Here is a 55,831-nt window from a genome sequence, read left to right as displayed (position 1 = left end):
GCGACGCACTTCCTTGAAACGGCGAAGGCGGAACGTGGATCAAAGACAATCCGCGGTCCGCCGTGGTTCCCCGCCTTGGCGGGGAGGTGACGCTGTCTTGAAGCTGGATCCCCGACTAGAGCACTCGGGGATGACGATTGGCTGGCGCCCGGCGCCTAGGCGCCGGGCTGGCCAATCGTCACTTGACGATCTTCGCCACCACGCCGGCGCCGACCGTCCGGCCGCCTTCGCGGATCGCGAAACGCAGGCCTTCGTCCATCGCCACCGGGTTGATCAGCTGCACCGCCATCTTCACGTTGTCGCCCGGCATCACCATCTCCGTGCCCTCCGGCAGCGTCACCGCACCGGTGATGTCCGTGGTCCGGAAGTAGAACTGCGGACGGTAACCCTTGAAGAACGGCGTGTGGCGACCACCCTCGTCCTTGCTCAGCACGTACACCTCGGCCTCGAAGTCCGTGTGCGGGGTGATGCTGCCCGGCTTGGCCAGCACCTGGCCGCGCTCCACGTCGTCACGCTTGGTGCCGCGCAGCAGCAGGCCCGCGTTGTCGCCCGCCTGGCCCTGGTCCAGCAGCTTGCGGAACATCTCCACGCCCGTGACCGTGGTCTTCTGGGTCGGGCGGATGCCGACGATCTCGATCTCGTCGCCCACCTTGATGATCCCGCGCTCGATGCGACCGGTCACCACCGTGCCGCGACCCGAGATCGAGAACACGTCCTCGACCGGCATCAGGAACGCCTTGTCCACGTCGCGCTCCGGCTCCGGGATCCACGTGTCCAGCGCCTCCACCAGCGCCAGCACCGACGGCACGCCGATCTCCGACTGGTCGCCTTCCAGCGCCTTGAGCGCCGAACCCTTCACGATCGGGGTGTCGTCGCCCGGGAACTCGTACTTGCTCAGCAGCTCGCGGACTTCCATCTCCACCAGCTCCATCAGCTCGGCGTCGTCCACCATGTCCGCCTTGTTCAGGTAGACCACGATGTACGGCACGCCCACCTGGCGCGCCAGCAGGATGTGCTCGCGCGTCTGCGGCATCGGGCCGTCAGCGGCCGAGCACACCAGGATCGCGCCGTCCATCTGCGCCGCACCGGTGATCATGTTCTTCACGTAATCGGCGTGGCCCGGGCAGTCCACGTGCGCGTAGTGGCGCGTCGGGGACTCGTATTCCACGTGCGAGGTCGAAATCGTGATCCCGCGCGCCTTCTCTTCCGGCGCCATGTCGATCTGGTCGTAGGCCTTGAACTCGCCACCGAAACGTTCCGCGCCGATCTTCGTCAGCGCCGCCGTCAGCGTCGTCTTCCCGTGGTCCACGTGACCGATCGTGCCCACGTTCACGTGGGGCTTGGTGCGCTCGAACTTACCCTTGGCCATGACTGTGCTTCTCGCTGAACTGTTTGGATGACTGGATTCGGAGTGTTGGGTGGAACGTCGGATCTGGAACTGCAAGTGGTGCTCACGAATGGAATCGAACCATCGACCTCCTCCTTACCAAGGAGGTGCTCTACCGACTGAGCTACGTGAGCGATGTAAATGTGTGCGTGTCGCAGGGAAATCAATGGAAGAGCAGCAATGGAGCGGGAGACGGGAATCGAACCCGCACCATCAGCTTGGAAGGCTGAGGTTCTACCGTTGAACTACTCCCGCGACATGCGGAACCGGTTGGTGGAGGGAGGTGGATTCGAACCACCGAAGGCGTAAGCCAGCAGATTTACAGTCTGCCCCCGTTGGCCGCTTGGGTATCCCTCCGGTCGTTGCGTGCAAACCCGTGAAACAGCCCGCGATTTTGACGTGCGGGGCAATTCATGTCAACGGTGATGGCGGCTTTTTGTTGCGGTCCGGCCGTCGCCCCGGCCGCGCTGCCCGCTCCGTTCAGGGCGCGGGCGCAGCTTCGCCCGGCAGGCCCAGCGCTTCGTCCGAGTACAGCGCCACGTGCGGCACTCCGTCGGCGCCGATCCAGCCGCGGGCCATGCCCTCGGTATTGAACGGCATCGCCACCTGGCCGTCGGCGGACAGGACGATGGCGCCGCCGTCGCCACCGAGGGCGGGAATCTCGCGGTTGATCACCGCCTCGCCCGCCTGGACGGGGGTTTCGTCGAGATAGGCCATGCGGGCGCAAATCTCATGGGCAGCGGAGACGCGGATGTAGAACTCGCCCCAGCCGGTCCCGGACACCGCGCAACGGTCGTTGGCGTAGGTACCGGCACCGATGATCGGGGAGTCGCCGATCCGGCCGTAGCGCTTGTCGGTCATCCCGCCGGTCGAGGTGCCGGCGGCCAGGTGGCCCTCTCCATCCAGCGCCAGGGCGCCGACGGTACCGAAATGCTTGGCGACCTCGGGCTCGGCGTGGGCCTGCCCGGCCGCATCCTCCTTCAGCGCCCGCTGCAGCTGCTGCCAGCGCCGCTCGGTGCGGAAATAGGAGGGATCGACCTGCTCCACGCCCCGCTCCCTGGCGAAGGCTTCGGCGCCCGCGCCGGCCATCATCACGTGCGGGGAGTGCTGCATCACCTCGCGTGCCAGCAGGATCGGGTTCTTCACGTCGTGCACGCCGGCCACCGCCCCGGCCATGCGGGTGGCGCCGTCCATCAGCGAGGCGTCCAGCTCGTTGCGACCGTCGTGGGTGAACACCGCGCCCTTGCCGGCGTTGAAGTGGGGGTCGTCCTCGAGCACGGTGATCGCGGCGGTCACCGCGTCCAGCGCCGGCTTGCCGGCAGCCAGCTCCGCATGGCCACGGCGCAACGCCAGCGTAATGGCGGCGCGCAGCGCGGCTTCGTCGGCCTCGCTGGTGCCCTCGCGCTGGAGGCCGGCGCCGCCGTGGATCACCAGCAACGTCCCTGGCGCTTCGGCGGCCGGGGCCGGGACAGTGGCGAACAGCAGCAGGGCGGCACACAGGGGACGCAGCACGTTCATTCGATCGGTTCCCGGAGGATGGGGAAGCGGGGATTCTAGCGGCTGGCCGCCGGCGCGGACGGAGCAGCGTCGCGCAGCACCAGTTCACCGCCGCCCGCCCGGGCGATCTTTTCGAACGCGGGCGCCTGGACTTCGAGGCCCGGCAGCCGCAGGCGGCTGTCCGCGCCGATGCCGGTCACCCGTACCCCGTCGACTTCCAGCGGCTGGCCGCGCTCGAGCCGCCCCGACGCCTGCGTCGGCCGGACCAGCCAGGCGAAGCCGTCCTGTCCGCCCGGATAAAGCCGGCCGACGCCGTCGCCGTCGATGCACAGCGCCGCGCCCTCGTCGATGCCCAGTCCGGCCACGTCGGCCACGCCTTCACCGTGCAGCCTGGCGACGAAGACCACCAGGCGGCCGAGGCGGTCGCGCTTGGCGAAGTGGCTGTCGGTGATGACGTGCTCCAGGTAAGGCAGGTGCAGGAAGTCGTCGACCAGGGTCACGCCGGGATCGAACGGATCGCGCAGCGCGACTTCGGAGGTCATGCTGCCGCCGTCCATCGCGCCGTAGGCCCAGGCGCCGAGGATGGCCAGCCCTGCGCTGGTGCCGCCGAGCGGCTTGCCGGCGCGCACGTGGCGGTCGAGCGCGGCGCTGAGCGGCGTGTCCTTCCAGTAGCGCACGTAGTTGGACTGGTCGCCGCCGGCGATGAAGATGCCGTCCGCCGCCTCGAGTGCGGCGAGCACCGTCGGATCGCTGGCGGCCTTGCGGTCGCTGAAGACGAAAGTCTGCGCCGAGGCGATGCCGCCGATGTCGTTGTAGAACTCGTCCTGCGCCTCGGCCGCGCCCGAAGCGCGCAGGACCACGAGATGCCCGTGGCCGGCGCGCTCGATCATCCAGCGGAACGCTTCGTAAGGCCATTGCCCGCCGCCGACCAGCAGCAGGCCCGGTTCGACCGGTCCCGGCCGGGCCGCGTCCAGGTCGCCGATGGCGTAGTACCGGTAGCCGTCGCCCTCGGCAAGCGGCACGGGCGCCGTCGCCGCAACCGCGAAGCCCGGCAGCAGGCACGCGGCCAGCACGACGCCCGCGAACAGCGCCGGTGCGCGGACGATGGCGGCGGACAACTTCGCGAACAGGCGCATGCGCTCGATCCCTGCGTGGCAATGACGGTCCTGGGAGGAAGACGAGCGAGTGCGTTCCTTCCCCCACCCCGGGCCCGCGCGACAGCCACTGCCACATCGCCGCGAATGGCGATAACGTGACGGCATGGACGATTCACTGGACGACTGGTTCGCGCGCGAGATCCTCGTCCACGAGGGCGCGCTGGTCGCCTTCCTCCATCGCGCCTGGCCCAACCGCGCGGAAATCCACGACCTGCGCCAGGAAGCCTATGTCCGCGTCTACGAGGCCGCCGGCAAGAGCCGCCCGACCGCGCCGCGCGCCTTCCTGTTCACCACTGCCCGGCACCTGATCACCGACCGACTGCGCCGCGGCCGGGTCGTGTCGATCGAGCCCGTGGGTGATCTGGAGGCCTTGAACGTCTTGATAGACGAGGTGTCCCCGGAAAGGCGGCTGGACGCGCACCAGATCCTGCACCGGCTGGCGGCGGCCTTCGACCGCCTGCCGCCGCGCTGCCGCGAGGTGGTGTGGCTGCGCCGGGTGGAGGAACTGCCGCAGAAGGAGGTCGCCGCGCGGCTGGGCATCAGCGAGAAGACGGTGGAGAAACAGGTCGCCAAGGGAGTTCGGCTGCTGGCCGAACACTTCTATGGCAACGGACAGGCACGCCGGGCCACGCGGTCCAGTGTGCCGGAGACCGAGGATGGAAAAGGACATCGCCAACAGCATCCGGATTGAGCGCGCCGCCGCCGCATGGCTGGCACGGCGTGACGCCGGCGGCTGGGCCGGGCACGACCAGGCCGAGCTGGACCGCTGGCTCGCGGCTTCCACCGCGCACCGCGTGGCGTGGCTGCGGCTGCAGGCGGCCTGGCGCGAAAGCGGCCGGCTCAAGGCGCTTGGCGCCGGCCTGCCGGCAGGCCAGGTGCCCGCCACCGGACGCTGGGCGGCATCGCCGCAATCCGGACAGGCGGCAGGCGCCGGCGCAAGGCAATCGCCCGCCCGGTCCGCCGACGACGCACCGGCAAGCGTGCGCCATCCCCGCGCGCTGGACGTGGGCGCGCTGGTTTTCGCGCCCCGGCGACGGGAAACGAAATCGAAACTGCCCGCCCTCGCCGCCGCGGTCGCGATCGTGGCCGTATCGCTCGCGCTCGGCTGGCGCATTCATTCGCCGACGGTGCAGCCGGTCGCCTACGGCACCGCGGTCGGCGCGCTGGAAACCGCGCCGCTGGCCGACGGTTCCGAAGCCATCCTCAGCAGCGACAGCCGCATCGTCGTCGCGCTGTCGCGCCGCGAGCGCCGCATCGAACTGCAGCGCGGCGAAGCGTTCTTCCACGCCGCCAAGGACCCGAAGCGGCCGTTCGTGGTCGCCGCGGGCGGCCACCAGGCGGTCGCCGTCGGCACCCGCTTCGCCGTGCGGCGCGACGCCGACGGCATGCGGGTGGTGGTGACCGAGGGCCTGGTTCGCCTGGAATCCGCCCCCGGCGCCGACGGCAGCCGCCAGCCCACAACCCTGCTGCCGGCCGGCAGCGTGGCCGTGGCCAGCGCCCACGGCGTGATGGTGCAGTCGGGCACCGTCGAACAGGCCCGGCAGGCGCTGAGCTGGCGCGACGGCTTCCTCGCCTTCCACGACACCTCGCTGGCCGCGGCGGCGGCCGAGTTCAACCGCTACAACACCCGCAAGATCGTCATCGCCGACCCCTCGGTCGGCGCGCTGCGGATCGGCGGCAGCTTCCGCTGGTCCAACGCCGAGGCGTTCGTGCGCCTGCTGGAACAGGGATTCCCGGTGCGCGCCGAATACGGCGACGCCGCGATCGTGCTGCATGACCGCTAGCCCGCTCGCGGAAGGTGCCGGGGCGCCGCGGGGCGGGTGGGATTTGGATCGTTCGTTCGTCACGTAGAAGATGAGGGCGGGCATCGTCCGCGCCATTGGGGAGGGGTCCTTTGTCCAGTCGAATCCGCATGCTTCCGATCGCCGCAGCCTGCCTGCTCGCGATGTCCGCCTACGCGCAGGCCGAACCCGCGCAGCCGATCAACATTCCCGCCAGCGACCTGGCAGTCGCGCTCGACAGCCTGGCCAGGCAGTCGGGCACGCAGCTGATCTATCGCGCCGATCAGCTCCGCGGCACGCGCACGCGCGGCGTGCGGGGCAACCTGCCGGCCGACGCGGCGCTCGACCAGCTGCTGGAGGACACCGGCTACGTGCCCAAACGAGATGCGTCGGGCGCAGTCATCATCGTCAAGGGCGAACAGCACGCCCAGGCGGCGCCCCGGCCGGTCGCGCCGCCCCCGCCGGAACCGGCGCCCGAGCCGGACGAACCGGAGACCACCGAGCTGCAGGCGGTGCAGGTCACCGGCTCGCGCATCCCGCGCGCGCAGATCGAAGGGCCTTCGCCGATCAGCGTGATCACCGCCGAGCAGATCAGCGCCAGCGGCTTCACCAACATGCCGGAAGTGATGCGGTCCATGACCCAGAACAACGGCGCGACCCAGAGCCCGCAATCGATCAGCAACTCGGACTTCACCCCCGGTGCGCAGCAGGTCGACCTGCGCGGCCTGGGCCCGAACCACACCCTGGTGCTGGTCAACGGCCGCCGCCTGGCCGACTTCCCCCTGCCGATGGACGGCGGGGTCAGCGCCACCGACATTTCCAGCATCCCGCTGGGCATGGTGGACCGCATCGAAGTGCTGACCGGCAGCGCCTCGGCGATCTACGGCTCCGATGCGGTATCCGGCGTGGTCAACATCATCCTGAAGAAGCAGGCCGACGGCCTGACCGTGAACTTCCGCTACGGCGATACCCACCTTGACGGCGGCGAATCGTACAACCTGACCGTGGCCGGCGGCTTCTCGCGCGGCGGCCTGAACGCGGTGATGGGCGTGGAGCTGAACGACCAGAAGCCGCTGTGGGGCTACCAGCGCGATCGCCAGGATTCGTCCAGGGACATCCCCGATTTCGACAACTACTACCGGCCGCTGGACTACTTCGCCCGCAGCGACTGGTACGACACCTGGCTCGACCCCGGCGAGGCGACCTGCAACGACGCGGGCAACCGCGATTCGTACTACGTCACCGACAACCGCTACGGCGAATCCTATTGCGGCAGCGATACCACTTCCGCGCTGCAGACCATCGTCCACAAGCGCCGCGGCATCACCGCCTACGGCTCCTTCAGCTACGACTTCGGCGGCGGCAGCCAATGGTTCGCCGACGTGCAGCTCGGCTACCAGGAGATGAAGCAGCTCGGCCGCCTGCCCACCTGGGAAACGGCGCAGACCGATGCCATCACCGACTACTTCTTCAACCAGAGCACCGGCCAGCTCGAGTGGTGGCGCCGCCGGTTCACGCCGCAGGAACTGGGCGGCGTGGAGAACAGCTTCACCGAAACCACGGGCAAGACCCTCGGCCTGAGCACCGGTTTTCGCGGTCGTTTCGGCCAGGACTGGGATTACGAGGCGGCGCTGAGCTACTCGCGGTACCAGTCGAAGGTGAGCTGGCCGCGCATCATTGCCGACGTGGCGAACGACTACTTCATGGGCCCGCAGCTGGGCATCGATGCCGACGGCTATCCCATCTACGACGGCGACCTTGACCGCTTCTACACCCCGCTCACCACCGCGCAGCTCGACTCGATGCTGGGGCGCATCGTGTACAACCCCGAGTCGCACAACGGGGCGCTGTCGTTCACGGTGACCAATGCGAACCTGTTCGAGCTGCGCGGCGGCGCGGCGGGCATTGCCGCGACGGCCGAGTTCGGCAACCAGGGCTACGACCTGAACACCGATCCCAGGGCCACCGGCGACTCCTTCTACTACTGGGGCTGGAAGGACCAGGACGGCCACGGCAGCCGCAACCGCTGGGCGCTCGCCAGCGAACTGCGCATGCCGTTGCTGGACAGCCTGAACCTGAGCGTGGCCGGCCGCTACGACCGGTACCGCTATTCCGGGCGCACCCAGAGCAAGTTCACCTACAGCGGTGGCCTGGAGTGGCGGCCGTTCGACTCGCTGCTGGTGCGCGGGTCCTACGGCACCGCATTCCGCGCGCCGGAGCTGCACCACCTGTATGCCGGCAGGGGTTTCGTCGACAGCGGCGGCATCGACTACTACCGCTGCGCCACCGAGCAGCCGGGCGTCCCGTTCGAGGACTGCGACTTTTCCAGCGAGGGTTTCCAGCTGGACCGGAGCGGCGACATGACGTTGAAGCCGGAAACCAGCACGTCCTGGACGGCGGGCGTGGTGTGGTCGCCGACGCCGGAGCTGGACTTCACCGTGGACTGGTACGACATCGAGATGCGCGACCAGACGCAGTCGCTGAGCGTGAACCGGATCCTGCGCGACGAACACGACTGCCTCCTTGGCATCGGCCAGGATCCCGGCTCGCAGTTCTGCGCCGACACCATCGCGCGCGTCGTGCGCAGCGGCCCCGACAACCAGATCGCCACGGTCCACGGCGGCTACGTGAACATCGGCATGGAAAGGACCAGCGGCGTGGATGCCAGCGCCAACTACCGCCTGGAGACCGGGGTCGGCACGTTCCGCTTCTCCGCCAACTACACCTGGGTGGACTCGCACGAGCGCAGGGACGCCCCGGACGCGGCGCTGGTCGACATGCTCGCCATCAACAGCGGCTACGACATCCCGCGCAACAAGTTCAACGCCAGGATCGGCTGGGAGTTCGACGACTGGGACGCCACGCTGTACGCATCGCGCCTGGGCAAGATCCCCACGGACGAGAACTTCTGGTACCAGGACTGGGACGAGAGCTACCTGCCGGAGGTCAAGGCCTACCTGCCCGCCATCTGGCGCTACAACGCTTCGATTGGCTACAGGATCACCGACCATGCCCGCATTTCGCTGGCCGTGAACAACCTGACCAACGAGATGCCGCCGCGCGACTTCAGCAACATCGACTACCCGTACTACAACTTCAACTGGTACGACACGATCGGCCGCGCGTACTACCTGAACTTCACCTGGAAGTTCGGCGGCGAGCCGCTGTAGTTGCCGACCCGGATACGAAAGCCCTCCTGGATGGAGGGCTTTTTTTTCTTCCCCAAAAAGGCCAAAGAGCTTGTCCGCAAACCATATGGGCTCCGGGTGCGGGTGCCCTTGGGTGCGAATGTCCCCCGGCGCCGGCCTTTGGCCGACGCCTCCTCCTTTATTTCGCACCCAAGGACACCCGCACCCGGCGTTCCGGCCTGCGCGGTGTCCCACAAACGCCGAGGAAGCTCTGAATATTTGCTGTCATCCCCGCGAACGCGGGGACGCGGCGACTTCAAGCCCTTGAAACGCAAAGGCACTGGATCCCGCGTTCGCGGGAATGACGATCAAGAACGAATGATCAGGGTTTCCCTTGAAGACAGGCGCTCGGCCTTGGCGCAAGTCTGCGATCCGAGCCCGGCGTGGCCCGCAGGCCTTCGGGGCGAAATAAAGGAGGAGGCAGCCGCCGCAGGCGGCTGCCGGGGGACATTCGCCCCGAAGGCCTGCGGGCCGCGCCGGGCCCGTCGGATGGCGACGGACCACGCGATCAGAGAAACCGCCTTTCCAGCAGGCCCGAGGCGATGCATCAGACGTTGAAGCGGAAGTGCAGGACGTCGCCTTCCTGGACGCGGTATTCCTTGCCTTCCAGGCGCAGGCGGCCGGCGTCGCGGGCGCCGGCTTCGCCGCGGTACTTGATGAAGTCGTCATAGCCGATGGTCTCGGCGCGGATGAAGCCCTTCTCGAAGTCGGTGTGGATCACGCCCGCCGCCTGCGGCGCGGTCGAGCCGCCCTTGACCGTCCAGGCGCGCACTTCCTTCACGCCGGCGGTGAAATAGGTCTGCAGGCCAAGCAGCCGATAGGCGGCGCGGATGACGCGGTTCAGGCCCGGCTCGTCGAGGCCGAGGTCCTTGAGGAACTCATCGCGGTCCGCGTCGTCGAGCTGCGAGAGCTCCTCCTCGATGGCTGCCGACACCGGCACCACTTCCGCGCCCTCGGCCGCGGCGCGCTCGCGCACGGCGTCGAGGTGCGGGTTGTTCTCGAAGCCGTCCTCGAGCACGTTGGCCACGTACATCACGGGCTTGCGCGTGAGCAGGAACAGGTCACGCACCAGCGCGCGCTCGTCCTCGTCCAGTTCGACCGTGCGCGCCGCCCTGCCCTCGTCGAGCGCGGCGCGCAGCTTCTGCAGCACCTCGATCCGCGCCTTCGCATCCTTGTCGCCGCTCTTGGCCACGCGCTCGTAGCGGGCGATGGACTTGTCGACCGACTCCAGGTCCGCCAGCGCCAGCTCGGTGTCGATGGTCTCGATGTCGGCGATCGGGTCGACCTTGCCGGACACGTGCACGATGTCGCCGTGCTCGAAGCAGCGCACCACGTGCGTGATCGCGTCGACCTCGCGGATGTGGGCCAGGAACTTGTTGCCCAAGCCCTCGCCGCTGGCCGCGCCTGCGACGAGTCCGGCGATGTCGACGAACTCGACCGCCGTCGGCAACACCTTCTGCGGCTTGACGATTTCCGCCAGCGCGTTCAGGCGCGGGTCCGGCACCGGCACGACCCCGACGTTCGGCTCGATCGTGCAGAACGGAAAGTTGGCCGCGGCGATGCCCGCCTTGGTCAGCGCGTTGAAAAGGGTCGACTTGCCAACGTTCGGCAGGCCGACGATGCCGCATTTGATGCCCATGGCTATTCCGGGACTAGGATCTGGGGACTGGGGGCTGGCTTGTTGCTTTCACCAGCCCCCAGTCCCTAGCCCCCAGCTCCCTTCTGCGTGTGCAACCGCTTCATCGCCTCGTTGAAGTCGCCGGCCACCGCCAGCGGCAGCACGTCCAGCGCGTCGTCGATCGCCTTTGCGATCTCGACGTCATCGCCGGCCGAAGCACGGCCGAGTACCCAGGGCGTGACGCGGTCCTTGTGGCCGGGATGGCCGATGCCGATGCGCAGCCGGTGGAACTTGCCGTGGCCGAGCAGGCGCATGGTGTCGCGCAGGCCGTTCTGGCCGCCGTGGCCGCCGTCGAACTTCAGCCGTGCAACGCCAGGCGGCAGGTCGAGTTCGTCGTGCGCAAGCAGGGTCTGCTCCGGCTCGATCTTCCAGAACCGCATCGCCGCCAGCACCGACTTGCCGCTGAGGTTCATGAAGGTCGCCGGCTTGAGCAACCAGACGCCCTGGCCGCCCACGGAGACTTTCGCGGTCTCGCCGAACAGCTTGCCGTCGACCTTGAAACGCTCGCCGGATTTCTCCGCGAGCGCGTCGACAAAACGGAACCCGGCGTTGTGCCGGGTCCGTGCGTGTTCCGGGCCGGGATTGCCCAGCCCGACGATGAGTCGAAGGCCTTCCATCGCAACGGCAACCGCACGCTGCGCCCGCGCGGGGCGCAGCGGCGGCGGCGATTACTTCTCTTCGCCTTCGGCGTCGCCCTTCGCCTCGCCCTCGCCTTCGTCGGCGGCGGCCTGCGGCGCGGCGGCGGCGGCTTCCTCGCCCTCGGCCGGCGTCTCTTCGGCTTCGACGCGACCCTGGCGGGCCACGACAATGGCCACGTCATGGTCGGGGCCGAGCTTGAGCTGCGGGATCTCGACGCCCTTGGGCAGCACCAGGCTCGACAGGTGGACGGTGTCGCCGAGCTTGAGCTCCGACAGGTCGACCTCGATGTTCAGCGGCAGGTCGGCCGGCAGGCAGCTGATCGCGACTTCGGTCAGCTCGTGCATGATCACCACGTCGGCGGCCTTGCCGGCCGGCGAGGTGTCGCCGTTGACGAAGTGCAGCGGCACCGACATGCGGATCGCCTCGTTCTGGTTCACGCGCTGGAAGTCCAGGTGCATGATCAGCTGCTTGTACGGATGACGCTGCATGTCACGCAGCAGCACCTTCTGCACCTTGCCGTCGACGTCCAGGTCGATGATCGAGGAATAGAACCATTCCTTCTGGCTGGCGACCCAGGTCTTCTCGTGCTCGAGCTGGACGCTCTGCGGATCGCTGCCGCCACCGTAGACGACGGCCGGAACCTGGCCAGCATGACGCAGGCGGCGGCTCGCACCCTTCCCCTCGTCCTTGCGGCCGGTTGCGGTGAGTTTGTGATCGGACATTTCTGTTTACTCTCTTTGCTTGCGTTGACCGCCTCGCGGCGGTTGTGAAACTCACCCGCGACCAGGTGAGCCTTCGTTCCCGGGAATCGGGAATCGGGAATGGGGAATCGAAAGGGCGACAGACCAGACGCCCGCTTCTACGATTCCCGATTCCCCATTCTCGATTCCCGGCCCTTCCTCAATCCACGTACAGCGAACTCACCGACTCGCCGAACGCGATCCGGCGGATCGTCTCGGCCAGCAGCTCGGCGACGCTGAGCTGGCGGATCCGGCCGCAGGCCCTGGCCGCCTCCGACAGCGGGATCGTGTCGGTGACCACCAGCTCGTCGAGCTCGGAGCGGGTCACGTTGTCGATCGCCGCGCCCGACAGCACCGGGTGCGTGCAGTACGCGACCACCTTGGTCGCGCCCTCTGCCTTGAGCGCCGCGGCCGCCGCGCACAGGGTGCCGGCGGTGTCGACGATGTCGTCGACCAGCACGCAGATCTTGCCGCGCACGTCGCCGATGATGTTCATCACCGTAGCCACGTTGGCCTTCGGCCGGCGCTTGTCGATGATCGCCAGGTCCGCGTCGTCCAGGCGCTTGGCGATGGCACGTGCCCGCACCACGCCGCCGACGTCCGGCGAGACCACGATCAGGTTGTCGGTGCCGTGCGCGCGCCAGATGTCGGCCAGCAGCAGCGGCGAGGCGTAGACGTTGTCGACCGGTATGTCGAAGAAACCCTGGATCTGGTCGGCGTGCAGGTCCACGGTCAGCAGCTGGTCGGCGCCGGCGGTGGAGATCATCTTGGCCGCGACCTTGGCCGTGATCGGCACGCGCGAGGAGCGCATCCGCCGATCCTGCCGGGCGTAGCCGAAGTACGGCACCACCGCGGTGACACTGTCGGCCGATGCGCGCTTGAGCGCATCGATCAGCACCAGCAGTTCCATGAAGTGCTCGGCCGTCGGCGCGCTGGTCGGCTGCACGACGAACACGTCCTGGCGGCGCACGTTTTCCTCGATCTCGACCTGGACCTCGCCGTCCGAGAACGTGGAGACCAGCGCCTTGCCCGGCCGCACGCCGAGCTCGCGGCACACCGCCAGCGCCAGCGGGCGGTTCGCGTTGCCCGAGAAGATCAGCAGGTTGCCATCTTCATTTTTCATGTCGTGCTCCGCTGCGCTCTGACCGTTGCGGTGGGTAGGGGTGACGCTTGTGTGGCAGGGGCGGCAGGATTCGAACCTGCGAATGCCAGGATCAAAACCTGGTGCCTTGGGCCTCTTGGCGACGCCCCTGCGGATGAAACCTGCCTTCAAGCGCATCAAGCAGTGGCGAACGCGCCGCGCCCTGCGCCGTCCACACCCGCAGGCCGGCAGGCAGTCGCGCCAGCGCGGCCTCGGCGGACGCCCGGTCCGGGAACTCGACGAAGCAGCCGCTGCCCGTCCCGGTCAGTCGCGGCGATCCCACCTGCGCCAGCACGGCGAACGCCGCTTCGACGGCGGGTTCGCGGCGGCGCAGCAAGGGCTCGAACGCGTTGCCGAGCGAAGCACCTGAAAGGAAGTCGGATATTGTCGCGGGCGCGGCATTTCGCGTCAATTCAGGGGCCTGGAACAGTTCAGCGGTGGCGACGTGGACGCCGGGGTCGGCGAGCACGTACCAGGCCGGCGGCAGGTCGACCGGGGCCAGCCGTTCGCCGACCTCCTCGGCCCAGGCGTTGCGGCCGTGGACGAACACCGGCACGTCCGCGCCCAGGCGCAGGCCCAGCTCGGCCAGTTTGCCGACCCCCAGGTCCAGTTCCCAGAGCCGGTCCAGGGCCCGCAGTACGGTCGCGGCGTCGGACGAGCCGCCGCCGAACCCGCCGCCGACCGGGATACGTTTTTCGACGACGATATCGACGCCTTGGGGTGTTTTCGACTCTGTTTGCAGCAATCGTGCCGCGCGGACCGCCAGGTCGTCTTCGCCGGTCACGCCCGGCGCGGCGTCCCCGTGGCGGGCCACGACGCCGTCGGCGCGCGGCCGCAGCGAGATCGTGTCGCCCCAGTCCAACATCCGGAACACGGTCTGCAGCCGGTGGTAGCCGTCGGCGCGGCGGCCAACCACGCGCAGGCACAGGTTGAGCTTGGCCGGAGCCGGCCACTGCGACCAGCCCGCTTCCGCCCCCGCCGGCCGGTTCATGGCGTCTCCGGCGCCCAGGACCAGGCATCGATCGCCAGCCGCACCTTCGCCTCGCCGCGCGCGGCGTTGATGCGGTCGGGCAGCTGCAGTGGCGGCCGGCCGTCGCTGGACTCGCTGTCGCCGGGGTCCTGCTCGGCCCAGCCGAGATAGTCGATGGTCCAGCCGTCCTGCTCGATCCGGGCCAGGCGGCCGTCGCCGGTGAACTCCAGCCGCGCCGGGCCGAACTCGGCCGCGTCCGCGCGTGCCCCGCCCGCCCACGCCGCCAGCGCGCCGACCGGGATCTCGAACCCGGTCGCCTCGCGCAGCAGGCGCTCCACGTCGGTGTCGCTGCGCGGGCCGCCGGCGATGCCCTCGATCGTCGCCGACCCCGCATCGCCGCTCAGCCGCCAGCTCTGGCGGCTCACCGGCGCGCTCAGGGTGACTTGGTAGCGGTCGCCGGACTGGCGCCATTCGATCCGGCCGGTGCCGCCGCCGCGACTGCCGCCCGACAGCGCCACCCGCCCGCTGAACGAAAGCGCCGGCAGCGCCTGCAGGCGCCGTTCGCGCGCCTGCAACGTTGCCGTCGCCGCGGCTTCGGCGGACGCGGAAAGGTCGCCGATCGCCACGCCATCCCCGTCAGGAACGGTGACGCAGCCGGCCAGCGCCAGGCAGCAGGCAATACCGACGCCGCGCAGCAGCCTCATGCGCCGGTCTTCTGCAGCGCGCGCTTGAGCGAGCGGTTGTCGGGGTCGAGCTTGCGCGCCTCCTCGAAATACTTGCGCGCCTCGTCGCGATGGCCGGTCACCCACAGCACTTCGCCCAGGTGGGCGCCGATCTCGGCGTCCTTCTGCATCGCGAAGGCGCGCCGCAGCTCGGCCAGCGCTTCCTCGTTGCGGCCGAGCCGGTACAGCACCCAGCCGTGGCTGTCGATGATCGCCGGGTTGTCGGGATCGGCGACGCGGGCGCGGTCGATCAGCTGCAGCGCTTCATCAAAGCGGGTGGTGCGGTCGGCAAGCGTGTAGCCCAGCGCGTTGAGCGCGGCGATGTTCTCCGGGTCGGCGACCAGGATCCGGCGCAGGTCGGCCTCGGCGCGCGGGATGTCGTCACGGCGCTCCCACATCAGGCCGCGTGCGTACAGCAACTCGGGTTCGTCCGGGTACGCCGCCAGGCCGCGCGCGTAGGCGTCGAGTTCGCCGGTGAGGTCGCCGGCGTCCTTGCGCAGCTCCGCTTCGAGCAGATAGGCGTCACGGCGGGCTTCGTCGTCGACGGACGCGTCGGCCTGCAGCTCGGCCAGCGCCGTCCAGGCCTCGTCTTCGCGGTCGAGGTCGTGCAGCACCTTGGCGATGCGCAGCCGCGCCTGTTCCCGCGGCGGGCCGCCGGCGACGCTGCGGTACCACTCCAGCGCCTCGGCGTGGTGTTCGAGGAATTCCGCGACCTGGCCCAGCAACAGCCGCCGCGACGGGTCCGGGCTTGCCGCACCTTCCTTCAGTTCGGCGTACAGCGCGGCCAGCGCCTGCTTGTCGTCGGCCTTGGCCAGCAGCGACGCGCGCAGGCGGTAGAAATGGTCGTTCTGCGGCCCGCCCGCCAGCACCGCGGCGGCGGTGCTGCTGTCGCCCAGGGCGTCGTACTCGGCGGCGATCGACAGGCGCAGGTCGGGCGTCATCGTCCTGGCGTCGGCGAGCGTGCCCAGCACCTCGCGGGCCTGGTCGGGCTTGTCGGCCTCGCGCAGCTGGCTGGCGCGCAGCAGGGCGACGCGGGGTTCGTCGGGGAACCGCTCGATCACGCCGTCCACGATGTGTTCGGTCAGCGCCACGTCCCCGAGGCGCTGCGCCAGGCCGCCCAGCACCAGCCAGACCTGCAGGTCGTCGGGAACCGCCCCCGAGTCGACCACCCTGCCCAGCACCTTCGCGGCGGCCTTGGGATCCTTGCCGCCGCTGCCCAGCGCCGCGACCGCGAAGCGCCAGCCGTCGGGATCGGGGGCGCGCATCAGCCGTTCGAGCTCGCGGCCCGCGCTGCGCAAGCGGTTCTCGCGCAGCGCCAGGGTGGCCTCTGCCGCGCCCATCGCCGGGGACCACGGCGCGGCCCGGCGCCACAGCTTCAGCGCCTCCGCGACGCGGGCGTTGTCGGTGCCCATCAGCGAAATGCGGGTCGCCCGCTCGGCCAGGCCGGCGTCGCCCTCGGCGCTGCGCGCGGCCTCCAGGTACCACTCGGTGGCTTCGTCCAGACGCCCGAGGCGCAGCGCGTACTCGCCGGCCATGGCGGCGGTGAGGGTCTGCGCTTCGTCGGCGGGCGGCGGCTTCGCCAGCCCCGGAACGGGCGCCAGGCAGGCGGCAAACAGCAGGGGCGGCAGGAGAAAACGCAGCGTTACGGGCATCTGGCGCAACCGGGCCGTAAAATGTCGGCCTCAAGTCCAATGAGCTTATCGCAAGCGCCTGAACGCAGGAGCGCCCGTTCCGCCCCTCCGCGCCGGCAGCCCGCCATCCATGAGCCTGTTCGCACTCGGCATCAACCACCAGACAGCCCCGGTCGCACTGCGCGAGCGCGTCGCCTTCAGCGACGACGCCATCGCGCCGGCGCTGGCAGCCCTGCGTGCGCTGCCGAAGGTGCGCGAGGTGGCGCTGCTGTCGACCTGCAACCGCACCGAGCTGTACGCGGTAGCCGACGACGACGGCCAGGCGCTGGCCGACTGGCTGGCCACGCACCCGGGGACGGGCGGCGACGCCGGAACCGGCCCCGGCCAGGCCCTGCACGCCTATCTCTACCGCCACCAGGACGGCGATGCGGTGCGGCACCTGTTCCGGGTCGCGACCGGGCTCGACTCGCTGGTGCTGGGCGAGCCGCAGATCCTCGGCCAGGTGAAGCATGCCTGGGCCACGGCGCGCGGCGCCGGCACGCTCGGCGGGCAGCTGGACCGCCTGTTCCAGCGCGCCTTCGTCACCGCCAAGCGCGCGCGCACCGAGACCCGCATCGGCAACAGTCCGGTGTCGGTGGCGTCGGTGGCGGTGCGGCTGGCGCAGGACTCGTTCGCGCAGCCATCGGATTCGACCGTGCTGCTGGTCGGCGCCGGCGACACCATCGAACTGGCCGCGCGCCACCTCGCCCAGGCGAAGGTCAAGCAGCTGCTGGTGGCCAACCGTACCTACGCGCACGCGCAGGACCTGGCCGAGCGCCACGGCGGCGTGGCGCTGCCGCTGGACGAACTCGACCGCCACCTGTTCCTGGCCGACATCGTGTTCTCCGCCACCGCCGCGCGCGAGCCGATCCTGTCGAAGGCGCAGGTCGCCGCAGCGCTGGCCGCGCGCCGCCACCGGCCGATGCTGCTGCTCGACCTCGCCGTGCCACGCGACATCGCGCCCGACGTGGCCACGCTCAAGGACGCCTTCCTGTACACCGTCGACGATCTGGAACGCGCGATCGAGGACAACCGCCAGAGCCGCCGCGAGGCCGCCGACGCCGCCGAGGTCATCGTCGACCTGCAGGTGTCGCGCTACGCCGAAGCGCTCGCCGCCGGCACCCGCAACGCACCGCTCAAGCGCCTGCGCGCGCATGGCGAAAGCACCCGCGCCGAAGTACTCGCCCGCGCGAAGCAGCAACTCGCCGCTGGACAATCGCCCGAGGCGGTGCTGGACTTCCTCGCCCACACCCTCACCAACCGCCTCCTGCACGCGCCGACCGTGGCGCTGCGCGAGGCCGCGATCAGCGGCGACACCGACCTGATGCACGCCGTCGACCGGCTGATGCACGGCGCGGACGCCGACAAGGACGACGATGCTGCCGACCCTGCGCCGTAAGCTCGAGGCCCTGGCCGAACGACGCGACGAACTCGAACGCCTGCTCGCCGATCCGGACGTCGCCGCCGACCAGGACCGCTTCCGCGCCTTCTCGCGCGAGTTCGCCCAGCTCGAACCGGTCGCCGTCGCGCTCGCCGACGAGCGCCAGGCCCGCGACGACCTCGCCGCCGCACAGGCGATGCAGGCCGATCCCGAACTGCGCGAACTGGCCGAAGAGGAAATCACCGCCGCCAACGCCCGGCTCGAAGCACTCGACGACACGCTGATGGCCCTGCTCGTCCCGCGCGACGCTCGCGACGAGGGCGACCTGTACCTGGAAGTCCGCGCCGGCACCGGCGGCGACGAGGCCGCGATCTTCGCCGGCGACCTGCTGCGCATGTACACCCGCTACGCCGAGCGCCAGGGCTGGCGGGTGGAAGTCGAATCGGCCAGCCCCGGCGAGCACGGCGGCTTCCGCGAGGTCATCGCCCGCGTCGAAGGCCGCGGCGCGTACGCGCACCTGAAGTTCGAGTCCGGCACCCACCGCGTGCAGCGCGTGCCGGAGACCGAATCGCAGGGCCGCATCCACACCTCGGCGGCGACGGTGGCGATCATCCCGGTCGAGGAAGACGGACCGCCGATCGAGGTCAACCCGGCCGACCTCAAGGTCGATACCTTCCGTTCGTCCGGCGCCGGCGGCCAGCACGTCAACAAGACCGAGTCGGCGATCCGCATCACCCACGTCCCCAGCGGGATAGTGGTCGAGTCGCAGACCGAGCGCTCGCAGCACGCCAACCGCGACAAGGCGATGAAGCGCCTCAAGGCGATGCTGGCCGAGGCCGAGGCCGAGAAGCAGGCCGCCGCCACCGCCGCCACCCGAAAGCTGCAGGTCGGCAGCGGCGACCGCAGCCAGCGCATCCGCACCTACAACTACCCGCAGGGCCGGATCACCGACCACCGCGTCGACGGCCTGACGCTCTACGACCTGCCCAACGTGATGGAAGGCGCGCTCGACGCGCTCATCGAACGCCTCTCGCGCGAACACCAGGCCGACGAGCTTGCGCGGCTGACGCAGTCGGCTTGAACGGAAAAGCGTGTCGGGGATGTAACCCCGACCTACGGCCCGACGGCGACAACCAGGCCGTAGGTCGGGGCTACGCCCCCGACGGCTCTTGATCGTCCACCCCCGACGGCTCGTGATCTTGCGCTAGGCTTCCCCCATGACCGCCAAGACCGACTTCCTCCCGCTGTCCCTGTGCGTGCTCACCGTCTCCGACTCGCGCACCCTGGCCGAAGACAGCTCCGGCGACTACCTTATCGCCGCGCTCGAAGCCGACGGCCACCGCCTGCACGAACGCGCCCTGCTCCCCGACGACCGCTACCGCCTGCGCGCCGTGGTCTCGCAGTGGATCGCGGATGAGGCCGTCGACGGCGTGCTGGTCACCGGCGGCACCGGCTTCACCGGCCGCGACTCCACGCCCGAGGCGCTGCTGCCGCTGCTGGACAAGGAAATGCCCGGCTTCGGCGAACTGTTCCGCGCGATCAGCTTCGAGGAGATCGGCACCTCCTCGCTGCAGTCGCGCGCCTTCGCCGGGCTGGCCAACGGCACCTTCGTGTTCTGCCTGCCGGGTTCCACGTCGGCCTGCCGCACGGCGTGGGAGAAAATCATCCGCGCCCAGCTCGATGCGCGCACCCGGCCCTGCAACCTCGCCACCCTGCGACCGCGGCTGAAGGAGTGAACATGGCGATCGACCAGACCCTGCGACTGCTGGCCAAGGCCCGCGGCCTGACCGTCACCGACATCGCCACCGCGATCCCGCGCGCCGGCGTTTCCACGGTGTCGGCGTGGATGCGCGGCGACAAGCTGCCGGGCAAGGACCAGCTCGACGCCCTTGCCCGCACCTTCGGCGTCCCCGCCGGCGCGCTGCTGTCGGAGCTGGCCAGCACCCTCGACCCCGCGCGCACCAAGGGCGAACACGACCTGCTCGCCGCCTACCGCGACCTCGATACCCGCCAGCGCGGCGCCCTGCTCGAAGTCGCCCGCAGCATGGCCGGCCACAAGCGCCGCAAACCGTAGGGCAGGTCTTGACCCGCCACACACGGCGGACGGCGGACGGCGGGTCAAGACCCGCCCTACGAAGGGAGCGAAGCCGGATGAAAAAGCTCAAGCGCAAGCACTACGAGAAACAACTCGAACCGATGCAGCGCGAACTCGTCGCCCTGGCGCGCTGGCTCGCGCACTCGGGCAAGCGCGTGCTGGTGCTGCTCGAAGGCCGCGACACGGCCGGCAAGGGCGGCGCGATCAAGGCGATCTCCGAACACGTCAATCCGCGCCAGTGCCGCGTGGTCGCGCTGCCCAAGCCCAACGATCGCGAAAGCACGCAGTGGTACTTCCAGCGCTACGTGCCGCACCTGCCGGCCGCCGGCGAACTCGTGCTGTTCGACCGCAGCTGGTACAACCGCGCCGGCGTGGAGAAGGTGATGGGCTTCGCCACCGACGCCCAGGTCAAGGCCTTCCTGCAGCAGGCGCCGGCGTTCGAGAAGCTGCTGGTCGACGACGGCATCATGCTGTTCAAGTACTGGCTGTGCACCGACCAGGAGCAACAGGAAGAGCGCTTCGCCGAGCGCCTGGAAGACCCGCTCAAACGCTGGAAGCTCTCGCCCATCGACCTCAAGGCCCGCAGCGCCTACGCCGACTACACCCGCGCCCGCGAGGCGATGCTGAAAGCCACGCACACGAAGCACGCACCGTGGACCCTGGTCGACTTCAACGACCAGAAGCGCGGCCGCCTGACCCTGATCCGCGACCTGCTCGACCGCCTGCCGGACACGAAGGTGCCCCCGGCGGAGGTCGAGTTCCCGCCGCTGAAGGGCCAGGCGCTGAAGGAGCGTTACGGGGTGCTCAAGCCGATCCCGCCGTTCGAGGCCTGAAGCACCCGCGCCGGGGCGGATGCGCCGGAACAGGCGCCTGCCGCGACGGCGATGGGAGCGACACGCATGAAGTGCTCCCTGACGCCCATGCCGAGCCGATGTGCGTAGCGGAGGCAACAACATGGCAGTCTCCATCTGCCATGTTGAATGAATGCTCAGGCCACACGCTGCTCATTGGTTGGATACGGGATCCCTTTGCGACCATATGACCGAGATGATCTTCCAGCCCTCTTCGGTATGGACCAGATGCCACATCTCACGGCCCCAGTGGGATTCCTGGCCGCTGCGCAGAACGGAATAGTCAAAGTTCACGGAGGCGACCAATCCGTCCGTATCTATGGCCACGTCCCGGAATACTTCCTCGATCGGTTCTGGACCAGCCGCAGTTGTCGCATCGATCATGGCCAGGTAATTGTTCTCTGGCCACCTGACCACCCGGCTCGCCTCGGGTGCGAACTCCTTGAATCGGGCCACCCTTGCGTCGTCGTCCACCATCTGCCAAGTCACATGCCCGGGCTTGTCGGAGAAGAAAAGTCCAACGAACGTTGCCTTGTCCTTATTGATGATTGATGTACGGAACGCTTCCACGATCCCACGAATCGCCGCCACGTCCCCGGGGTCGTTATGGACAGCCATTGCGGGTTGCAGGCTGGTCGACAGTGAAACGAGAGCAATGAAGGCAAGCTTTTTCAGAGGTGACATGTGAACTCTCCATGGTCCAACACCTGAATTAACCCGACCCGCAGCACGAACAACTGGAGCACGAAGCGCTTGCCGATGCGACGGTGTTGCCGAAGCCGCGATGCAGGTCCGGCTTGAATGAATTGTCAGGGCGCGTACTCACACTGCCCCAGTCGCGATCGCAACCGCGCTCCCGCCGACGATCCGCCAGCCGCTGCCGCGATTGGCCCAAACTCTGCTGTAGCGGTACATACCCGAAAACTTCTCGCCTTTGAAATCGCCAGACAGATACGCCAGAACCACTGAAACCGCAGTCATGCCATGCTCTTGAACCAGGACCTCTCGCCACTCGGCATGTGTGAGGCGTTGCACGCCGGAGCGGTGTAACTCCAGATCAGCCGCCTTGGTGAATATCCCGTCGTCAGGACCAACAAAGAGAAGGTCGTCGTCAATGAGGGCATCGAGTGCCGAAACGTCACTATGCAGCATTGCACAGCGCAAGGCTTCTTCAAGTTGTCGAATCTTGGACTGCACGGATCCTCCAATTAGCGCCCTAACGCCTGAACTAAGCCGCGCCGAGAAGCGGTGTCCGCTTGAATGACTTGTTAGGCGCGCCCCTCATTCGCCTGTGTCTGTCCGATTGCTGGCTTGGCTGATCGCGAGGATGATAGCGACCAGCAAGACTAAGCCTCCGGCAAGCTGGAAGCCGCCATTTGTCGTGTAGGTCCCAACAGAAAGTATCAGAACGCCCGCTACTAACAATGCAATGGTGCTGGACTTGATCTGCTTGAGGTTCATGCGATTTCCCCTTGATGAACAGCCGATCTACACGTAAGTGCCTAACGCCTGAACTAAGCCGCGCCGCGAAGCGGCGTCGGCTTGAATGACTTGTTAGGCGCGTCCTGGGAGATCCAATGCAGTTTGGAAGATACAACTGTCCAATGAGCCCCCTGTCGTCTCATCACCGACGTGACGGAAGCAGCGCATAGCTCGCCGCAGTAGTACACGTGCGACACATCAAAGTCACCATCTGCGCGAGCGATAGGTGCACTGATGCTCAGACTCATCCCGTCACCGTTCCGCCACTCACTACCTGGTCGGAAGGCAACTCCGATGTCAGACAGTCTGCTAATGCTCTCAGGGGACAAATCATGACCATCTACTGTGACGAAGAATGGCTGAATTTCTCGATTCGCTCCCATGTATGAGTCCTGACCTGCAAGTTCATGGCGGATCAGTGTTTCCGCGAAGATCGCAGAATCTCCAGGGTGAACGGTGCTGCATGCAGCTAGAAGTGTGAGCAAGACGATTAGGATCAGCTTGTGCATAACGACTCCCGTAAGCGCCTAACCAATGAATATGCGTCCAAGGCGCAGCATACCCCGGACCAGGTTCCGATCAGGGCTCGTAGGATGGGTAGAGCGAAGCGAAACCCATCGTCCACCCCGAAACCCGGCAACGTGGGGGTGATGGGTTTCGCTTCGCTCTACCCATCCTACGGCGCTGTTCGCGGGTGTCGGGGCGTAGCCCCGACCTACGTGATCTGGAACGTCGTGCCTGCGTCGCCGTCCGTCGCCGCTTCTCGCTGCACCGCATCCACCCGCGCCTGCGGCGGGCCGTGCTGCAGCCAGCGGGCGAGTGTTTCGATGGCGTCGGCTTCGCCGGCGGCCAGCACCTCGACGCGGCCGTCGGGCAGGTTGCGGGCGTGGCCGCACAAGCCCAGGCGCTGCGCCTGCTCGCGGGTGCTGGCGCGGAAGAACACGCCCTGCACCCTGCCGCTGACCAGGAAGCGCGCGGCCGCCATCGCTCAGCCTTCGGCGCTTTCCGTATCCACGGCCGCGTCGATGGCGGGGCCGCCGGCGGCGGCGATGGCGCCTTCGATCTCCTTCGCGGTCACCGGGCCGAGGAAGCGCTTGGCGACCTTGCCGCCCGGCGCGATCAGGTAGGTCATCGGCAGGCCGCGCGGAGTGGCGAAGTCGGCCGGCGGGTCGTAGACGTCGACGATGGCGATCGGGTAGACCACCGGATGCTTCTCAAGGAAGGTGCGCAACTCCACGGGCTTGATGTCCTCGTAGGCCAGGCCGATGACCTCGACGTGCTCGCGCATGGCATCGAGCGCGGACAGTTCCGGCATCTCCTTCAGGCACGGCGCACACCAGGTCGCCCAGAAGTTCACCACCACCCAGTTGCCGCGATGGTCGGCCAGGTCGTACGGCTTGTCATCGAGGGTGGTGACCCGCAGCGAAGGCATGTCCGGCTTGCCGGCGGTGTCGGCGTCGTCGGGTGCTTCGGGGCCGGCGACCTCGGCCGGCGCCGGCTGCGCGGGCGGCGTGGCATCGGCCGCCGGCGCCTTGGCTTCGTCCGCCGCTGGCTTGCAGGCGGCGAGCGCCACGGCAAGGCCGAGCGCGGTCATCAGGTGGCGGTGTTTCATGGCAACTCCCCGGGAAGGTCGTAAAGGCTGGAGACGCGGCGCTTGAGCAGGTCGCGCAGCGGGATGCGCAGTTCGTCCAGCGTGCGGATGGCGTTCTGGCCCAGCGCATCGTCGTGGCACGGCAGGTGCGCCTCGTTGATGGGGATGCGCAGGTTGCATGATTCGTAGAGTTCGGCCAGCGAGAGATCGTCGAGGTCGCGCGCGAGCAGCCATTCGCCGGACTCGGCGCGGCTGACCAGGCCGATCTCCTTGAACTGCGCCAGCAGCTGCTGCACCAGCGCGTCGGTCAGCATCGGCTCCATGTCCTGGATCTGGTCGATGTGCAGGCCCTTGCCCTCACGGCGCGCGATCGCGAAGCGCCCGAGCATGCGCAGCAGGCCGTACAGCTCGTGCCCGACCGGCAGCCGCATCGCGGCCGGCTGGTAGCGGAACGCCGAGATCGACGAGGCGAACGACGCGCCCAGCAGGATCGAGACCCAGCCGAAGTAGATCCACAGCAGGAAGATCGGCACGAAGGCGGCCTTCTGGTAGATCTTCGAGTAGGCGCCGAAACTGCCCAGGTACAGGCCGATGCCCCACTTCACGAATTCCAGCAGCAGCACCGCGAGCGCCGCGCCTGCGATGGCGTGGCGCCACTGCACGGTACGGTGCGGCACCACGCGGTAGATCGCGGTGAACGCCATCAGCTCGATCAGCATCGGCGCCAGCTGCAGCAACACGCCTTCGAGCCATTGCCCGGACACGGTCTTGAAGATGCCCAGCGCGAAGAACCGGGTCGACAGCGCCAGGCTCGCCGTGGCCACCAGCGCGCCGAGCGTCAACACCGTCCAGTAGACGAGGAAGCGGCCGAACTTGGGCCGCGCAGTCTTCACCCGCCAGATCTTGTTGAACGTCGCCTCGATGCTGACCAGGGTGATCAGCAGCGACACCACCAGCGCGATCACGCCAACCGCGGTGAGCTTGTCGGTGTTCTGCGAGAAATCGCGCAGGTAGCCCTCGATCGCCCGCGCCGAGCCGGGCACGAAGTTCGAAAAAATGTAGTCGCTGAGCCGGTCGCTCCAGTCGTTGAACGCCGGGAACATGGACAACACGCCGAACACCACCATCGACAGCGGCACCAGCGCGAACACCATCGTGAACGACAGCGCGCCGGCCGATTCGAACAGGCGATCGTCGAGGAAGCGGCGCCACAGGAAGCGCAGGAACGTCCCCGTCCGCGCGCGGTCGCGCATTCGGTCGCTCCAGCGGTACAGGGTGTCCAGGGGCTCCATCGGGCGAAGAGTAGCAAAGGGGTGGTGGCGGAGGACGGCGTTGCCGACCGCGCGCCGTGGCGCCGCAGGAGCGGCGGAAGCCGCGATGCTTTGCGGGGAAGGCCATCGCGGCTTCCGCCGCTCCTGCACCGCTCCTGCGTCGTGCGGACGGTCACAAGCTGTCAGAATGCCCGACGGTCACGACGCCAGCGATTCCCATGCCCGACATCCTCGTCCTCTACTACAGCCGCGGCGGCTCGGTCGCCCGCCTCGCGCGCCACGTCGCGCGCGGGATCGGCGAGGTCGACGGCATGGCGGCGCGGCTGCGCACGGTGCCGCCGGTGGCGGTGGCCACGCAGGTCGCGGCGCCGCCGGTGCCCGAGGACGGCGCGCCCTACGTGCAGCCGGCGGACCTGGACGAATGCGCCGGCCTGGTCCTCGGCAGCCCCACCCGCTTCGGCAACATGGCCGCGCCGGTCAAGCACTTCATCGATGGCCTCGGCGCGCAGTGGGCCAGCGGCACGCTGGTGGGCAAGCCGGCGGCGGTGTTCACCTCCACCGCGACGATGCACGGCGGCCAGGAATCGACGCTGCTGACGATGATGGTGCCGCTGCTGCACCACGGCTGCGTGGTGGTCGGCATCCCGTTCACCGAAGCCGCGCTCAACACCACCCGCAGCGGCGGCACGCCCTACGGCGCCAGCCACGTGGCCGGGCTGCAGGACGACCCCGAGCCCAGCAACGACGAAGTGCTGCTGGCGCGCGCGCTGGGCCGCCGCGTGGCCACGATCGCGGCGAAGCTGGCGTGAGCGGCCCACGGCCCTCGCGGATCGTGCTGGGCGTGGCGCTGCTGGCGCTGTCGGTCCTGTACGCGCTGTGGTTCCACGACGACCGCCACCGCCTCGCCGCGCTGCTGGTGTTCGCCCTGCCGCCGCTGCTGGCGCTGGCCGGCGTGCTGCGCGGCGGGACTACGGCGGCGAAGGCCGCGTTCTGGGCCGGCGTGCTGGGCCTGTTCTGGTTCTCGCACGGGGTGATGATCGCCTGGAGCCACCCGGACCAGGCTGGCTGGGCCTGGGCGGAGATCGTGCTGTCGCTGGTCGTCATCGTCGCCGGCAGCTGGCCGGGGCTGCGGGCACGATTCGGCAAGTAGAATGCGCGCATCGAACCAGGGCAGCGCGGATATGGAAGAGCTTCTCGTCGTCACCACCGGCGGCACCATCGACAAGGTGTACTTCGACGACAAGTCCGACTACCAGATCGGCGAGCCGCAGATCGGCCGCATCCTGGACGAGCTGGGCGTCGCCTTCCGCTTCCGGGTGATCCCGATCCTGCGCAAGGACTCGCTGCACATCACCGCAGAAGACCGCGAACTGCTGCGCGCGACGATCGCCGCGCAGCCGGCGCGGCAGGTGCTGGTCACGCACGGCACCGACACCATGGTCGAGACGGCGAAGGTGCTGGCCACCATCCCCGGCAAGACCATCGTCCTGACCGGCGCGCTGAACCCGGCGCGCTTCCGCGGCTCGGACGCCGAGTTCAACATCGGCTGCGCGGTCGGCGCGGTGCAGTCGCTGCCGCCGGGCGTCCACATCGCCATGAACGGCCGCATCTGGGACCCGCTCAAGGTCCGCAAGAACGTGGACGCAAACCGGTTCGAAGCGCTCTGACAAGTCGGTGGTACGCCGCGACCCGCTGCCCACCGTAGGTCGGGGCTACGCCCCCGACACCCCGCGAACCTCGAAATCAAAAGCCGTCGGGGATGTAACCCCGACCTACGTCCATTGCCGTCAGGGCGGCCCAGCCACCGGCAACAGCGGCCTACGTTCATCGTCGTCAGGGCGCTGTCACCGGCAACAGCGGTCCGCCGGTGTGCATGGCGCGCGTCTTCGCGGTTTCACCGAGGAACGCCAGCGCGAACTGCGCGAATTTGACGCTCGGCTGCGCGGTGTTGCCCATCATCGCCAGCGTGTCGCCGGTGGTGTGGATGTAGGGGAACGAGCCGCCCGGATCGCCGGCCTCGAACATCATCGCCGCCGGGTATCCGGCGTTGGTCCACGAGGCGTGGTCGGAGCAGCCGTAGCCGCAGGTGTAGGTGCCCCGTGTGTAGCCCATCGGCGCCATGTAGGTGTCGAACAGCTGCTCGAAGAACACCTTCAGGCTGGCGTTGGAGTAATCGGTGATCAGCTTCATGTCCTGCACCGGGCCGGCCTTGTAGTTGGTCATGTCGACCTGCAGCACGGCGACGACGTCGACGCCTGCCCCGCGATACGCCTGGGCGATGGCGTTCGACCCGCGCAGCCCGACTTCCTCCGCGGCGTAGCCCATGAACCTGACGGTGCGCCGCGGCCGCCAGCCGCTGGCGAGGGCGATGCGCAGGGTTTCGGTCAGCACGGCGATGCCCGAGGCATCGTCGTCGGCGCCCGGCGCGGCCTGGCCGGGGCTGCCGCCGCCGTTGATGTTGATCGAGTCCAGGTGCGCACCCAGCACCACGACTTCGTCGCGTAGGGTCGTGCCTTCGATGGTCAGGATCACCGAGGGCTGCGTCGAACAGCCGGGACAGGCGGTGAACAGTTCGGTGGTGACGTCGCTGCGGCCGGCCGCCAGCGCCGCCCAGTGGTCGTGGATCCACTCGGCCGACGCCTTGCCCGCCGGGCTGGCGAAGTAGCGGTTCTGGTAGCCCGACAGGTGCGCGATGGTGTCGCGGATGCGCGCTTCGCGCACCTGCGGCAGCCAGTGGTCCACCGTCGGGCGGTTGTCGAGGGTGTAGCTGGCCGCGGTCGCGGCGATCGCCTGCGCCGAGCGGTCGGAGCGCAGGAAGGCCTCGGCTTGCGCGCGCGTATCGAAGGCGAAGAATCCGCCGCAGCGCTGCTCGGTGCGATGCACGATGCCGGCCACGTCATCGAGGCGGGCGGCGTCGACCTCGGAGACGACCAGATCGGTCCCGCTCGGGTCGCGGTGCAGTCCGCGCGCCGTGGCGAGGCCGGACAGCGCGCGGAACGTCGCCCGCGAACTGACCAGGTGCACCTTGCGGGGCGATGCCGTTGCCGGCACGGGCGTGGCGGGCAGCACGGCTGCCGTTCGTTCCAACACGGTTTCGGTCTGGGACTGCGCGTGGAGCTCCGGCTGCGCGCGCGACGCACCGGTTGCGTCGGCGTCGACGCCCGGCACCCCGGAACACGCCGCGCAGAGCAGCCCCGACAGGACGGAAACGATTCCGCAGGACCCCGCGCGTCGCATCGGCCACCTCCGCGCGCACGATATCACCGGCAGGACTGGCCGGAGCGTGCCGGAGGGCATCGCCGCGCAGGACACGCCGCCGTCGCGGGGCCGGCCGCAGATGAAAGAAAGGACGGGCGGAGCCGAAGCCCCGCCCGTCCATCCTGCATCACCGCGACCGGCGCCGTGGCGTCAGAATGTGATGCTCCAGCTTTCGATGCTGCCGGTATCGCCCCTGCCGCGGTCGGTCACGCGCAGGCGCCAGGTGCCGTCGAGGTCTTCGGCCGACAGGTCGATCGTGTAGCTGCGGATGATGTTGTTGCTGCTGCCGCCGCTGCGATTGTGCAGCAGGTAGACGCTGCCGTCCGGCGCGAACAGGTCCACGCGCAGGTCGCCGATGTAGGTATGCCGGATGTCGACATCCACCTGCACGGCGGCCGGCGCCTTGCCGCTGCGGCCGGACACCGTGACCGGGCTGTACACCGTGGCGTAGTCGCCGATCGCGAACGCAGTCGTGTTGGCGTACGTCTGCGCGCCATCGCCGCCACCGTCTTCGCCACCGGTGGCGTAGTCGCCAACGATGCTCACGCCCGAGAACGCCGAGTAACCCTTGATCCGCACGTGCCAGGTGCCGGCCGACGGCGAGGCGAAGCTGCAGCTCTCGTTGTTGCCGGATTTGTACGGACGGCAGTCGTACGAGCTGTCGGTCGGCGCGCTGCCGGACTTCACGTACAGGTCGGCGTCGCCACTGCCGCCGGACATGGTGAACACCAGCTCCGAGGCGCCGGCGGGCACTTCGAGGGTGAAGTCGAGCGACTGGCCGGACGAACCGGACAGGCCGGTCACCGGCACGCCTTTCTCCAGCACACCGTCGCCGCCGCCATCGTCGCCGCCGTCCACCGTCACCGAACGCGTCCGACTGCTGCTTGCGCCGTCGTCGTCGGTCACGGTCAGGGTCACGTCGTAGCTGCCGGCGGCGGCGTAGGCGTGGACGGGATTGGCGTCGGCGGCGCCGCTGCCATCGCCGAACTCCCACTCGCGCGAGGCGATGTTGCCGTCGCCGTCGCTGGAGGCGTCGGTGAAGACCACCGACAGCCCGTCGGGAACGGCGCTGAAATCAGCCACCGGTGGCTGGTTGTCGCCTCCGGTGCCGCCGGAGGTCTTGGCCAGCTCGCCCAGGAAGCCCAGGCCGAGTTTGGCCAGCGCGACGCTGGGTGCGGCGGTGTCGCCCATGTTCGCCAGCGTGTCGTCGGGCGTGTGGATGTCGTTGTTGAAGCCGGCCTCGAACATCATCGCCGACGGATAGCCGGCGCTGGTCCACGAGGCATGGTCGGAGCAGGCGTAGCCACAGGTGTAGGTGCCGCGGGTCAGGCCGAGCGGCGCCAGGTATTCGTCGAACACGTCGCGCACGAACTGCTGCAGGCCGGCGTTGCTGTAGTCGGTGATCAACTGCATGTCGTCGCTGGCGCCGACCGCGTAGTTGGTCATGTCTAGCTGCAGCACGCCGACCACGTCGACGCCCTGGTCCTGGAACGACTGCGCGATCGCGTTCGAACCGCGCAGGCCGACTTCCTCGGCGGCGTAGCCCATGAACTTCACCGTGCGCTTCGGCTGCCAGCCGCTGGCCATTGCGATCCGGATCACTTCCGTGAGCGTGGCGATGCCCGAGGCATCGTCGTCGGCGCCGGGTGCGTCCATGTTGTCGCCGCTGCCGGACCAGGAGATCGAGTCCAGGTGGCCGCCAAGCACAACGACTTCGTCCGGCAGTTCGGTGCCCTGCACGGTCAGGATCACCGACGGCTGCGTGGAGCAATTGCCGCAGGCGGTGAACAACTCGGCGCTCACGTCGCTGCGTCCGCCGGCCAGGGACAGCCAGGTGTCGCGGATCCACTCGGCCGCGGCCTGGCCGTGGGTGCTGCTGTAGTAGCGGTTCGGCCACGCCGTCGAGAGGTGCTCGATGGTGGCGCGGATGTTCGCCTCGGCCACCTGTGGCAGCCACGGGCCGACGGTGGCCTGGTTGTCGACGGTGTACTCGGCGAGGAACACGGTGTCGCGCGCGAGCGCGGAGCGGTCGGCCGCGAGGAAGGCTTCAGCCTCGGCGCGGCTGGCGAACGCGAAGTAGCCGCCGCAGCGCTTCTCGCGCGCGTGCACCAGTTCGGTGACCTGCCCGAGCTGGTGGGCCGAGACCCGGGCGACCATCAGGCGGTTGCCGACGCTGTCGCGGCGCTCGACGCCATCGCGCGCGATGGTGCGCAGGCCGTTGTCCCAGGTGTCGCGCGAGGCGACGATGAAGACGGGGGCGAAGGGATCATGCTCCGCGATCGACGCAACGGCCTGGCCGAGGTGGCGGGCGTCGTGCTGCGGGGATGCCTGCGCTGCGGCGGGCACGGCAAGCGATGCGGCAAGCATGGCGCTCGCTGCAAGCGCGGGGAGGGATAGCGGTTTCATCGGGGGCGCTCCTTGGCTGTCCGGCGGGTACGGGCCCGGCGGATCGATGCGATCGAGAAGGGGAAAGTCCGGAACCGAGCATGCGATGCCGGCCGGGACGAACCCGGCCGGCACGCACTTCAGATGCGCAAGCTTGCGCAATGCGGCCCCGGTCACGCGACCGGGGCCCGGCTTGCTCAGAACGTGATGCTCCAGCTGTCGATCTTGCCGGTGTCGCCCCAGGCGTAGTCCGTCACGCGCAGCCGCCACGTGCCGTTGAGGCTTTCGACCGACAGGTCGCCGGTGTAGGTCTTGATGATGTTGTCGGCGCTGCCGCCGGTGCGGTTGTGCAGGCCGTACACGCTGCCGTCCGGAGCGATCAGGTCGACCCGCAGGTCGCCAATGTAGGTGTGCTTGATGTCCACGCTGACCGAAGTGCTGGTCGAGGCGTTGCCGCTGCGGCCGGACACCGTGATCGGGCTGTACACCGTGGCGTTGTTGTTGATCGCGTAGTCGCCGCTGTTGGTGTACGTCTGCTCGTCGCCACCACCGCCGCCGCCCGTGTCGTAATCGCCCACGATGCTCACGCCGGAGAATGACGAATAACCCTTGATCCGCACGTGGTACGTGCCGGCGGACGGCGAGGCGAAGCTGCAGCTTTCGTTGTTGCCGTACTTGTACGGGCGGCAGTCCCAGGACGAATCGGTCGGCGCGCTGCCGAACTTCACGTACAGGTCGGCGTCGCCGCTGCCGCCGGACATGGTGAACACCAGGTTCGAGGCGCCGGAGGGCACGGTCATCGTGAAGTTGAGCGACTGGCCGGAGGAACCCGACTGGCCGGTCACCGGCACGCCCTTGGTCAGCTCGCCGCTGCCCGGATCGGGATCGGGACCCGGATCGGTGCCGTCGCAGCTCACGCCGACGCTGGAGAACGCAGAGGTCACGTCGGCCTCGCTGAAGCCGAGGTCGGAAGCGGCCTGCTCGACGCCACAGGCGCCCTGGTCGAAGTCGGTGCTCGCGGTCCAGTAGTCGCGGTTGGCGCGGGCAAAGGCCTGGAACGCCTTCTGCGTGTTCCAGCCGCTCTTGTTGGCCAGCAGGTAGAACGCCTTGTTGTACACGCCCGACGAGTAGTGCACGTCCATGCCGTTGTAGTAATCGTCGGCGTGGCCGATCGACGCGCCGTCCTGCGGCGGGTTGGCCATGTAGCGCAGCGCGCCGCTGCCCTTGAAGATCTGCGCGCCGACCAGGAAGTCGTTGCTGCCGCCATTGAAGTAGTACTCGGCGGCCTCGCCGGCCATGTCGGAGAAGGCCTCGTTGATGCCGCCCGGCTGGCCGGAGTAGTTCAGGCCAGAGTTCTGCTCGGTGTAGCCGTGCGAGACCTCGTGCGAGGACACGTCCAGGCTGACCAGCGGGTAGAACGTGCTGGCGCCGTCGCCGAAGGTCATCGACGAGCCGTTCCAGAACGCGTTCTCGTAGTTGTTGCTGTAGTGCACGCGCATGGTCAGCTTGAAGGTCAACGGCGCCGATCCGACATAGTCGTCGTACATGTCGAAGATGACCTTGCCGAAGTAGTGCGCGTCGTTGAGCGGCGAGTACGCGCCGTTGATCTGCTTCACGGTGTTGCGCGGGCAGGTGTACGAGAACGCCGTGCTGCCACTGGTGCCGTGGTTGAGGTTGACCGTCTTGACCACCGAGTTGTCCATGGTGCAGGTGCTGCCGCTCTGCGCCACGTCGAGGTAACCGTGGTCGGTGCCGTACTCGTACTGGCCGGTCTTCTGGTTGCCGCCCGGGCCGGTGCCGATCTCGGCGTTCTGCAGGTTCTCGTACTGCTTGAGGATGCGGCCGCTGTTGGCGTCGATGATCACCACCGGGCGCGTCGGGCTGCCGCCGTTGGCGCTGTCGGCGAAGAAGGTCACCACGTACGCCAGGTGCGCGCGGTCGTTGTCGTCGACGTAGATCATCTGCCGGCTTTCCTCGCGCTCCACGCGCATCGCCAGCAGGCGGTTGCCCAGGGTGGCGCGCTTGGCGGTGGCCAGCGCCTGGGCATCGGTCACCCTGGGCGCGATCGCCGGGACTTCCGCCGCCAGCCCCTGGACCTGCTGCCCGAACATGGCGCGTACCTGGCCATTGGCGTTCTCGCTGACCACGATCTGCTCGCCGTAGACGGGGATGCCGCGATACGTCTGCGCATAGCGGTAGTTGCGCGCGCCGCCTTCGATGTCGCGGGCCTTGACGAGCGTCAGCGCCGAGTCGGCACCGAGCGAAAGCAGCTCGGCGTGGCGCAGGTTGGCCTGCTTGCTGACGCCGATCGCCACGCTGGCCTGGGCGTACTGGCTGTTCAGGGCGGCCACGTCCTGCTTCTGCAGGTCGACGCGGGTCGCTGCCTGCGCCGAGGCCGCCGCGAGCGCGAGCGCCAGCGGTGTCACGACGAAAACTGCGAGCGGATGCTTGCTGGAATGGGTCACGATTGGTTTCTCCCGAATGGTTGGATGTGTCGATCGCCGAACGGCGATCTCTCTCGACGCATTTCCAAAGCACCGGCACGGACTCGTCTGGCCCGCATCCGGCTCCTGCACGCTGCTTTTCTTCGGGACCCAACCCGCCAGCGACGACGGCCCCCCGTCCGCTGGCCAGGTCCCCCGCAGCTTCTTCAGATGTCGATCGTTGATGCGTCCGACGAACCCGGCGCAACGCGCGCCGGCGGACCCTCTGGCACGACGGCCGGGGGCAACCCCTTCCGGTCCCGGCTTTGCTCCGCGACGCCGGGTCCGCTGGCCGATCGATCGGCCGACGAATGCTGGGACGCGAAGCTCCGGGATGGATCGGACATCGATCGCCTCGTGCTGGAAGGGCCGCCTGGCGGCGAACCCGATGGACGTGTCGAACTGGTGTCCACCGGGAAAACAGACGCATGACGCAATGCGTCCTGAACTGACGATATCGAACAGTTCAGAAATGATTCACGCTGCGATCGCAGCATTTTTTGCCATCTAATCGTGATCTGATGCGCAATTTCGAAATGTAGACGGTTACAGGCGGAACTATTTCGGGAAGACAGTACGGTGCGTGCCCGCACATCAGCTCGCCTGTGTGGTTCCCTCGCAAACGATCTGTGCGCGGACTTCGGAAGCAGCGGCGTCCCGGCCGAGGAAACGGGAACCCGTCGCCTGCAGGCCGACCGCCCACAAGCCGGCAGCTCCCGCCACTGCCGCTTATCATCGAACGCTCCCCGAACGACGGCGCCGCAATGCCGCAGCCACCGCCGAGCCCCGCCCCTCGCCCCGATCAGTCCCGCCTGGCCGGCCTTCCACCGGCTGGCGTGCAGGCGATGCAGGCGGCACTGCAGGCGATCCGCCGCGGCGACGCAGGCGAAGTGTTGCGGCTGACCGGCGAAGTCCTCGACCTGGTGCCGGAACATCCCGAAGCCCTGCGCCTGGCCGGCATCGCGCATGCCGCCGCCGGCCGCCACGACCTCGCGCGCGATGCGCTGCAGCGCTCGCACGACCGGAACCCGGACGATGCCCTGGTCCTGATCGACCTAGGCAACGCGCAGCAGCGCTGCGGCGAGCAGGACGCCGCGCGCGCCAGCTGGCGCAAGGCGGCGCAGCTGGCGCCCGGGCATCCGATGCCGCCCTGGAACCTCGGCCGCAGCCTGCAGCTGGAAGGTCGCACGGACGAGGCGATCGACCTGCTGTCGCAGGCGGCGGAACTGGCGCCGGATTTCATGCCCGCGCGCATCCTGCTGGGCGACGCGCTGGTGCATGCCGGCCGCTTCGACGACGCCGATACGCACTACCGCCAGGCGCTGTGGCACAACCCGGCCTGCGGCGATGCCTGGCGCGGACTGGCCAACATCAGGACGCGACCACTGTCGGAAGAGGATCGCGAGCAGCTCGCACTCAATCATGGCCGCGCCGACATTGGCGAGCCGGATCGCGTCGCGATGGGCTATGCGCTGGGCAAGGTCTGCGAGGATCACGGCCGCCACGCGGAGGCGCTGGCTGCGCTGCAGTCTGCCAATGCGCGGTTGCGCCTTGAAGCGCCCTGGGACGCCGGTGGTTTCAGCGCGCGCGTGGACGCGATCATCGCCGCCACGGCGCGGCTGCCGGCGCCGCGCGACCCGTCGCTGGGCCACGAGGCAATCTTCATCGTCGGCATGCCGCGTTCGGGCTCGACGCTGTTCGAACAGGTTCTCGCCGCGCACCCGCAAGTGGAAGGCGCAAGCGAACTGCCCGACCTGGAATACGTGCTGCAAGCCGAATCAGCGCGACGCGGGCATCCATTCCCCGGATGGGTTTCGCAGGCTGATGCCGACGACTGGCAGCGCCTGGGCCAGGACTACCTGCAGCGCACCGCGCGCTGGCGCGAGCGGCGGCCGCGCTTCACCGACAAGATGCCGGAAAACTGGCTGTATGCGGGCGTGCTGCGGGCGATGCTGCCCGGCGCCACGGTGATCGAAACGCGCCGCGACCGGCTCGAAACCGCGTGGTCCTGCTACAAGCAGCACTTCTACCGGCTGCCGCATTTCTCGTGCGACTTCGACCACATCGCCGCCTTCATGCGCGACTGCGAACGCGCGATGGAAATCTTTCGCGAACGCGATCCCGGCCGCGTCCATCTGCAATCATACGAAGCCCTGCAGCGCGACGCGGAAGCAGCGATCCGGGTGCTGCTCGATGCCTGCGGGCTGCCTTTCGACGCGGCCTGCCTGCGGTTCCAGGACGCGCGCCGCAGCGTGCGCACCGCCAGCGCAGCGCAGGTCAGGCAGCCGCTGCGGGCGGACACCGGACGCACCGCTGGCTACGGCCCGCTGCTCGATCCGCTGCGGGCGGCCCTTGCGGCAATCGGCCCGGGCTGATCCATCCACGCGGCCATCGTTCCGCACGCGGCGCGATTTGCTCGCGGGGCGAAAAGCATGTCGGGGGTGTAACCCCGACCTACGGCGCTTCATCCACGCGGGCATCGTTCGACGTAGGTCGGGCCTACGCGCCCGACGGCTCTTGATCCGCGAAGGAGCCGTGACAACAAAGAAAAAGCGGGCGGGGACAATGCCCCGCCCGCTCGTGCTTCCTGCCGTTGGCGTCCCTGCCGCTCGGCATCCCTTGCCAGTCGGCCTCCTGCCCCCTGCTTCCGTGCTTTCGTCCCAGACCGGTCCCGGCGCGCGGCCGGGACCGATGCGGTCAGAACGTGACGCTCCAGCTGTTGAGCGTGCCGGTATCGCCCCTGCCGTTGTCCTTCACGCGCAGGTTCCACTGGCCGTTGAGGCTCTCGCCGGACAGATCGACGGTATAGGTCTTGTCGATGTTGTTCGAGCTGCCGCCGGTGCGGTTGTGCAGCTTGTACGCGGTGCCGTCCGGCGCGATCAGGTCGACCCGGAGGTCACCGATGTAGGTGTGGGTGATGTCGACCGCGACCTCGGTCTCGGCCAGGCCACTGCCGCTGCGATCGGCAACGTCGATCGGGCTGCGGAGCACCTGGCGGTCCTCGATGGCGAAGTCGTCGCCGTTGGTGTAGGTCTGCACTTCGTCGTCGCCGGGGCCACCGGGGCCGCCGCCGTCACCTTCGTACTCGCCCACCAGGGTGACGCCGCTGTACGCCTGGTACGCCTTGACGCGGACGTAGTAGGTGCCCTCCTGCGGGGTCGGGAACTCGCACACTTCCGAGTTGCCGGACTTGTATGGACGGCAGTCGTACACCGTGTCGGTGGCCTCCTCGCCGAACTTCACGTACAGGTCCGCATCACCGGTTCCGCCGGAGATGGTGAAGACCAGGTTCGACGCGCCGGCCGGGACGTCCAGCCAGTAACGCAGCGCCTGGCCCGAGGGGCTCTCCAGGCCTGTCACCGGCACCCCGTTCTCCAGCGCGACCGGGTCCGGCGGGGGCGGCGGACCGCCGCCGCATTCGACGTCGACGCCGGCGAAGGCCGCGGTCACGTCGGCCTTGGTGTAGCCCAGGTCCTCGGCCGCGGTCTCGACGCCGCAGGCGCCGTCGTAGAAGTTGGTGCTCGGGGTCCAGTAATCGCGGTTGGCGCTGGCGAAGACCATGAAGGCCTTGTAGGTGTCCCAGCCGGCCGTGTTGGCGAGCAGGTAGAAGGCCTTGTTGTAGACGCCCGACGAGTAGTGGACGTTGAGGCCGTCGTAGTAGTCGTTGGCGCTGCCGATCGAGATGCCGTCGAGGGTCGGATCCTCCATGTAGCGCAGCGCTTCGCCCGGCGCCTTGAAGATCTCGCCGCCGATCAGGAAGTCGTTCTCGCCCTTGAAGAAGAACTCCGCGGCCTCGCCGGCCATGTCGGAGAACGCCTCGTTGATGCCGCCCGGCTGGAGCGAGTACTCGAGGTTGGAGTTCTGCTCGGTGAAGCCGTGCGAGACCTCGTGCGCGAGCACGTCCAGGCTCACCAGCGGATAGAACGTGCTGGCACCGTCGCCGAAGTACATGGTCTGCGTGGCCGGCTCCCAGAACGCGTTCTCGTAGTTGGTGCTGTAGTGCACCTTCAGCGTCACCTTGCCGGTCAGCGGCGAGGTCTGCAGGTAGTCGCTGTACATGTCGAACACGACGTGGCCGAAGTAGTGCGCGTCATTGAGCGGCGCGAACGCGCCGTTGACCGCCTCGACCGTGTTGCGCGGGCAGGTATAGGTCCACGGCGTGGATCCGCTGGTGCCGTGGTCGAGGTTGATCGTGGTGACCTTCTCGCTGTTCATCGTGCAGTCGGCGCCGTTTTCCTCGACGTCGAGGAAGCCGAAGTCGGTGCCGTACTCGTACTGCCCCGTCTTCTCGTTGCCGCCGGGGCCGGTGCCGATCTCGGCGTTCTTCAGCGCGTCGAACTGCTTGAGGATCGCGCCGCTGGCCGCGTCGACGATCACCAGCGGGCTGGTCGGCGAACCGCCCCGGGCCGAGTCGGCGAAGAACGAGACTTCCCACGCCATGTGCGCGCGGCCGTCGTCGCCGACGAAGATCACCTGACGCGACTTCTCGCCCTGCACGCGCATGCCCAGCAGGCGGCTGCCCAGCGCGGCGCGCTTGGCACTCGCCAGTGCCTGGGTGCTGCTTACCCTTGGCGCGACGGCAGGCAACTCGGCCGACAGGCCTTCGATCTTGCGGCCGAACAGCGCGCGGACCTGGCCGTTGGCGTCCTCGCTGACGACCACGTGCTCGCCGTAGACCGGAACGCCGCGGAACTGCTGCTGGTAGCGGGTGTTGCGCGCGCCGTCGCGGGTGGTGTTGGTGCGCAGCACGGACAGCGTGGAGTCCGGACCGAGGCCGAGCATCTCCGCATGGCGGACGCTGGCCTGCTTGCTGACGCCGATCGCCACGCTGGCGTTCGCGTAGCGGCTGTTGATGCTGGAAACATCCTGCTGGTGCAGGTTGACGCGGTTGGCGGCGTGGGCGGACATCGCCATGCACGCCAGGGCCAGTGGCGTCATTGCCACCAGCTGGAGGGAACGCTTCTTGGAATGGATCACTCTGGATCTCCCGATAGGTTGGACACGCGGCCGGCAGCGGCCGGCCACACTCTCTCTCCGCTTTCCAACGACGGCACCGGCCGCCCCCTCGGCCGATACCCCTTTCCTTCCTGCTGCTGTCCTGGTACCCGGCGCATGCCGGGCGTCCCGGGGCCGTCGGCCCGCCGGACGCGATGGTTTGCCATCGACTCTTCCGCAGCTTCTTGGCGCACGAGCCTCCTTCACACAGGGATCGGAACGCGGATGCGGGGCCCGTCTGGAGAACAGCCCCGTACCCGCCATGGCGCAGGACCAGCTCCGTCGTGCCGGATGCCATCCGGCGCCGGCGATGACCCGAAGGTTCGTCGGCCCGCACCTGCGGACTGGATGACGGAAGTGCCCCTACGCGTCCCGATACTGACCAAATTTGGCAACTCAGCGGGCGTTCAGCCGGAAATTCACGCGGCAACTTCGCGTATTTGTGAAATACATCACACTTTCATGTGACCAGCGTCGCGGATGCGGGCTGTCCGGCCCACGCGTGTGCCCCGCCGCGCGGGCGGGTGAGGAAGATCGTGCGGGAAGACCCGACCGGGCTGCCTCGCGGCCAAGGTTGCCCGGGCCGCGCCGTGGCGGCCTGCGCGAATGCGGATGGCGCGGGATGAAGCGGTGCGGGCCGGAGCGGCGCTACAGCATGCCGGTTTCGAGCTTGGCCGATTCCGACATCATGTTGCGGCTCCACGGCGGGTCGAAGACCAGCTCGACATCGGCCTCGGCGACGGTCGGGATCATTTCCAGCTTGCTGCGCACGTCGTCGACCAGGATCTCGCCCATCCCGCAGCCCGGCGCGGTCAGCGTCATCTTCACTTCCACCAGCCGCTTGCCGTCGTCGCCGTGGGTGACGTTGGCCTCGTAGACCAGGCCCAGGTCGACGACGTTGATCGGGATCTCCGGGTCGAAGCAGGTGCGCAGCTGCTGCCACACCAGCTTCTCCACCGCGTCGTCGCTGGCGTCGTCGGGCAGCGAAAGCGGCTCGGCCGGCTCCTTGCCGATCGCGTCGCCGTCCTGGCCGGCGATGCGGAACAGGTTGCCCTCGATGAAGACCGTGTAGCTGCCGCCCAGCGCCTGGGTGATGTAGCCGATGCTGCCCGCCGGCAGGGTCACCACGTCGCCCTGGGGGACCAGGACGGCTGTGCAATCGCGTTCGAGGCGGACGGGTTCGCTGCTGCGGGAGTACATGGTGTTCGGGGCCTGGGTCTGGTGCGTGTCCGGCGGGTCGCTTCCGCGCGACGGCGGTACAGGCCCGAGATGGTGGCGACGCGGCGCCATGCAAGGACGCCATTGTATCGCCGCGCGGACGGTATGCTGTCCGGCTTTCGTCTCGATGGCCGGCCGATGCCTTCCCTTTCCCCGAACCCCTCGCCCCTGCCCGCCCTCGGCCTGCTGCTGGTCGGCAGCATCGGCATCGCCGCGGTGTGGGTCGTGGTTGCGCGTTTCTTCGGTGATGGGCAGATGAGCTGGTTCGCCGTGCTGGCGGCGATCGATGCCTCGCTGATGCTGCGCCTGGGACGCATGCGCCCGGGGCTGCCGCGCGCCGCGTGGGCGGTGCTGGGCACCTGCCTGGCGATCGTCCTGGCCAACTGGGGCATCGTGGCCGCGCAGATCGGCGCACCGATGGGACTGTTGCCGTGGGAATCGCTGGCCCGGCTCGGCCCCGGCTTCGCCTGGATGCTCACGATGCTCGTGAACGACCGCGTCGATTTCGCCTGGTGGTGCGCTGCACTGGTGGTTGCCGCTGTCGCGTCGCGGTGACTACGGGGAACACCGCATCCAGGCTCTGCGCAAACAGCGCCAGCGCCTGCTCGATCTCGGCCACGGACATCGCGCCGAAACCCATCAGCAGCCCGCCCCGGTCCTGCGGGCGCAGGTAGTACGGTGCGATCGAATACAAGCCGAGCCCGGCCTGCTGTGCATGTTGGACCAGTTCGGCGACTTCGGCATCGCCCCGGCCGGGCAGCCATACCACCAGATGCATGCCTGCCTGCGAATCCTCGATTCGCAGCCGCCCACGGCTGCAGGCCAGCAATCCGTCGATCAGTGCGCGGCGGCGGACCTTGAGCTCCTGCGCTGTCCGCCGCAGGTGGCGCTCGAAGGCGCCGCTGGCGATGAACCCGGCCAGTGCGGCCTGCTCGATGCCCGGGGCCGAGAAATCGGCCATCCACTTGGCGGCGATGAAGTCCCGGCGCAGCTGCGGCGGCATGACCAGGTAGCCCAGCCGCAGGGACGGAAACAGCGCCTTGGAGAACGTGCCGACATAGATCACGCGGTTGTCGCGGTCCAGCGAGCGCAGCGCCGCCAGCGGCTTGCCCACGTAGCGGAACTCGCCATCGTAGTCGTCCTCGAAGATCCACGCCCCCTTGCGCGAGGCGTGTTCGAGCAGCGCCATGCGCCGGCGCAGCGACATCAGTGCACCGGTGGGGAACTGGTGCGAGGGCGTCACGCAGACCAGCTTCGCGCGCGCCTGCGCCAGTTCGTCGACGACCAATCCCTGGCTGTCGACGCCCACCGCCTGCATCGACGCGCCCCGCGACAGAAGCACCTTGCGGATCGCGTCGTAATGCGGCTCCTCGATCGCGGCGACGTCGCCGGGATCCAGCAGGACATCGGCGACCAGCGCGATCGCCTGCTGGGTGCCGCCGACGATCAGGACATCTTCCGGGCGTACGTGCACGCCGCGGCGGCGCGAGAGGTAGTCGCAGGTCGCCTCGCGCAGCGCGGGCAGGCCCTGCGTGGGCGGGTAGTTCGGCGGCGTGTACTGCGCGGCCCGCGACAGCTCGCGCGCCCAGGCGGTGGTCAGCGCCGGATTGGCCATCGGCACGCCGTACTGGAAGCTGTGCACGGCACCGGGCACGGCGCGGCCGGGAATCGCGGACTGGTCGTGGCAGTCGCGCATGCGGCGCGCGCGAACGGACTGCGGGCCGATGTCGCCCTGCACCGGGCGCGCCGGCATCGGCGTGGCCGGCAGCGGCTGGGCGACGTAGCTGCCGGAACCGGTGCGCGCGTCGATGAAACCTTCGGCGCGCAGCTGCTCGTACGCCGCCAGCACGGTGTTGCGCGACACCCCGAGTTCCTGTGCCAGCAGGCGCGTGGGCGGCAACCTGGTCCCGTCCCCCAGGCCGCTGAGCATCATGGCCTTGAGCGCGCGCGTAAGCTGCGCATGCAGCGGGCCTTCACCATCGAGTTCCAGGTGCATCGGACGCTCCGCTCGGGATTGGCCCCATTCGAACCGAATGAATTGGCCCTTGATAGTGCCACTTTCGCGGTTTCTGATGGAGCCAATCTCCCCGGAGCCACCAGGACGCACCCATGGCCACGCTCATCGCCCCTGCCGGCTGCGAATCGCGCGACCTGTCCGCGCGCGTGCCATGGACCGCCATCGCCGGGGTCGGCGGCGCGCTGGTCGACCTCGCGGTCGCCGTGGCGTACTGGTCGCAATTCCACGTCGAGGCGATCCGCATCCCGCAGGGCATCGCCGCCTGGGTCATGGGGCGCGGCGCGTTCGACGGCGGCGCGGCGACGGCGCTGTTCGGCCTGCTGCTGTACTGCGGCCTGGTTTGCGCCGTCTGTGTGCTGTACCGGGTCGCGGCACAGCGCTGGGCGGTGCTGCTGCGGCAGCCGGTCGCCTGCGGTGCGCTGTACGGGGTGCTGGCTTACGGCGCGATCTTCTGGGTCATGGCACCGTTGCTGACCGGCAGCGGCGGCTCCACGAAGCCCGAATGGCTCGGGCTGTGCGCTGCGACGTACGCCCTGGCGATCGGCATCCCCGCCGCGCTGGCGGCGCGTGCCACGCTCGCCGCAGGCCGCGGCTGAGGACGCGGCCGCCGGAAATCGCTGCGGCCTCCCCAATCCTTCCGGTTGTCGCGCAGCCATCAGCGCGTCCAGTCGCACTCGCGGAGGCAAGACTGGCAGCGTGTGGGCCGACCAGGGGCCGTAGGTCGGGGCTACGCCCCCGACGGCTTTCCGCGCCGAATCAGACAACGCCCGCGACGCCCGCCAAGAGCCGTCGGGGGCGTAGCCCCGACCTGCGGTTGATTGCAGTCCGCGTTCATTCGTGGCGCGCCTGCGCGCATCAATTCCCGGTTGCTGCACATCTTTTCCACCGCGCGATGCACAGCGGCACAGGTTAAGGATTCGTAATTTCAGTCGACCCCGCTCCGTCGCGCGACGTCGCGGCACCGGGGCTTATCCGAAACCGGAACGACTGGAGAGAATCCAAGATGACCTTGCAGACCACCAAGCTCCGCGACGCAATCGCCTTCGCCCTTGTCGCGGGCGCCACCGGCCTCGCCGGCACCGGTGTTGCGTTCGCGCAGGACCAGGAAACCACCGCGTCCGACACCACCACCCTCGACCGCATCGAAGTCACCGGTTCCCGCCTGAAGCGCGCCGAGATCGAAGGCGCCATGCCGGTCACGGTCATCGACCGCGCCCAGATCGACGCCAGCGGCGAAGTGTCCGTCGCCGACTACCTGCGTACCACCAACTTCAACTCGGTCGGCCAGTTCCGTCCGCAATCGGGCAGCTCGGCCCAGGCCGGCGCGTTCGCCAACCTGCGTGGCCTCGGCGGCCAGCGCACCCTGGTCCTGATCGACGGCCACCGCGCGCCGAAGGCACCGTTCGCCGCCGGCGCCGGTACCGACCTCAACGCCATCCCGCTGGCGGCCGTGGAGCGCATCGAAGTGCTCACCGACGGCGCCTCGGCGATCTATGGCGCCGACGCGGTCGGCGGCGTGATCAACCTGATCCTGCGCAAGGACTACAACGGCGCCCAGGTCACCGTCGGCCACTCGAGCCCGGAATGGGGCCCGACCGATGAAGCGTCGATCCTGTTCGGCGTCAGCGGCGATCGCGGCCACATCGTCGGTGGCTTCTCGCACAACCGCCGCGCGATGATCTTCACCAACACCCGCCCTTGGGGCTCCGAACCCGGGGCAAGCACCTTCGGCAACAACTACTTCTCGGTCGACGCCGACGGCAACCTCGTCAACTCCAACTACGTCAACGGCATCGACTTCTTCAACCCGGTCGAGGGTGGCTGCACCAACCAGGATTTCTGGATCGACCCGGCCAACGGCCGCTGCGTGTACGACTTCAACGCCACCGCGGCGGACGAAGCCAGCTACGGCAACAAGGCGTTCTTCCTGAACGGTGAAGTGCAGATCAACGACGACTGGTCGACCTACTTCAGCACCAACGTCACCAACGCCAACAGCTTCGGCCGCTACGCGCCGACCCCGGGCGTCGTGGTCATCGCCCCGGACGCCGCGCAGAACCCGGTCCCGGGCGCCACCACCTACCTGTACCACCGCTTCGCCGCCGCGGGCAACCGCGACACCGAGACCAACGCCAACGCCTACGACATCATGCTCGGCTTCCGCGGCATGGTCGGCGAGAGCATCGACGTCGATTTCGGCGTGCGCTACAACACCTACCGCTACGACGAGTTCGGCCGCAACTACATCGTCGGCTCGCTGGCCGAGCAGGCAATCAACGACGGCCTGTACAACATCTACGACCCCGGGGCCACGCCGGTCGGCGTGCTGGACTCGATCAAGGCCACGATCACCCGCAACAGCAACTTCACCACCAAGGAAGCCTTCGGCAACGTCACCTTCAACGACCTGTTCGAGATGGCCGGCGGCAGCGCCGGCCTGGTCGTCGGTGGCGAGTTCCGCAAGGAAGACTACGCCGACATCTACGACTCGCTGTCCTCGGCGGGCGTGATCCTCGGCAGCGCCGGCGCCACGTCGGGCGGCGGACGCGAGGTCAGTTCGGTCTACGCGGAAATGCTGCTGCCGTTCACCTCCACCCTCGAGGCCGACATCGCCGGCCGCTACGAAAAGTACTCCGACTACGGCAGCAACTTCGCCCCGAAGATCGCGCTGCGCTGGCACCCGATCGACAGCCTGACCCTGCGCGGTTCGGTCGGTCGCGGCTTCGTTGCTCCGACCCTGGACATCATCACCCAGGAAACGGCGTTCTCGGCCGATTCGGTCTTCGACCCGGCCACCTGCCTGTTCTTCGGCGCCGACACCGCGGCCGACTGCGAGGCATTCGGCGGCGACGATCCGGTCCAGGTCAACGCCTTCCGCGAGAAAGCCGAGGGCCTGGGCGCGGAGGAATCGACCCAGTACTCGTTCGGCGTGGTCTGGGACGCGACCGACTGGCTGAACGTGACGGTCGACTACTGGAACATCAAGATCGAGGAGCGCATCGCGTTCTTCAGCTCGCAGCAGCTGATCAACATCGACAACGGCGACGACTCGACCCCGGTGCCCGGTGCCCCCTGCTCGCTGGTGCGCGACCCGGCGCGCGGCAACGCTGTCGTGGAGATCCACAACTGCTTCTTCAACCAGGGCGAGGTCAAGACCGACGGTATCGACCTGACGCTGCGCACCAACTTCGATCTCGGCGGCGCCGGCAAGCTGACCAACCTGCTGCAGGCCAGCTGGCAGAACGAGTTCACGATCGATGGCGGTGTCGACCAGGTGCAGACGCAGGGCTTCCCGGCGGTCCGTGCGACGCTGAACAACCAGTGGAACCGCGGCGACTGGGGCCTGGGCTACATCGCCCGCTACATCGGCTCCAACGGCAGCGGCCCGAGCGCCACCGACAGCTGGCTCACGCACGACCTGCAGGCCAGCGTGGAACTGCCGTGGAATGCAAAGTTCACGCTCGGCGTCAACAACGTGACCGACGAAATGCCGGAGTTGATCAGTTTCAACGGACGCCCGTTCAACTTCTTCCTGTACGACGCCTACGGCCGTACGCCGTACATGCGTTACGAACAGCGCTTCTGATCGTTCACCGCAACGCGCAACTACGGGGGGAAGGGCTTCGGCCCCTCCCCTTTTTCTTTATACGATGCGCATCGCCGACACCACCCGGCGCCGAAACGCAACCAAGGGCAACGTTCCCGCGCCCTGCGGGACAGCATGCAGCCGCAACGACGCCCATTGTGGACATCCGTCAGCGGTGCTTCGCATTCTCTCTCTCCAGGCAAGGGCGCACGGGCTGCAGCCGTTCGAGAACATGCAGCGACAAACGCCCGTCCGCAGACATCGGCCCGGCATCGCCGGGCCGCCTTTTTCCTGCTTCCGTGAATTGGCACCCTCGATGCCGGCCGGATTGGCGCTGCAGCCGGGCCGATTGCGCGGCTAACGTCGTCGCCATGGACGACCGCAAACACTTCAAGCCGATCCCGCAGCCGGACGTGCATTCCGATACCGTCCGTTTCCACACCCTGCATTTCGCCGACGAGATCCAGTTCCAGCCCCGCGCGGGATTGTCCCTGGATGTCATCCATGCACGAGGGCGCGGCACGCGCCTGCAGATGCCGGCCGGATGGCTGTCACTCTGCCTGCCGCTGTCGGGCCGCCTGCACCTGGGCTCGGCCGGCAGCCACTGGGAGCTTCCCGCCGGAAACTGGCAGGCGTGGCGCGACAGCCCGCTGCGCGTGGGCTGCGACGGCCCGGGTGCCTGGCTCGCGCTGGCGGGGCCGCTCGCCGCATGGCAGCGGCGCCTGCACCCGCACGGCAGCGGTCGCCCGGAAATCTTCCCCCGCGCCGGCGCCTGCCCCCGCGACCTGCGCCGCCTGCTGGTCCGGCTGGCGCGCGTGGCGCGCGGGGACATGGCCGCAGGCGAAGGCCCAAGCAGGATGGTCGAGGCCGTCTGCGCGGCCGTCGTCGAGCAACAGCGCGATCTCTCCGCGCTGGTCACGCGCTGCAGCGGCCGGACCCGGCAGCGGCGCCAGCAGACCATGCTGCGCCTGCTCCGCGTCCGCCACCTGATCGAGAACTGCGAAGGCGAACGGCCGGACCTGGCACAGCTCGCACGCAGCGCCAGCTATTCCCCCTGGCACCTGATCCGCGTCCACCGCGACGTGTTCGGCGAGACCCCTTCCGAGTACGCAGCGCGGCTCCGGCTGCAGCAGGCCTGGACACTGGTGCGCGACACCCGGACGTCGATCTGCGAGATCTCCGAGGCACTCGGCTTCGAAAGCCAGAGCGCATTCTGCCGGTCCTTCAAGCGATCCTTCGGCTGCACCGCGACCGAAGTACGAAGCGCCAGCGGCGAAGCCGCCCGGCTGGCGGCATGAGGCGGTGACGGCCCACGCCGCGATGCCGGTGCGAGCGGGCAGGCTGTCCGCGGTGGCCTCGGTGTCGTTGGGCGGCCTTGCCATCGGCACGCTGGACCTCGCATTCGCGTCGGTCTTCTGGCAGTCGCACGGTGTCACGCCCGCACGGATCCTGCAGTCGGTCGCGGCGGGAGTCCTCGGCGAAGCGAGCTTCGCGGGCGGCACGACCTCCGCGATGCTCGGGGCCTGCCTGCATTACTTCATCGCCACGATGTTCGTGGTCGTCTACCGGTTCGCGGGACTGCGCCACGCCGGACTGCGCAGGCACCCCGTGTCCTGCGGACTGGCCTACGGCGTGCTGCTCTACCTGGCGATGAACTTCGTCGTCGTGCCGCTATCGGCGGCTGCGGCGCCGGGCTTCGGCAACGTGCCGTGGGTCGCCAGCAGCGTCGCGATGCACGTGGTGTTCGGCGTGATGTGCGCGCTGTTCACGCGCAGGGCCTGAAGGGCGCGCGGGAATGCCGGCGATGCGTCAGTGCCCGCCGTCGAGCGCCTTGAGCTCGCTGACCAGCGCGTTCGCCATTTCCGCGCCGTCGCCGTAGAGCATGCGGGTGTTGTCGGCGTAGAACAGCGCGTTCTCGATCCCGGCAAAGCCCGTGCCCTTGCCGCGTTTGATCACGATGGTGTTCTTCGAATCGACCACGTCGAGGATCGGCATGCCGTAGATCGGCGAGGCCGGGTCGGTCTTCGCCACGGGATTGACCACGTCGTTGGCGCCGATCACCAGCGACACGTCGGTGTTGGCGAACTCGGGGTTGATGTCGTCCATGTCGGCGATCAGGTCGTAGGGCACGCCGGCCTCGGCGAGCAGCACGTTCATGTGCCCGGGCATGCGCCCGGCGACGGGATGGATCGCGAACTTCACCTTCACCCCGCGATCCATCAGCTTCTTCGCCAGCTCCCAGATCTTGTGCTGCGCCTGCGCCACCGCCATGCCGTAGCCGGGCACGATCACCACGCGCTCGGCGAAGGCCATCATCGCGGCGACGTCGCCGGCCTCGATCGGCTTCTGCGAGCCGGAAATCTCCTGCGCCTGCCCACCGCCGCCGAAGTTGGAGAACAGCACGCTCTTGATCGAGCGGTTCATCGCCTTGGCCATCAGCCGCGTGAGCAGCATGCCGGCCGCGCCGACCATCATGCCGGCGATGATCAGCGCCTCGTTGCCGAGCACGTAGCCCTCGAACGCCACCGCAAGGCCGGTCAGCGCGTTGTACAGCGAGATCACCACCGGCATGTCGGCGCCGCCGATGGGCAGCGTCATCAGCACACCCAGGGCGAGCGCGGCGACGAAGAAGGCAATGATCATCGGCACGCCGAGCGAATGCACGACGATGCCGCCCAGCACCACCGTCGCGATCGCGACCGCGGCGTTGAACAGCTGCTGGCCCGGGAACGTGTAGCGCTTGTCCATGCGCCCGTCGAGCTTGGCCCAGGCGATGAACGAGCCCGACAGCGACACCGCGCCGATCAGCGCACCGAGCACGCCGAGCACCAGCGTGGTCATCGACGGCGCCGCGCCGACGCCAGCGAAGCGCAGCAGTTCCACCGCACCGATCGCCGCGGCCGAACCGCCGCCCATGCCGTTGAACAGCGCCACCATCTGCGGCATGTCGGTGATCGCCACCTTCTTGCCCCAGAACCAGGTGAGCGCGATGCCGATCACCGTCGCCGCGACGATCAGGCCGAGGTTGTGCAAGCCCGGCAGGAACAGCGTGGCCACGGTCGCGATGACCATGCCCAGGCCCGCCCAGCGGATACCGCTGCGCGCGGTGAGCGGCGACGCCATGCGCTGCAGGCCGAGCAGGAACAGGGTCGCGGCGACGAGATAGCTGGACTTGACGAGCAGCGACAGGAGTTCGGGCGTGGTCATCGGGCGGCCTCCCGCAGCGGGCGCGACGGCCGGCTCGCCGCCGTCATGCCTTGCCCTCCGGCTTCTTGCTGGACTTGAACATGTCCAGCATCCGCTCGGTCACCACGTAGCCGCCGGCAGCGTTGCCCGCGCCCAGCAGCACCGCGGCGAAGCCGATCATCTTCTCCAGCGTGGTGTCGGCATGGCCGAGCACGACCATGGCGCCGATCAGGACGATGCCGTGGATGAAGTTGCTGCCCGACATCAGCGGGGTGTGCAGGATCACCGGCACCCGCGAGATGATCACGTTGCCGGCGATCGCCGCCAGCATGAAGATGTACAGCGCCACGAAACCGTCGCCCATCGCCGCTCTCCCCATCCAGGTGCCCGCATCATAACCGGCCGGGCGCGCGCTGCAGGCGCCGTAGTTGCGATCGCCGCGCGTGCCTGTCAACCCGGCGCCCCGGGGTGCGTTCCCATGCCCGACCCCACAGCACGCCGTACCCGATGACATGCCGGAGGCCGCGCTCCACGCCCGCCAATCCCATACGCCGCCGCATCGCGCGGCGCGGCCGACGGTGCCCGGGACAGCCCGCATTGCCCGCGCAGCCGCTAAGCTGCACAGCGTGAGTACCGGGGCCCGCGCCATCACCGATCCGTCCACCCGGGATGCCGAAGCGCCGGCGGATGCCACGCTCGACGCCTTCCTGGCCGGCGTCGGACCGCGCGCGTTCCGCTTCGCCGAGGCCGGCCTGCGCCACCGCGAGGACGCGATGGACGCGGTGCAGGAAGCGATGATGAAGATGCTCGCCTACCGCGAGCGTCCTGCCGAGGAATGGACGCCGCTGTTCTGGAGCATCCTGCGCAGCCGCATCATCGACGTGCAGCGGCGGCGCACGTTCCGGCTCGGCTGGCTGGGCGGCAGCCCACCGGCTGGCGGCGAGGACGCCAGCCTGGACTGGGCCGACGACGGCCCCGACCCATCGCGCGCCCACGACGGGCGCGAGGCCTACGGACGGCTGCTTGCAGCGCTGCGCGAACTGCCGCGGCGCCAGCGCGAGGCGTTCACGCTGCGCGTGCTGGAGGAGTTCGACGTCGCCGACACGGCACGGATCATGAAATGCAGCGAGGGCTCGGTGAAGACGCACCTGTCGCGCGCACGAGCGGCGCTGCAACGGCAACTGGAGGATTTCGCATGAACCACGACAACCGCGACGCACGCTTCGACGCGGCGATGCGGCAGCTGCATGAATCGGCCGTCGACCGGGTCTCCGGGCGGACTCGACTGCAGCTTCAGCAGCTCCCGCGCACCGCCCCGGCCGCGCGGCCGGCGCCGCATCGCCTCGCCTGGCCGCTGGCGGCTTCGTTCGCCGCGGTGCTGGCACTGATGGTCGGCATGCAACTGTGGAACGAGCCCGTGTCCACGCCGGCAGCGCCGGCGACCGTCGTTGCCGGCACCGACACCGATGCCGACATCGACGCGGTGCTCGACGAGAATCCCGACCTCTACCTGTGGCTTGCGTCCAATGACGCATACGCCCTGGCGATGGAGTAAGCCATGCGCGCCTTTCCGATCCTTGCACTTGCCTTGGCCGCACTGATGTCGTGCCCCGTGATGGCGGCCTCCCCGCCACCGGCCGAAACGGAAGACGCCGCCGCGCCGCTGCCTGCCTGGGAACAGCTCACGCAGGCCCAGCGCGACGCACTCATCGCGCCGTTGCGCACGCGCTGGAACGACAACCCCGACCAGCGCGCGCGCATGTACGAACACGCGCAGCGCTGGCAGGACATGACCCCGGAACAGCGCAAGCGCGCGCACCGCGGCATGAAACGCTGGAAGCACATGGACCCCGAGCAGCGGGAACAGGCGCGTGCGCTGTTCCAGAAGATGCGCGGCATGTCGAAGGAAGACCGCGACGAGCTGCGCAGGCAGTGGCACGCGATGACGCCGGAGCAGCGCCGCCAATGGGTCGAACAGAATCCGCCCGCGGAGCACTGAGCCACCCGGCGGACGAGATCCTGTAGGAGCGGCGGAAGCCGCGAGCTTTTCCAATCAGGTCGTCAAGGCTCGCGGCTTCCGCCGCTCCTACGACAGACCGGACCTGGATCAGCTTGCCGGCCGCTCCGGCCAGACGGTCTTCGCCAGCAGCTCGTCTTCCCAGTCGAAGACCAGCGCACCGTCCTTGAGCAGCAGCGAAACGAAATTGAACACGTTGCGCGCGTACATCTCGCTGGCGTGCAGCGCCCCGCTGCTGGCCAGGTTCAATGGGCCGGCAATCGTGACGCCGTTGCTGTCGACGGTCTCGCCGGGCCGCGTCAGTTCGCAGTTGCCGCCGGTCTCGGCAGCCAGGTCGACGATCACGCTGCCGGGCTTCATGCCGGCCACCATCGCCGCGGAAATGATCTTCGGCGCCGGTCGCCCCGGCACCGCGGCGGTGCAGACGATCACGTCGATGCCCTTGAGGTGCTCGCCCAGCCGGCGCTGCTGCTCGGCGCGCTCCTCGTCGGTGAGCTGGCGCGCGTAGCCGCCCTCGCCCGCGGCGCTGACGCCCAGGTCGAGGAACTTGCCGCCCAGCGATTCGATCTGCTCGCGCGTCTCCGGACGCACGTCGAAGCATTCGACCTGCGCGCCCAGACGCCTGGCCGTCGCCACCGCCTGCAGGCCGGCCACGCCCGCGCCCACCACCAGCACCTTCGACGGCCGGATCGTGCCGGCCGCGGTGGTCAGCATCGGGAAGAAGCGCGGCGCCAGCTGCGCGCCGATCAGCACCGCCTTGTAGCCGGCCATGCCGGCCTGCGAACTGAGTACGTCCATCGCCTGCGCACGCGTGGTGCGCGGCAGGCGTTCGAGCGGGAAGGCGACGATGTCGTTGGCGCGCAGCGCTTCGGCGCGCGCCGGGTCGGCCTCCGGCTGCAGGCTGCCGACCAGCACAGCGCCGCGCTTGAGCCGCGCGATCGCATCCGGCCCCGGCGGCTGCACGCACAGCGCGATGTCGGCCTCGGCACGTGCGTCGTCGGAGCCATCGACCAGCTGCGCGCCCGCCTCCGCATAGGCCGCGTCCGGGAAGTGCGCGCCGTCGCCCAGCCCGCGTTCGACGCGCACCTTGGCACCGGCGGTGACGAGCTTTTTGCAGGTTTCCGGGGTGACGGCGACGCGCCGCTCACCGGGCGCGGTCTCGCGCGCGATTCCGATCGTCACTGTCATGCCTGGCTCCGAGGTCCGGTCGCCGGCCATCGTAGCGAATCCCCCGCGGCCGCGCGATTGCATCGCGATGCCCGTCGGCGGCAATGTCGGGCGGCGCCGTGGCCGCCCATGCGGTCAGTTCGCCGAAGCGGCCGCCGGCATCTCGTTGAGGTGCTGCCAGAGATGCTTCATCGCCTCGTCGAACGGCGCGTCCACCGAACGGACGCTCGCGTGGCCACTGCCGACCAGCGCCGCCAGTTCCTCGGGCGAGACCACCATCTTGCGCACGCCGCGGCGGTTGACGATCAGCAGGCGCGAGGTCAGCGGGCTGATCCAGGCCACGCGGGCGGCCGTTTCGCGCCCGTCTTCGTCCACCAGGCGCAATCCCTGCCCCGGGCGCAGGCGACGCATGCGCGCGGCGATGGCCGGATCGAAGTCGAGTGCGTCGTGGCCACCCACCACCCGCAGCGCGGCGGGCTTCTGCTCGTCGTCGAAGCTTTCGCCTTCTGCGTCGCCGGCGTGCGGCACGTGCGCCTTGCGCGCGGTGTCGGGCAGGCCGAGCGCGGCGATGATGCGCGCCATCGAGTCGCGCGCGCTGCCGGCGTCCAGGCCGCAGCTCGAATAGCAATCCACCAGCGGCGCCTGCAGGGCAAGCAGCTGGTCGGCGACCACCGCGCCGCGGGCATGCGCGGCGTCGGTGTCGACCTGGACCATCGCGTCGCCCAGCGCGATCGCCGCGCGGTGCCGCGCAGAGTCGGCGCCGTCGCGCAACCAGGTCTGGGTGAGGTAGTGGCGCCACTGGCCGTCGAGGAACTGCGCGATCGCCTCGGTCAGCGGACGGTCGGCGACGCGCGAGGCCACCAGGCCCTCGGCCGCGCGGCGCGCGTGCTGCAGGCGCTCGCGGCCGTGGATGGCCTCGGCAGTGCGCTTCTCGGCCAGCTCCGAACGCTTGCGCTGCTGGTCGAGCTGGTCGCGCAGTTCGGAGGCCGCGAGTTCGAAGATCGCCTGGTCGTCGTCGTACTCGGTGACCACGCGGTCGACCGCCTGCTCGGCGCGGTCGAGCGTCTCCGAGTCCTGCGGGGTTTCGCCGGCGTTGCCGTCGCAGGCCTCGGTAAGCACGTCGAGCAACCGCCGCGCCGGGTGGCTGCGGCGGTTGAACATCGAGTCGTCGGTCAGCGCGACCTTCAGGTACGGCACCACCAGCTTGCCGTACATCGCGCGCGCGCGCTGCATCAGTTCGTTGGCCTCGACCAGGGACTGGAACAGGATGCCGACCAGGTCGATCGCATCCTGCTCGTCGTTGCTCAGCGCCGTGTCCTCGGGGTCGAAGCCGAGCTGGCGGATGCCGTCGAGGATCTCCCCGCGCAGCGCGCCGGCAAGTGCGTAGCTGTTGTTGTCGCCGGACAGCGCACGCACGAAGGGCGTCGGGTCGTCGCGCTGCAGCATGCGGGCAATGTTGAGCAGGTCCTCGGTGCCCAGGACGTGGTTGGCGGCGTCCGCGGCCGCGTGTTCGGCGGCCTGGCGCGCGGCCTGCTCGCTGGCCTCGGCCTGGCGCGTGCGCCAGGTGCGCAGCTGTTCGCGGACGACGTCGCGGTAACGCGGCACGCGGCCGGCGAAGTCAGGCGCCTGCGGGACGGCACCGGCCGCCGCTGCGACCTGCGACGCGAGCGAGGCGCCGGCCTGCTGCGGGGCGCCCGGTGCCGCGGCCATGCCGCCGGGCATCATCTGCGCCGCTGCCTGGTACATCACCGGCTGCGCGAACTGCCCTGGCGTGAACTGCCCGGCCTGCTGGGGGCCGTTCGCATGCTCGACCACGCCGCCGTCGGGGACCCAGAGCCCACCGTTGTCGCCGGTTCCGGCATTCCCGCCACCCGCCGCGGACGTCGTGGACACATGGACGACCCGGTTGCCCTGGCGCGGCTTGGAAGCCGCCCCCATCCCGCCGAATCCGGCGGCCTCGAGCGAGGCGTTGGTGCGTTCGTAGATCGTGCCGAGCGCATGCGGCAGGCGCTTCTCGTGCAGGCGGAACACCATCACCCGCAGGCCCGGGCTCAGGTCGTCGCGTTCGAACAGGCCGGTGAAGGCGCTGACCGCGGCCTCCGGGCGCATCGGGTTGCTGCGCTTGCCCTGCACGCCCAGCGCGTTGGCCAGCGACTGCAGGCGTTCGTCCATCAGTTCCAGCGGATGCAGGAACTGGTGGTCGAGCAGTTCCGTGGTCTGCTGCCCGGCGAGATGGATCTCCAGCTCGTCCTCGGACATCAGGCTCAGCGATTTTTCCTGCTGCTTCGGCGGCTTCGGGTCGAGCCAGCGGCCGAATTCGCGCTCGATCGCGTCGCGGTAGCGCGTGGCCAGCTCCAGCGCGCGCTGGTGCAGCGCGGCGATCGCAACGCGGTCGTCCTGGTTGGCGCTGTAGTCGTGGCCGGCCAGGGCGGCCAGGCGCACCTGTTCCTCTATGCTGCCCCAGAACCCGGACAGCACGCCGGCCATCTCGGTGAGCGCATGGCGCTTGATGGTTTCGTAGGTGCGCACCGCTTCGCTGCCTATGCGGCCATGCGCCGGGGTGGTCAGCGTGTCGAAGTCGTCGTGTTGCGTCATTTCGGGGGAGAATGCGCTAGGCGGAATGCCCGAAATGAATACGATCCATTAAGTGGAGCTTCATGTCTGTGACCCAACCCGCAAATAGCCCAAATGGGCGTTTTTCCGAGCTCGGATTCCTCGATTCGCGGCGCTCGGTGCCGGCCCGGCAACTCGGTGCGCCGGGGCCCGACGATGCCACCGTGCTCCGCATGCTGCAATCGGCGTCGCGCGTGCCCGACCACGGCAGACGCGTACCGTTCAGGTTCGTACGAATCGCCGGTGACGCGCGCCTTGCACTGGGCGAGGCGCTGGCCGCGCTCACGATCGAACGCGACCCGCAGGCCAGCGACGGCGCGATCGAAAAAGACCGCCAGCGTTTCGCCCACGCGCCGCTGGTGATCGCCGTGCTGGCGATCCTCGACCCGGACGACCGCAAGATCCCCGAGACCGAGCGCCTGCTCAGCGCCGGCGCGGCCTGCTTCGCCCTGCTGCAGGCCGCCCAGGCGCTGGGCTTCGGCGCCAACTGGCTGACCGGCTGGCCCGCCCACGACCCGCAAGCGCACGCACTGTTGGGAATGGGCGAACACGAGCGTGTCGTCGGTTTCGTCCACATCGGCACGCCGATGACGGAAGTGCCCGAACGCGAGCGTCCCGACGCGGCGGCGCTGCTCACGGACTGGACGCCGGGTTGAGCACAACCACGTCCGCGGCCGCGCGCCCCACCCTGCACCTGGTCGACGCCAGCCTGTACGTGTTCCGGGCCTGGCATTCGATGCCCGACGAGTTCCACGACGCCGACGGCTGGCCGACCAACGCGGTGCACGGCTTCGCCCGCTTCCTGCTCGAACTGCTGGAGCGCGAACGCCCGAAACACATCGTCGTCGCCTTCGACGAGGCGCTGGACAGTTGCTTCCGCAACGCACTGTACCCGGCCTACAAGGCCAACCGCGACCCGGCGCCGCCGGAGCTCAAGCGCCAGTTCGCCTACTGCCGCGCGCTGTGCGACGCGCTCGGCCTGGTGTCGCTGTCGCACTCGGACTACGAGGCCGACGACCTGATCGGCAGCGCCCTGCACCAGGCGCGCGCACACGGCCATCGCGGGGTGATCGTTTCGGCCGACAAGGACCTGTCGCAGCTGCTCGGCGAGCACGACGAGCAGTGGGATTTCGCCCGCAACCAGCGCTGGGGGATGGCCGGGGTCAAGGCGCGGCACGGCGTTGAAGCGCGGCAGATCGCCGACTACCTGGCGCTGTGCGGCGACTCGGTCGACAACATCCCCGGCGTGCCCGGCATCGGCGCCAAGACCGCGGCCGTGCTGCTGGCCCACTTCGACAGCCTCGACGCGCTGCTCGAACGCATCGACGAGATCGCCTACCTGCGTTTCCGTGGCGCCGCGCAGGCCGGCGCGAAGCTGCGCCTGCACCGCGAACAGGCGCTGCTGTGCCGCCAGCTCTCGACCATCGCCCTGGACGCGCCGCTGTCCGGCACCGCGCCGCCATTCGCGCGCGGCGAAGCCGACGCCGCAACCCTGCTCGCACTGTGCGAAGCGATGCGCTTCGGGCCGATGACAAGGCGCCGGCTGCAGACGGCGGCGGGCGTGGAATTCGTGGCGGGCGCGTAGCCCGAATCGCGTCCACCTTGCAGGAGCGGCGGAAGCCGCGAGCTTTTGCCGACACGGCTGTAGTCGCGAAGAGCTCGCGG

49 protein-coding genes and 4 tRNA genes are annotated in these 55,831 nt (G+C 68.9%); 23 read left to right on the top strand and 30 right to left on the bottom strand.

Annotation, left to right across the window (positions count from 1 at the left end):
• Window positions 1-178 precede the first annotated feature (178 nt).
• The 6 genes from tuf to ACFONC_RS02760 form a co-directional block, all read right to left on the bottom strand.
• Window positions 179-1,369 (bottom strand): elongation factor Tu, encoded by a 1,191-nt coding sequence (gene tuf, locus ACFONC_RS02785; protein ID WP_386742094.1) that lies wholly within the window; start codon window positions 1,367-1,369, stop codon window positions 179-181.
• A 76-nt stretch (window positions 1,370-1,445) separates the two neighbouring features.
• A tRNA-Thr gene (locus ACFONC_RS02780) sits at window positions 1,446-1,521 on the bottom strand.
• 47 nt (window positions 1,522-1,568) lie between these two features.
• Window positions 1,569-1,642: transfer RNA gene (locus tag ACFONC_RS02775), tRNA-Gly, on the bottom strand.
• A 16-nt stretch (window positions 1,643-1,658) separates the two neighbouring features.
• Window positions 1,659-1,744, bottom strand: a tRNA-Tyr gene (locus ACFONC_RS02770).
• A gap of 123 nt (window positions 1,745-1,867) precedes the next feature.
• Window positions 1,868-2,905: an isoaspartyl peptidase/L-asparaginase family protein gene (locus tag ACFONC_RS02765; RefSeq protein ID WP_386742093.1), complete on the bottom strand. Its 1,038-nt coding sequence runs from the start codon at window positions 2,903-2,905 to the stop codon at window positions 1,868-1,870.
• Between the two features lie 35 nt (window positions 2,906-2,940).
• Window positions 2,941-4,020: a cyanophycinase gene (locus tag ACFONC_RS02760; RefSeq protein WP_386742091.1), complete on the bottom strand. Its 1,080-nt coding sequence runs from the start codon at window positions 4,018-4,020 to the stop codon at window positions 2,941-2,943.
• A gap of 124 nt (window positions 4,021-4,144) precedes the next feature.
• Between ACFONC_RS02760 and ACFONC_RS02755 the strand changes: the two genes are divergently transcribed.
• From ACFONC_RS02755 to ACFONC_RS02745, 3 genes are all read left to right on the top strand, one after another.
• Window positions 4,145-4,732 carry an RNA polymerase sigma factor gene (locus tag ACFONC_RS02755; RefSeq protein ID WP_386742090.1) on the top strand — a complete coding sequence of 196 codons (588 nt, stop codon included), beginning with the start codon at window positions 4,145-4,147 and terminating at the stop codon, window positions 4,730-4,732.
• Window positions 4,698-5,825 carry a FecR family protein gene (locus ACFONC_RS02750; RefSeq protein ID WP_386742089.1) on the top strand — a complete coding sequence of 376 codons (1,128 nt, stop codon included), beginning with the start codon at window positions 4,698-4,700 and terminating at the stop codon, window positions 5,823-5,825. Before ACFONC_RS02755 ends, ACFONC_RS02750 begins: the two co-directional genes overlap by 35 nt.
• Before the next feature lie 128 nt (window positions 5,826-5,953).
• A complete protein-coding gene (locus ACFONC_RS02745; protein ID WP_386742088.1) occupies window positions 5,954-8,992 on the top strand; it encodes a TonB-dependent receptor domain-containing protein in 3,039 nt (1,012 codons plus the stop codon).
• A gap of 565 nt (window positions 8,993-9,557) precedes the next feature.
• On the opposite strand, the gene ychF is transcribed toward ACFONC_RS02745, so the two are convergent.
• The 8 genes from ychF to ACFONC_RS02705 form a co-directional block, all read right to left on the bottom strand.
• Entirely contained in the window at window positions 9,558-10,649 is a 1,092-nt protein-coding gene (ychF, locus tag ACFONC_RS02740; protein WP_386742087.1) for a redox-regulated ATPase YchF, read from the bottom strand.
• Window positions 10,650-10,714: 65 nt separating this feature from the next.
• Window positions 10,715-11,305: an aminoacyl-tRNA hydrolase gene (gene pth, locus ACFONC_RS02735; protein ID WP_386742086.1), complete on the bottom strand. Its 591-nt coding sequence runs from the start codon at window positions 11,303-11,305 to the stop codon at window positions 10,715-10,717.
• 51 nt (window positions 11,306-11,356) lie between these two features.
• Window positions 11,357-12,049, bottom strand: coding sequence for a 50S ribosomal protein L25/general stress protein Ctc (locus ACFONC_RS02730; RefSeq protein ID WP_386742084.1), 693 nt, complete (start codon window positions 12,047-12,049; stop codon window positions 11,357-11,359).
• A 178-nt stretch (window positions 12,050-12,227) separates the two neighbouring features.
• Complete coding sequence (locus ACFONC_RS02725; RefSeq protein WP_386742083.1) at window positions 12,228-13,190, bottom strand: ribose-phosphate diphosphokinase; 963 nt, start codon at window positions 13,188-13,190, stop codon at window positions 12,228-12,230.
• A 52-nt stretch (window positions 13,191-13,242) separates the two neighbouring features.
• Window positions 13,243-13,319 (bottom strand) — tRNA-Gln (locus ACFONC_RS02720).
• A complete protein-coding gene (gene ispE, locus ACFONC_RS02715; protein WP_386742081.1) occupies window positions 13,282-14,199 on the bottom strand; it encodes a 4-(cytidine 5'-diphospho)-2-C-methyl-D-erythritol kinase in 918 nt (305 codons plus the stop codon). The genes ACFONC_RS02720 and ispE overlap by 38 nt, the downstream gene beginning before the upstream one ends.
• Entirely contained in the window at window positions 14,196-14,882 is a 687-nt protein-coding gene (gene lolB, locus ACFONC_RS02710) for a lipoprotein insertase outer membrane protein LolB (protein ID WP_386742080.1), read from the bottom strand. Before lolB ends, ispE begins: the two co-directional genes overlap by 4 nt.
• Complete coding sequence (locus tag ACFONC_RS02705) at window positions 14,879-16,552, bottom strand: tetratricopeptide repeat protein (RefSeq protein WP_386742079.1); 1,674 nt, start codon at window positions 16,550-16,552, stop codon at window positions 14,879-14,881. Before ACFONC_RS02705 ends, lolB begins: the two co-directional genes overlap by 4 nt.
• Before the next feature lie 109 nt (window positions 16,553-16,661).
• Here ACFONC_RS02705 and hemA point away from each other — a divergent pair, with 109 nt between their 5' ends.
• From hemA to ppk2, 5 genes are all read left to right on the top strand, one after another.
• On the top strand, window positions 16,662-17,969 hold the full coding sequence (gene hemA / locus ACFONC_RS02700) for a glutamyl-tRNA reductase (RefSeq protein ID WP_386742078.1): 1,308 nt from the start codon (window positions 16,662-16,664) through the stop codon (window positions 17,967-17,969).
• The gene (gene prfA, locus ACFONC_RS02695; RefSeq protein WP_386742077.1) at window positions 17,947-19,032 is read left to right on the top strand and encodes a peptide chain release factor 1; all 1,086 of its coding nucleotides are present in this window, start codon (window positions 17,947-17,949) and stop codon (window positions 19,030-19,032) included. The genes hemA and prfA overlap by 23 nt, the downstream gene beginning before the upstream one ends.
• Window positions 19,033-19,168: 136 nt before the next feature.
• Window positions 19,169-19,687, top strand: coding sequence for a molybdenum cofactor biosynthesis protein B (moaB, locus tag ACFONC_RS02690; protein ID WP_386742076.1), 519 nt, complete (start codon window positions 19,169-19,171; stop codon window positions 19,685-19,687).
• Between the two features lie 2 nt (window positions 19,688-19,689).
• On the top strand, window positions 19,690-20,025 hold the full coding sequence (locus tag ACFONC_RS02685) for a helix-turn-helix domain-containing protein (RefSeq protein WP_386742075.1): 336 nt from the start codon (window positions 19,690-19,692) through the stop codon (window positions 20,023-20,025).
• Window positions 20,026-20,102: 77 nt separating this feature from the next.
• A complete protein-coding gene (gene ppk2 / locus ACFONC_RS02680) occupies window positions 20,103-20,879 on the top strand; it encodes a polyphosphate kinase 2 (protein WP_386742074.1) in 777 nt (258 codons plus the stop codon).
• 171 nt (window positions 20,880-21,050) lie between these two features.
• On the opposite strand, the gene ACFONC_RS02675 is transcribed toward ppk2, so the two are convergent.
• The 6 genes from ACFONC_RS02675 to ACFONC_RS02650 form a co-directional block, all read right to left on the bottom strand.
• Window positions 21,051-21,581: a nuclear transport factor 2 family protein gene (locus ACFONC_RS02675; protein ID WP_386742073.1), complete on the bottom strand. Its 531-nt coding sequence runs from the start codon at window positions 21,579-21,581 to the stop codon at window positions 21,051-21,053.
• Between the two features lie 138 nt (window positions 21,582-21,719).
• Entirely contained in the window at window positions 21,720-22,094 is a 375-nt protein-coding gene (locus ACFONC_RS02670) for a nuclear transport factor 2 family protein (protein WP_386742072.1), read from the bottom strand.
• 84 nt (window positions 22,095-22,178) lie between these two features.
• A complete protein-coding gene (locus ACFONC_RS02665) occupies window positions 22,179-22,358 on the bottom strand; it encodes a hypothetical protein (protein WP_386742071.1) in 180 nt (59 codons plus the stop codon).
• Window positions 22,359-23,094: 736 nt separating this feature from the next.
• Entirely contained in the window at window positions 23,095-23,364 is a 270-nt protein-coding gene (locus ACFONC_RS02660; protein WP_386742070.1) for an acylphosphatase, read from the bottom strand.
• Window positions 23,365-23,367: 3 nt separating this feature from the next.
• Window positions 23,368-23,991, bottom strand: coding sequence for a TlpA family protein disulfide reductase (locus tag ACFONC_RS02655; RefSeq protein WP_386742069.1), 624 nt, complete (start codon window positions 23,989-23,991; stop codon window positions 23,368-23,370).
• Complete coding sequence (locus tag ACFONC_RS02650) at window positions 23,988-25,262, bottom strand: YihY family inner membrane protein (RefSeq protein ID WP_386742068.1); 1,275 nt, start codon at window positions 25,260-25,262, stop codon at window positions 23,988-23,990. Before ACFONC_RS02650 ends, ACFONC_RS02655 begins: the two co-directional genes overlap by 4 nt.
• A gap of 197 nt (window positions 25,263-25,459) precedes the next feature.
• Here ACFONC_RS02650 and wrbA point away from each other — a divergent pair, with 197 nt between their 5' ends.
• From wrbA to ACFONC_RS02635, 3 genes are read left to right on the top strand one after another with little or no spacing between them, the layout of a single operon-like run.
• Window positions 25,460-26,050, top strand: coding sequence for an NAD(P)H:quinone oxidoreductase (wrbA, locus tag ACFONC_RS02645; RefSeq protein ID WP_386742067.1), 591 nt, complete (start codon window positions 25,460-25,462; stop codon window positions 26,048-26,050).
• Window positions 26,047-26,391, top strand: coding sequence for a DUF2069 domain-containing protein (locus ACFONC_RS02640; RefSeq protein WP_386742066.1), 345 nt, complete (start codon window positions 26,047-26,049; stop codon window positions 26,389-26,391). Before wrbA ends, ACFONC_RS02640 begins: the two co-directional genes overlap by 4 nt.
• 31 nt (window positions 26,392-26,422) lie before the next feature.
• Entirely contained in the window at window positions 26,423-26,908 is a 486-nt protein-coding gene (locus ACFONC_RS02635) for an asparaginase domain-containing protein (RefSeq protein ID WP_386742223.1), read from the top strand.
• A gap of 166 nt (window positions 26,909-27,074) precedes the next feature.
• Here the strand turns inward: ACFONC_RS02635 and ACFONC_RS02630 are convergent, their stop codons facing one another.
• The 3 genes from ACFONC_RS02630 to ACFONC_RS02620 all read right to left on the bottom strand — a co-directional run bounded on the left by ACFONC_RS02630 (window position 27,075) and on the right by ACFONC_RS02620 (window position 33,349).
• A complete protein-coding gene (locus tag ACFONC_RS02630; RefSeq protein ID WP_386742065.1) occupies window positions 27,075-28,328 on the bottom strand; it encodes a M20/M25/M40 family metallo-hydrolase in 1,254 nt (417 codons plus the stop codon).
• 321 nt (window positions 28,329-28,649) lie between these two features.
• Window positions 28,650-30,905, bottom strand: coding sequence for a M20/M25/M40 family metallo-hydrolase (locus ACFONC_RS02625; RefSeq protein WP_386742064.1), 2,256 nt, complete (start codon window positions 30,903-30,905; stop codon window positions 28,650-28,652).
• Between the two features lie 176 nt (window positions 30,906-31,081).
• Entirely contained in the window at window positions 31,082-33,349 is a 2,268-nt protein-coding gene (locus ACFONC_RS02620) for a M4 family metallopeptidase (RefSeq protein ID WP_386742063.1), read from the bottom strand.
• A 189-nt stretch (window positions 33,350-33,538) separates the two neighbouring features.
• Here ACFONC_RS02620 and ACFONC_RS02615 point away from each other — a divergent pair, with 189 nt between their 5' ends.
• Complete coding sequence (locus tag ACFONC_RS02615) at window positions 33,539-33,799, top strand: hypothetical protein (protein ID WP_386742061.1); 261 nt, start codon at window positions 33,539-33,541, stop codon at window positions 33,797-33,799.
• 413 nt (window positions 33,800-34,212) lie between these two features.
• The gene (locus ACFONC_RS02610) at window positions 34,213-35,742 is read left to right on the top strand and encodes a tetratricopeptide repeat-containing sulfotransferase family protein (protein WP_386742059.1); all 1,530 of its coding nucleotides are present in this window, start codon (window positions 34,213-34,215) and stop codon (window positions 35,740-35,742) included.
• A gap of 322 nt (window positions 35,743-36,064) precedes the next feature.
• Here the strand turns inward: ACFONC_RS02610 and ACFONC_RS02605 are convergent, their stop codons facing one another.
• Both ACFONC_RS02605 and sufT read right to left on the bottom strand, forming a co-directional pair.
• On the bottom strand, window positions 36,065-38,344 hold the full coding sequence (locus tag ACFONC_RS02605) for a M4 family metallopeptidase (protein ID WP_386742057.1): 2,280 nt from the start codon (window positions 38,342-38,344) through the stop codon (window positions 36,065-36,067).
• Between the two features lie 666 nt (window positions 38,345-39,010).
• Window positions 39,011-39,562: a putative Fe-S cluster assembly protein SufT gene (sufT, locus tag ACFONC_RS02600; RefSeq protein WP_386742222.1), complete on the bottom strand. Its 552-nt coding sequence runs from the start codon at window positions 39,560-39,562 to the stop codon at window positions 39,011-39,013.
• A gap of 156 nt (window positions 39,563-39,718) precedes the next feature.
• Here sufT and ACFONC_RS02595 point away from each other — a divergent pair, with 156 nt between their 5' ends.
• The gene (locus tag ACFONC_RS02595) at window positions 39,719-40,135 is read left to right on the top strand and encodes a hypothetical protein (RefSeq protein ID WP_386742056.1); all 417 of its coding nucleotides are present in this window, start codon (window positions 39,719-39,721) and stop codon (window positions 40,133-40,135) included.
• Here the strand turns inward: ACFONC_RS02595 and pdxR are convergent.
• Window positions 40,056-41,576 (bottom strand): MocR-like pyridoxine biosynthesis transcription factor PdxR, encoded by a 1,521-nt coding sequence (gene pdxR / locus ACFONC_RS02590; protein ID WP_386742055.1) that lies wholly within the window; start codon window positions 41,574-41,576, stop codon window positions 40,056-40,058. The genes ACFONC_RS02595 and pdxR overlap by 80 nt on opposite strands.
• 113 nt (window positions 41,577-41,689) lie before the next feature.
• Between pdxR and ACFONC_RS02585 the strand changes: the two genes are divergently transcribed.
• The 4 genes from ACFONC_RS02585 to ACFONC_RS02570 all read left to right on the top strand — a co-directional run bounded on the left by ACFONC_RS02585 (window position 41,690) and on the right by ACFONC_RS02570 (window position 46,965).
• Entirely contained in the window at window positions 41,690-42,193 is a 504-nt protein-coding gene (locus ACFONC_RS02585) for a hypothetical protein (protein ID WP_386742054.1), read from the top strand.
• A gap of 407 nt (window positions 42,194-42,600) precedes the next feature.
• Entirely contained in the window at window positions 42,601-45,183 is a 2,583-nt protein-coding gene (locus ACFONC_RS02580) for a TonB-dependent receptor plug domain-containing protein (RefSeq protein ID WP_386742053.1), read from the top strand.
• Window positions 45,184-45,554: 371 nt separating this feature from the next.
• Window positions 45,555-46,481: a helix-turn-helix transcriptional regulator gene (locus ACFONC_RS02575; RefSeq protein ID WP_386742052.1), complete on the top strand. Its 927-nt coding sequence runs from the start codon at window positions 45,555-45,557 to the stop codon at window positions 46,479-46,481.
• Between the two features lie 4 nt (window positions 46,482-46,485).
• On the top strand, window positions 46,486-46,965 hold the full coding sequence (locus tag ACFONC_RS02570; RefSeq protein ID WP_386742051.1) for a hypothetical protein: 480 nt from the start codon (window positions 46,486-46,488) through the stop codon (window positions 46,963-46,965).
• Window positions 46,966-46,992: 27 nt separating this feature from the next.
• Here the strand turns inward: ACFONC_RS02570 and ACFONC_RS02565 are convergent, their stop codons facing one another.
• Entirely contained in the window at window positions 46,993-48,390 is a 1,398-nt protein-coding gene (locus tag ACFONC_RS02565) for an NAD(P)(+) transhydrogenase (Re/Si-specific) subunit beta (RefSeq protein ID WP_386742049.1), read from the bottom strand.
• A 43-nt stretch (window positions 48,391-48,433) separates the two neighbouring features.
• Window positions 48,434-48,733: an NAD(P) transhydrogenase subunit alpha gene (locus ACFONC_RS02560; protein WP_386742048.1), complete on the bottom strand. Its 300-nt coding sequence runs from the start codon at window positions 48,731-48,733 to the stop codon at window positions 48,434-48,436.
• Between the two features lie 262 nt (window positions 48,734-48,995).
• Here ACFONC_RS02560 and ACFONC_RS02555 point away from each other — a divergent pair, with 262 nt between their 5' ends.
• Genes ACFONC_RS02555 through ACFONC_RS02545 form a run of 3 tightly spaced genes read left to right on the top strand, consistent with a single transcriptional unit; the run spans window position 48,996 to window position 50,368 of the window.
• On the top strand, window positions 48,996-49,568 hold the full coding sequence (locus tag ACFONC_RS02555) for an RNA polymerase sigma factor (protein WP_386742047.1): 573 nt from the start codon (window positions 48,996-48,998) through the stop codon (window positions 49,566-49,568).
• Entirely contained in the window at window positions 49,565-49,924 is a 360-nt protein-coding gene (locus tag ACFONC_RS02550) for a hypothetical protein (protein WP_386742046.1), read from the top strand. The genes ACFONC_RS02555 and ACFONC_RS02550 overlap by 4 nt, the downstream gene beginning before the upstream one ends.
• 3 nt (window positions 49,925-49,927) lie before the next feature.
• Complete coding sequence (locus tag ACFONC_RS02545) at window positions 49,928-50,368, top strand: DUF3106 domain-containing protein (protein ID WP_386742045.1); 441 nt, start codon at window positions 49,928-49,930, stop codon at window positions 50,366-50,368.
• Between the two features lie 108 nt (window positions 50,369-50,476).
• Here the strand turns inward: ACFONC_RS02545 and ACFONC_RS02540 are convergent, their stop codons facing one another.
• Window positions 50,477-51,574, bottom strand: a complete 1,098-nt coding sequence (locus tag ACFONC_RS02540) for an NAD(P) transhydrogenase subunit alpha (protein ID WP_386742044.1) — start codon at window positions 51,572-51,574, stop codon at window positions 50,477-50,479.
• 114 nt (window positions 51,575-51,688) lie between these two features.
• A complete protein-coding gene (locus tag ACFONC_RS02535; protein WP_386742043.1) occupies window positions 51,689-54,148 on the bottom strand; it encodes a DUF1631 family protein in 2,460 nt (819 codons plus the stop codon).
• A gap of 62 nt (window positions 54,149-54,210) precedes the next feature.
• Between ACFONC_RS02535 and ACFONC_RS02530 the strand changes: the two genes are divergently transcribed.
• Window positions 54,211-54,822, top strand: a complete 612-nt coding sequence (locus ACFONC_RS02530; protein WP_386742042.1) for a nitroreductase family protein — start codon at window positions 54,211-54,213, stop codon at window positions 54,820-54,822.
• An 80-nt stretch (window positions 54,823-54,902) separates the two neighbouring features.
• Complete coding sequence (locus ACFONC_RS02525; protein WP_386742220.1) at window positions 54,903-55,751, top strand: 5'-3' exonuclease; 849 nt, start codon at window positions 54,903-54,905, stop codon at window positions 55,749-55,751.
• The last annotated feature ends 80 nt before the right edge of the window (window positions 55,752-55,831 follow it).

The sequence above is a fragment of the Luteimonas soli genome (genome assembly GCF_042648865.1).
Classification (GTDB): domain Bacteria; phylum Pseudomonadota; class Gammaproteobacteria; order Xanthomonadales; family Xanthomonadaceae; genus Luteimonas; species Luteimonas soli.
The sequence above is the reverse complement of the archived record's forward strand: the minus strand, read 5'-3'. Positions and strand labels throughout refer to the sequence as shown.

Coding starts and splice junctions, on each gene's coding strand:
- ACFONC_RS02665 (WP_386742071.1), bottom strand. CDS start 22,358: ATGAACCTCAAGCAGATCAAGTCCAGCACCATTGCATTGTTAGTAGCG.
- ACFONC_RS02765 (WP_386742093.1), bottom strand. CDS start 2,905: ATGAACGTGCTGCGTCCCCTGTGTGCCGCCCTGCTGCTGTTCGCCACT.
- ACFONC_RS02685 (WP_386742075.1), top strand. CDS start 19,690: ATGGCGATCGACCAGACCCTGCGACTGCTGGCCAAGGCCCGCGGCCTG.
- ACFONC_RS02750 (WP_386742089.1), top strand. CDS start 4,698: ATGGAAAAGGACATCGCCAACAGCATCCGGATTGAGCGCGCCGCCGCC.
- ACFONC_RS02560 (WP_386742048.1), bottom strand. CDS start 48,733: ATGGGCGACGGTTTCGTGGCGCTGTACATCTTCATGCTGGCGGCGATC.
- ppk2 (WP_386742074.1), top strand. CDS start 20,103: ATGAAAAAGCTCAAGCGCAAGCACTACGAGAAACAACTCGAACCGATG.
- ACFONC_RS02650 (WP_386742068.1), bottom strand. CDS start 25,262: ATGGAGCCCCTGGACACCCTGTACCGCTGGAGCGACCGAATGCGCGAC.
- ACFONC_RS02595 (WP_386742056.1), top strand. CDS start 39,719: ATGCCTTCCCTTTCCCCGAACCCCTCGCCCCTGCCCGCCCTCGGCCTG.
- ACFONC_RS02705 (WP_386742079.1), bottom strand. CDS start 16,552: ATGCCCGTAACGCTGCGTTTTCTCCTGCCGCCCCTGCTGTTTGCCGCC.
- ACFONC_RS02615 (WP_386742061.1), top strand. CDS start 33,539: ATGTCGATCGTTGATGCGTCCGACGAACCCGGCGCAACGCGCGCCGGC.
- ACFONC_RS02585 (WP_386742054.1), top strand. CDS start 41,690: ATGGCCACGCTCATCGCCCCTGCCGGCTGCGAATCGCGCGACCTGTCC.
- wrbA (WP_386742067.1), top strand. CDS start 25,460: ATGCCCGACATCCTCGTCCTCTACTACAGCCGCGGCGGCTCGGTCGCC.
- moaB (WP_386742076.1), top strand. CDS start 19,169: ATGACCGCCAAGACCGACTTCCTCCCGCTGTCCCTGTGCGTGCTCACC.
- ACFONC_RS02610 (WP_386742059.1), top strand. CDS start 34,213: ATGCAGGCGGCACTGCAGGCGATCCGCCGCGGCGACGCAGGCGAAGTG.
- ACFONC_RS02545 (WP_386742045.1), top strand. CDS start 49,928: ATGCGCGCCTTTCCGATCCTTGCACTTGCCTTGGCCGCACTGATGTCG.
- ACFONC_RS02725 (WP_386742083.1), bottom strand. CDS start 13,190: ATGAAAAATGAAGATGGCAACCTGCTGATCTTCTCGGGCAACGCGAAC.
- ACFONC_RS02675 (WP_386742073.1), bottom strand. CDS start 21,581: ATGTCACCTCTGAAAAAGCTTGCCTTCATTGCTCTCGTTTCACTGTCG.
- prfA (WP_386742077.1), top strand. CDS start 17,947: ATGCTGCCGACCCTGCGCCGTAAGCTCGAGGCCCTGGCCGAACGACGC.
- pth (WP_386742086.1), bottom strand. CDS start 11,305: ATGGAAGGCCTTCGACTCATCGTCGGGCTGGGCAATCCCGGCCCGGAA.
- ACFONC_RS02580 (WP_386742053.1), top strand. CDS start 42,601: ATGACCTTGCAGACCACCAAGCTCCGCGACGCAATCGCCTTCGCCCTT.
- ispE (WP_386742081.1), bottom strand. CDS start 14,199: ATGAACCGGCCGGCGGGGGCGGAAGCGGGCTGGTCGCAGTGGCCGGCT.
- ACFONC_RS02565 (WP_386742049.1), bottom strand. CDS start 48,390: ATGACCACGCCCGAACTCCTGTCGCTGCTCGTCAAGTCCAGCTATCTC.
- ACFONC_RS02525 (WP_386742220.1), top strand. CDS start 54,903: ATGCCCGACGAGTTCCACGACGCCGACGGCTGGCCGACCAACGCGGTG.
- ACFONC_RS02550 (WP_386742046.1), top strand. CDS start 49,565: ATGAACCACGACAACCGCGACGCACGCTTCGACGCGGCGATGCGGCAG.
- ACFONC_RS02760 (WP_386742091.1), bottom strand. CDS start 4,020: ATGCGCCTGTTCGCGAAGTTGTCCGCCGCCATCGTCCGCGCACCGGCG.
- ACFONC_RS02660 (WP_386742070.1), bottom strand. CDS start 23,364: ATGGCGGCCGCGCGCTTCCTGGTCAGCGGCAGGGTGCAGGGCGTGTTC.
- ACFONC_RS02635 (WP_386742223.1), top strand. CDS start 26,423: ATGGAAGAGCTTCTCGTCGTCACCACCGGCGGCACCATCGACAAGGTG.
- hemA (WP_386742078.1), top strand. CDS start 16,662: ATGAGCCTGTTCGCACTCGGCATCAACCACCAGACAGCCCCGGTCGCA.
- ACFONC_RS02625 (WP_386742064.1), bottom strand. CDS start 30,905: ATGAAACCGCTATCCCTCCCCGCGCTTGCAGCGAGCGCCATGCTTGCC.
- ACFONC_RS02730 (WP_386742084.1), bottom strand. CDS start 12,049: ATGTCCGATCACAAACTCACCGCAACCGGCCGCAAGGACGAGGGGAAG.
- ACFONC_RS02745 (WP_386742088.1), top strand. CDS start 5,954: ATGCTTCCGATCGCCGCAGCCTGCCTGCTCGCGATGTCCGCCTACGCG.
- ACFONC_RS02540 (WP_386742044.1), bottom strand. CDS start 51,574: ATGACAGTGACGATCGGAATCGCGCGCGAGACCGCGCCCGGTGAGCGG.
- ACFONC_RS02575 (WP_386742052.1), top strand. CDS start 45,555: ATGGACGACCGCAAACACTTCAAGCCGATCCCGCAGCCGGACGTGCAT.
- ACFONC_RS02755 (WP_386742090.1), top strand. CDS start 4,145: ATGGACGATTCACTGGACGACTGGTTCGCGCGCGAGATCCTCGTCCAC.
- tuf (WP_386742094.1), bottom strand. CDS start 1,369: ATGGCCAAGGGTAAGTTCGAGCGCACCAAGCCCCACGTGAACGTGGGC.
- ACFONC_RS02655 (WP_386742069.1), bottom strand. CDS start 23,991: ATGAAACACCGCCACCTGATGACCGCGCTCGGCCTTGCCGTGGCGCTC.
- ychF (WP_386742087.1), bottom strand. CDS start 10,649: ATGGGCATCAAATGCGGCATCGTCGGCCTGCCGAACGTTGGCAAGTCG.
- sufT (WP_386742222.1), bottom strand. CDS start 39,562: ATGTACTCCCGCAGCAGCGAACCCGTCCGCCTCGAACGCGATTGCACA.
- pdxR (WP_386742055.1), bottom strand. CDS start 41,576: ATGCACCTGGAACTCGATGGTGAAGGCCCGCTGCATGCGCAGCTTACG.
- ACFONC_RS02530 (WP_386742042.1), top strand. CDS start 54,211: ATGTCTGTGACCCAACCCGCAAATAGCCCAAATGGGCGTTTTTCCGAG.
- lolB (WP_386742080.1), bottom strand. CDS start 14,882: ATGAGGCTGCTGCGCGGCGTCGGTATTGCCTGCTGCCTGGCGCTGGCC.
- ACFONC_RS02535 (WP_386742043.1), bottom strand. CDS start 54,148: ATGACGCAACACGACGACTTCGACACGCTGACCACCCCGGCGCATGGC.